The organism is Acinetobacter schindleri CIP 107287, from assembly GCF_000368625.1.
Lineage (GTDB): Bacteria > Pseudomonadota > Gammaproteobacteria > Pseudomonadales > Moraxellaceae > Acinetobacter > Acinetobacter schindleri.
Genome location: NZ_KB849574.1, coordinates 230,686 through 288,356, shown reverse-complemented (window position 1 = coordinate 288,356; position 57,671 = coordinate 230,686). Strand labels below are relative to the sequence as shown.

Below are 57,671 nucleotides of genomic sequence, written 5' to 3'. Positions count from 1 at the left end.
GTAGAAACCATTCGTGGCAATGGCGTGAAAAAAATCAACGCTGAAGCGAAAACGGTTGAACTTCAAAATGGTGACGTTGTTGCTTATGACAAACTGTTGCTTGCTACAGGCGGCGCAGCTCGTCGTCTGCCGAACTTCGATGCGCTGGGTAAACATGTTTATACGCTACGTAACCTAGAAGATTCACAAGCACTGGTTCCAGTATTGCAATCAGGCCGTCGTATTGTCCTGATTGGTGGTGGCGTGATCGGTCTGGAACTGGCTTCTTCAGCACGTTTCAAAGAGTGTCAGGTAACTGTGATCGAAATGGGTCCTATGGTGATGGGTCGTTCATCGCCACGCATCCTGAGCGAATTCTTGCTTGAACAGCAAAAATTAGCAGGTGTGGATGTTCGTCTTTCAACTTCAATTGCAGACTGCAAATTGGATGGCGAAGAAATCGTGGTGACATTGGGTGACGGCGAAGAACTTCGTGCAGATGCTGTAGTGTACGGTATTGGGATTGTGCCAAATGCACAGCTTGCGATTAAAGCAGGTCTAGACGTTGATCTTGCAATTAAAGTCAACGAGAACTGCCAAACCTCAAATCCTGACATTTATGCAGCGGGTGACGTTGCGACTCAGCTTCGTGACTGTGGTAACCACCGCCGTGTTGAGACTTGGGAAAATGCCAATCTTCAAGCAGGTATTTTTGCACGTCATGTGATGGGTGTTGAGCATCCTACGCCAAACCCAGCATGGTTCTGGACAGACCAGCTCGACATTAACTACCAATTCGTAGGTGATATGGCTGCAGCTGAATGGCATGTTCGTGGTGAAATCAAACCTGAACTTCGTGGTGAATCATCATTTGTCTTGTTTGGTGTGACTGATGGTGTGATCGCAGGTGGTATTACGGTCAATGCTGCGAAAGAAATGCGTCATCTTAAAAAGTTGATTAGCAAGCAAGCTGCATTTGAAGCAGATAAATATTTGGATCTAGGCCAAGATCTTCGTAAGCTTGTGAAATAACTTTGCGTTATTTATGAGTTTACAAAAGGGCAGACCTTGGGCAACCTAGGTCTGCTTTTTTATGCACTTTACTTTGTTGTCACGACCTTAGTTGTCATTATATTTGAGTAAAGTTTGCGTATAGGTGATTTTTACTTTTAAAAGATTAAAAGTAACAAAAATCTTTTGATCGTTTGAGGGTATATCCCTATACCCCAAACGATCCAGCGGCATCCCTGCCGCTCCCCGTATTGTTGAATGCAGATTTGAACATAAATTTGGTTCGATTCTGTCTAATACATTTTTATTGAGCAGTTTATGAGTTCAAATTCATCATCTCCCATGATCGTCACCGCAAGTATTTATGCTCTGCTGGTACTCATTTGGGCAGCGACGCCACTTGCGATTGTCTGGAGTGTGGCGGAAGTGCATCCCATGTGGGTGCTGATCATCCGTTATTTTGGTGCGTCCCTGATTGCCTTAGCCCTACTTAAAATCATGCGTGATCCGCTGCCATTTGACGCAGTGTCCATGAAAAGTTATTTGGCAGGTAGCTTGAACTTGATTGGCGCACAGCTGTTTATTTATCTTGCTGCCAATTACTTAACTTCAGGTTTGATGGCATTAATTTTTGGCTTGTCACCGCTGATTGCGGGTTTAATCGGTCATGTGATTTTAAAGACTCATAAATTGGTGTGGTTGCAATGGCTCGGTATGGCGGTTGCGGTGAGTGGCTTAACGTTTGTATTTGCCGACTCTGCTGAAAGCAATGTGAATCCTTGGGGCGTGGTACTGATGGTGATTAGTATGATCTCTTATATCAGCTCCATTTTTTGGGTCAAACAAATTAATGCACCACTGAAACCAATGTCACAAGCCACGGGTTCTCTGATTTTTTCAGCGCTAGGTTCCTTGGCATTGATTCCCTCTATTTGGCAACATTTTCCGACTCAAATACCAAGTACCAATGCCATCATTGGGTTTGTCTTTACTATGATTTTGTCGTCCATTGTGGCAATGCTGTGCTACTTCTGGCTCATTCGTCGTTTGGCAGCGTCGACAGTGTCTTTAAGCAATGTGATGACACCTGTGATTGCGTTGGTCTTGGGAGCAACTTTAAATAATGAACACATTAGCTCAAATGCCTTTATTGGCATTGTAATCGTGATGTTTGGAATTGTGATGTATTTCTGGAAGGAATGGCGCGAGCAGTATTTTTCTAAATCCTAAACTGTATTATTCAAATTAAAAAAATATTTAGAAAGGAAGCCAGGGCTTCCTTTCTGGTTTTTGATGCAGAACCGGGTAGGGATGTCTTTTCTATCCCTTTCAGAACGGCAGATGAGCTCAAATCCAGGCTTTAAGTCAAAGATAGTCGCATCAGATACAATAAACAGTATTTCCCGCATTGTTCAGTAATGTGCATCAAACCCAAAATTTGCTGCTGATGTTCCACATGGAACAGTTGCACCTGCTGCACATCCTCATAGTCAATAATCTAATGACAGATCCTCAGGACCTATACGTCATTCAGCAAATGAGGCGAAAACATACTGATTATGCTCACACTTCCAGTCAAAAAGTGTGCTGATCAGTACAGATGATAAACATTGTAAGGATAAAGATTCTTGGAAAAAATGAGAACAACAAAACGATAAACAATTTATGCCGGCAGTTTATTAAGATGCGAATAGATAAAATGAAAAATCAAATAGATCCATCTGTTTCACAATAAAAACCAGGACAAATTTGCATGTCATCTGAATCTAATAAAATTGTGGTATATGCTGCGCTGTTTGGCAATCTGGCAATCGCACTGGTTAAATTTGTCGCGGCCTATATTACCAATAGTTCTGCCATGTTGAGTGAAGCTATTCATTCGGTAGTGGATACCCTGAATGAAATTCTGCTGCTGCACGGTATGAAAAAATCTCAAAAACGCCCCGATGCATTGCATCCCTTTGGCTATGGTCGTGAGCTATATTTCTGGGCCTTTATTGTCGCCTTAATGGTCTTTGCTTTGGGCGCCATTGTATCAATCTATCAGGGTATCCAGCACATTATCCACCCTGAAGAAATGCGGGACCCGATGATTAACTATATTGTGCTCGGTATTGCGATTTTATGTGAAGGAACTTCTTGGTTCGTGGCTTTAAAAGCCTTTCGCAAACACAAAGGCAAAATGGGATATTTTGAAGCTTTTAGACGCAGTAAAGACCCAACGACTTTTACTGTGTTATTTGAAGATACGGCTGCATTGATCGGACTTTTTATTGCGCTGGTAGGTATTTTTCTCGCACATCAGCTAAATATCCCTGAGCTAGATGGAGCGGCCTCAATTCTGATTGGTTTGGTACTGGCTGTATCGGCCTGGCTGTTGGCGCGTGAAACAAAAGGGCTGTTACTTGGTGAAACTGCCGATCCGAAACTGCGGGAAAATGTGCTGCTGATTGCGCAGGAGGATATCGCAGTGTTTAGTGCCAACGGGGTACTGACCGAACAGATCGGTGCACATCAGGTGATTGCTTCTTTAAGCCTGGAGTTTATGGATAATCTGAATTCGGATGAAATTGAAGCCTGCGTCAACCGGATTGAAGCGCAGATCAAACAGATCCATCCGGAAATTATTACCCTGTTTGTGAAACCACAAACTCAGGCCGTCTGGCTGGAACGTACCCAGGGACGTGTATAAGAAGCTATTTTTTTAATTGATATGGATAGAAAATATCTTCAAATAGCAGCCTTTTAAACTGCATATTCAGATCACTGATTTAAATAGGCGCAACGGCGTTTGCTTTTGCCAATAACATCCCTAAAGACAACAGTAAGCAGACGCAAAAGTGCGTCTTGAACTAAAAAATCTCAGGATTCAAATCAATCTTTGTAATGATTGATAGACTCATGTTGTCGCTGGAGCGCCTTTCTTACATCTATGTTCTATAACTTTAGTCGAATAACAGAAGCAATCTTGAAGATGGTTTAATTTTCATCAACTCACCAGTTCTCTGCAATTTCCCCTAGAAAATTGCAAAAAATAAATAATGAATGAATTTACAAGCTTTTAGATAGAAGAAAACGATGGTTTGTATTCATAAAAATTGTTTTAGCTTGTCACATAAAAGGGGTATGTTGAAGTAAATAAGATGTTTAAACAGTTCAGATCAAACAGACTTTATAAAGTTTTGGAGCTACAAAATGACACAAGATTTGCAAGCATCAGGCTGCCCATTTCATCAAAAACACGAAGGTACAGCGGCAAGCAATGCCAGCTCACACAATACGGACTGGTGGCCAAATGCGCTTAACCTCGACATTCTTTCTCAACACGATAGAAAAACCAATCCTTTTGATCCCGACTTTGATTATAAAGCAGCATTTAATTCCCTTGACCTTGAAGCAGTAAAACAAGATCTGCGTGAACTGATCACGACCAGCCAGGCATGGTGGCCAGCAGATTATGGCAGCTATATTGGTATGTTTGTTCGTACTGCCTGGCACTTGGCAGGTTCTTACCGTAAGCAAGATGGACGTGGTGGTGCCAATACGGGTAACCAGCGTTTTGCACCGTTGAACAGCTGGCCAGATAATGTCAATACCGATAAAGGCCGTCGTCTGTTATGGCCGATCAAGAAAAAATACGGTAACAAGCTCTCTTGGGGTGACCTGATTATCCTCGCAGGGACAGTGGCCTATGAAGTTGCAGGTTTGAAAACTTTCGGTTTTGCTGGTGGTCGTGAAGATATCTGGCATCCTGAAAAAGATGTGTACTGGGGGGATGAACGCCAATGGCTGGCACCGACCGAAAGTCGTTATGAAAATAACCAAGATCGTTCAACGCTAGAAAATCCTCTTGCTGCGGTGCAAATGGGTCTGATCTATGTCAATCCTGAAGGAGTGGATGGTGTACAGGATCCTTTACGTACGGCGCAGGATATGCGAGTCACTTTCGACCGTATGGGCATGAATGACGAAGAAACAGTTGCCTTGACCGCAGGTGGTCATACTGTAGGTAAGTCACACGGTAATGGTAAAGCAGATTTGCTTGGACCAGATGTTGAAAGCGCAGATATCGAATTTCAGGGCTTGGGCTGGCATAACCCGGAAGGGACTGGTAACGCGGCGAATACCATGGTCAGTGGTCTGGAAGGTGCCTGGACCACCAACCCAACCAAATGGGACAATGAATTCTTCTATCTATTGCTCAACTATGATTGGGAAAAAACTGTCAGCCCGGCAGGCGGGAAACAGTGGGAACCGATTAACATCAAGGAAGAAGACAAACCATTTGATGCACATGATACCAGTGTACGCCGTAATCCGATGATGACCGATGCTGACATGGCACTGAAAATTGATCCGGAATACCGTAAAATTTCAGAGCGTTTCTATCGTGATCCGGCCTACTTCTCTGAAGTGTTTGCACGCGCATGGTTTAAACTGACCCACCGTGATATGGGGCCAAAATCCCGTTATCTTGGCCCAGACGTACCGGCTGAAGATCTGATCTGGCAGGACCCAATTCCAAAAGTGGACTACACCTTGTCTGAGGCTGAAATTGAGGAACTCAAAGCAAAATTACTGATCAGTGGTTTAACCCCAACCGAACTGATCAATACGGCTTGGGATAGTGCACGTACTTACCGTGGTTCCGACTATCGTGGTGGTGCCAATGGAGCGCGTATCCGTCTAGAGCCACAACGTCAATGGGAAGGGAATGAACCGGAACGCCTGAATAAAGTATTGAATAAACTTGAAGAGATTCAGGCGGGTCTTGAGAAGAAAGTCAGCATTGCTGATCTGATTGTATTGGGCGGTAGCGCAGCAATTGAACAGGCAGCCAAAGCAGCAGGTGTAAATATCAAAGTGCCATTTACACCGGGCCGTGGCGATGCCTCTCAGGAACAGACAGATGCCTATTCATTTGAAGACCTGTTACCGAAATACGATGGTTTCCGTAACTGGCTAAAAGATGAATATGTGGTTCAGGCTGAAGAGCTGCTAGTCGATCGTGCACAACTGTTAGGGCTGACTGCACCTGAGATGACTGCGCTGGTTGGGGGTATGCGTGTACTCGGAACCAACTATGGTGGTGCGCCAGAAGGTGTCCTCACCAACAATGTTGGTGTCTTAAGCAATGACTTCTTTGTGAACCTGACGGATATGAACTATCAATGGAAAGCAACTGGCCGTAACCAGTATGACATTGTTGAACGTGCGACAGGTGTGAAGAAATGGACTGCAACACGTGTAGACCTGGTCTTTGGTTCGAATTCGATTCTTCGTGCTTATGCAGAAGTATATGCTCAGGATGACAATAAAGAAAAATTCGTGCGTGACTTTGTCAAGGCATGGGTCAAAGTCATGAATGCAGACCGTTTTGATGTGAAACGATAATTTTTCGATCTTGAAATAGGAAACCGGTCGTAGGGCCGGTTTTTTATTACCTGAATTTTTATTGGTCAATCAGCTCATAGAACGACCAGTCATGAAAAATAGATGGTCTTACTGAAAACTTAATAGGTATTCGCCACTTTTTCTCTATACTGGACTGAAAACCACACAACAAAAATGAAGATTAAGGAAGATAAGATGAACACATGGACAACCCATCAGATCAGCAATCAGTTTGATGAAAAACAGGACTATAACCTGTTTGCAACTGATACCACTTTGCAGGAAATTTTGCAAAGCTATGGTAGTCAGGATCAGACAATTTTAAATGAAATGGGGCAGGTGGTCGGTTCATCAGAATATTATCAATATGCCGATTTGGCAAACCGGCATACGCCTATTCTGCATGCTTTTGATGCCCGTGGTCGCCGTCGTGATTACATTGAATTTCATCCTGCATGGCATCAATGGATGCGCATCAATCGTCAGTTTGATAGTCATGCACATCCTTTTAATCAAGCTGAATCAAAATCTAAATGGGTCGACTGGGCAGCACGGTTTTACCTGAGTGGACAGGTAGAATGTGGCAGTCTGTGCCCGACTTCGATGACCCTCGGCAGTATTCCCTTGATCCAGCGTGAACCGGAACTTTGGGCCAAAATCGGCGATAAATTATTATCTACTGAATACGATGAACGTGATCTGCCGATTGCCCAAAAAAAATCAATCTGGCTGGGTATGGGGATGACTGAAAAGCAGGGCGGTTCCGACGTTCGGGCGAATGAAACCTTTGCCGTGCCTATCGGTGAATCAGGTCGAGGGCAGGCTTATCTGCTGACCGGTCATAAATGGTTTTTTTCAGCACCGACGTGTGATGCCCATCTGGTCGTGGCGAAAACTGAACAGGATGGTCTGGCCTGTTTCTTTGTTCCACGTTGGCGTGAAGATGGAACCAAGAATAATATTCATGTACAGCGACTCAAAGACAAAGTTGGGAATCGTAGCAATTCCAGCTCGGAAGTTGAGTTTCAGGAAGCTTGGGGCATCATGATCGGTGAAGCAGGACGGGGTATCCCAACTATCATTGAAATGGCGAACTACACCCGTCTGACCTGCTCGGTTGGCAGTACTGCGATGTTACGTCAGGCGCTGGTGCAATGTCTGGCCTATACCCGACAGCGTAAGGCTTTTGGCAAGCATCTGGCAGCACAGCCCTTAATGCAGGCAGTGCTGGTTGATCTGGCACTGGAAACAGAAGCGGCAATACAGCTGAGTTTCTATCTGGCTTCTTGTTATGAAAATGATGATGCCTTGTCACTGGCCTGGAAGCGGATTATGACCCCGGCTTCCAAATTCTGGATCTGCAAACGTGCCGTAGAATTGACCGGTGAAACCATGGAAGTCTTTGGTGGTAATGGCTATGTCGATCATGGCATCATGGCACGAATTTTCAAAGAAGCGCCAGTGAATACCATTTGGGAAGGCTCAGGCAATGTCATGTGTCTGGATGTACTGCGTGCCATTGGTCGTGAACCGGAATCGATTGAAATACTGTTTCAGGATTTGGCTGCTACTGCAATGCAGGATGAAATACTGAAACAGGAACTTCAGACGCTGTTTAAACTGTTTCAGCAGCCTGCAGATGAACTGCAATTTATGGGGCGTAGTCTGGTCAGCCGCTTGACTATTTTAGCCCAAGCCGTATTACTGCAACGTCATGCACCTGAATTTATTTTTAATGCATTTATTCAGACCCGATACAGCAAGTTTCATGGACGAGTAGTAGGTATGATGAGTGCCAAACAAGTAGATGTAGAGAGGATTTTGGAACGGGCTTTAGCTCAAGACTCATCTTCATAAAATATTAAAAAGGAGGAGAGAATAGCTTCTTGTTAAAGGTTATTCTCAAATCCTAAAAATATTGAAAACCACTTGAAATATACTGAATAGAGCGCAATATATGCACAGTGTCAATTCAGATGCTATGTCAAAAAACAGGTGAAAAGATGGCAAAGAAAAAGCAGCTACCAGAAGCAGTAATACATAACTTTGTGGCCAAACACATGCATGAGGTCAACAAAAGCCAAGTGTTTACAGACCGCAAAAAAGATGCAAAACGTGGCTATAGCAAGCACAAAAAAGGGAGATACTCAAACGACTATCTCCCTTTTTGTTTATGGCAGTTTTGCTAAATTTAGCAGCTTAAGCTCCCACGATTCGGGTCGCGCCTTTCACCATATCTCCCAGACCATGCGTGCGGAAATAATGTTCCATCCAGCTTTTTACGACCAGCGGATTATCCAGTTTTAGCACATGTTCCAATAAGTCCTGAGCATCCGGCATGGGTACATGACAAATCGTCTTACGCACCCGCAAAATATTACTTGAACTCATTGACAGGGTATTAAAGCCCATGGCCATCAGCAGCACAGCCGAAATCGGATCACCTGCCATTTCCCCGCATATACTGATCGGTTTTTCATTACGATGACAATCCTGTACCAAACGGGTCAGGGCACGTAAAACGGCAGGGTGCAAATGCGAATAAACGTTGGCGACACGCGGGTTATTACGATCCACTGCCAGTAAATATTGGGTCAAGTCATTAGAGCCGACCGAGAAGAAGTCGACAAATTCAGAAAATTCATCAATCTGATACAGGACACTCGGCACTTCTAGCATGATACCAATTTTAGGCTTGGTGATCTTGACCTGTTCTTCTTCTTGGACTGCAACCCAGTCACGTTCCAGCAAATATAGTGCTTCTTCTACTTCGCTGACACTGGTGATCATTGGTAGCAGGATATGTAGATTATTCAGTCCAATACTGGCTTTTAACATCGCACGAATTTGCGAAGAGAAAATTTCTGGATGATCGAGGGTAAAACGAATCCCGCGCCAGCCCAATGCCGAATTTTCTTCTTCAATCGAGAAATATGGCAGGTCTTTATCTGCCCCAATATCGAGGGTACGCATCACCACCGGTTTATTGGCGAAATGAGTAAGTTGCTGGCGGTAAATGGCACGCTGTTCTTCTTCACCCGGGAAGCGGTCGCGCAGCATAAAGGGAATTTCAGAACGGTATAAACCGACGCCTTTGGCACCGCGCTGTACACCGCGTACCACATCAATCATCAAGCCTGTATTCACGAACAAGCGTACAGCCACACCATCTGGGGTAATCGCATCCTTGGTTTCATATTGACGCAGATCTTTGGCGAGCTGTTCTTCTTCTTTCTGAATTTCTTTATAACGGGTACGCAGACGACGTGGCGGATTGATAAATACCCGACCCTGATGCGCATCAACAATCATTTCGACATCATCAAGGGTATTGATAGGTAATTCGGTCACACCCACTACGGTCGGAATACCGAGTGCACGCGCGACAATCACCATATGTGAATTCATTGCACCTTCAGTGGTGACAATCGCTGCAATTTTATCAACAGGTAATTCTACCAGCGCTGCGGTCGAGATTTCCTCGCCAATCAGGATGCTTTCATCGGTCAGTTCACGATGGCTTTCATCAGCTTCCTGTAATTTAGCCAGAATCCGGCGGCCTAAATCTTTCAGGTCAGCAACACGTTCACGTAAATAGTCATCTTCCATCTGGGCAAACTGCGCCACATGGTTTTCAATGACAATTCGTACCGCTCCTTGCGCCCAGTGACCTTCACGGATCAGTTCCTTGATTTCAGCCGGCAGGGCATTTTCGTCCAGCATACGCAGGAACACACTGAACAGTGCACGTTCCTCAGCCATGAGAGCATCCTGCATCTTGTCATCAAGAGACTGGATTTCTTCACGTACGGAATTTAGCGCGTTGTCGAGCAGGGCAAGTTCTTCGCTGATGTCATCCGCTTCACGATCCGGAACTGCTCCCAGATCTGCGGGCGGATAGAGGATCACGGCACGACCTAGAGCAATACCACCTGAGCCTGATACACCCTGGAAGGTTTTATAAGCAGGCAGATTGCTGGGCTTGCGGAACACATCAATATTGCCGACTGCATGGGCATGGGCAATTACACCAGAGAGCTGAGCACAGAGCGTCACTAAGAAGGATTCAGCAGCTTCTGAGAAATCCTGAGGTTCTTTATTCTGAACCACAAGAACGCCCATGACCTTACGACGGTACATGACCGGAACGCCAAGGAAAGAGTTATAAATTTCTTCCCCGGTTTCAGGTAAATACAAGAAACGCTCATGTTTCGGGGCATTGTCAAGGTTGACGATTTCCTCGCGCTGTCCGACCAGCCCCACCAGACCTTCACCAGTTTGCAGCGACACATGGCCCACCGCTTCAGGTTTTAGGCCCTTAGATGCCATCAGTAGATAGCGCTGGTTGCGCTCATCCAGCAGATAAATGGAGCAGACGTCGACCTGCATCGCTTGGGCTACCTGATTAACCATAATGTCGAGTGATTCGTGCAAACTGGCTGACGCATTGATCTCTTGAACAATACGTCTCAGGGTCTCCAGTTGCATATTCGACATTCGCGCTGCTCCTTCGTAATTTAGGGTCCGGTATATTCTTTATTTATAACAATAACTGCCTAAAAAATCTGCATATTTGTGCAGTTTTTAAGGTTTTTCCTTGGGAAGTTGCTGACATAGTTCTACCATGGCCTTGCGGTATACGTCGCGTTTAAAATTCACGACCTGACCAAGCGGGTACCAGTAACTGACCCACTGCCATTGATCAAATTCGGGCGGGTCAGACAGATCAAGCTGAATGTTCTGTACTGACGCCGTCAGTTTGAGTAAAAACCACTTTTGTTTCTGGCCGATACACACCGGATCTGAATCCGTACGAATGTACCGGTGTGGCAAACGATAACGCAGCCAGCCTTTGGTTTGCGCTATAATTTGGACATGTTCGGGCAGTAAGCCGACTTCTTCTCTCAGCTCACGGTAGAGTGCCTGCTCAGGGGTTTCTCCATATTGGATACCTCCTTGTGGAAATTGCCATGCATTGTGTCCAATGCGCTTCGCCCATAAAACCTGTCCAGCATCGTTTGCCAAAATGATCCCGACATTCGGTCGGAAACCTTCAGAGTCGATCATTTGGCACCTAATATTGTGTAATTTATGCCTTTGCCCTCGGGGATTTTTATTTCTGTATCCAGCACGAAAAAAGCAAAGTTTAAAAATGTTAAAATTGCTATGATCTTAACGAATTTCTATCGACTAGCGGAGATAGATTTACAATTTTTTTCTTAAATTTCAGTTTTTACGAGTATTTTCATGAAATTGGCGCTATTTGATCTCGATCACACCTTGTTAAATACAGATTCGGATCATTCTTGGGGAGAATTCTTGGTCAACGAGGGCCTGGTTGACCCTGTTCATCACCGTGCCATGAATGACAAGTTCTATGAAGATTATAAAAAAGGTCAGCTGGACCCCTATGCCTATAATGAATTTGTCTTTGAATTTTTAACCAAACATGACAATGATTATCTGATTGAACTACATCAACTCTTCATGCAAAAAGTCATTCGTCCGCAAATGCGTCCAGAAGGTTTTAAGGCAATTGAACGTCACCGTGAAGCAGGACATGAATTGGTCGGTATTACTGCAACTTCTGACTTTATTACTGCGCCAATTTTTCGTGAATTTGGCATTACCGAAATTATCGCGACGAATGCTGAAATTGTTGATGGTAAATATACCGGTAAAGTGATCAATACTGCCTGTTACCAAAAAGGCAAACTGATCCGCCTGGAACAGTGGCTGGAAGGCCGTGATGTGACCGAGTCCTGGGCCTATTCGGATTCAATCAATGACCGCTTCTTGCTGGAACATGCTGATCATGCCATTGCAGTCAATCCGGATGATCGTTTAGAAGCACTGGCGAAAGAGCAGGGCTGGGAAATTCAGGACTGGTCGATTTAATCATCTGCAGCGTTCAAATCTGTGAAGCACAACTCAGGTTGTGCTTTTTTATGTGCACAGATTCAAGGTGAAAAATAAACTATTGTCACACTAGCTCACTGCAGCTCATGCTAAGCTTAATTTGCATAATGAGAATAAGGGAAACTCAGAGGTAGTTGAAATGAATAAAGTAAGACCACGCATGACGCACCTATTTGAACAGTTGGGCCTGGATGCCAGTGAGGAAGGAATTGCAACCTTCATTAACAATCATCAGCTGCATAAGGATTTTAATCTGCTGGATGCACCCTACTGGTCTGAGGCACAGCGCCAGTTTCTCGCTGAAAAGATTACGTCTGATGGTGAATGGGCCATCGTGGTAGACCAACTGAATGAATCCCTGCATGAGGATGCGACCATCGAAATCTGAATGTATCTTAAAACCAAAAGCCAGTCCGATGACTGGCTTTTTATTTGATTTTGGCATCTTAACGTATGCGTTTCCATAAAGTGACCTGTGACAGGGTATGTTGATATTTACGCGCTGTTTCACGGATCACAAAAGGAACATCTATAGGTTCAGCCAGCATTTCAAAATGTGGACTCAATAATTCCTGTATTCCATCTAAGGTCGTAAAATTTTCTCCAGCCTGCTTAAAACCGCCTAACCATTCACTACGCGCGGTATGTTCATCCAGCCAGGTATAAGGTGAAGCCAGCATTAGAATGCCACCAATATTTAGTCGCTGATGAATCTCGTGCAAAAAGGCTTTAGGGTGGTGCAGCCGATCAATCAGATTGGCTGCCAGAATGAAATCGTATTCCTTAAATTGCGGTTTTAGATTGCAGGCATCCGCCTGATAAAACTCGACCTTGTGAGCAACCTGATCAAGTCCAGTCCCTTGCAGTGAACAGGATTTATATTCGACCAGTTCACCTTCAACCGGAATGGTATAACCTAAAGTTGCACCTTGCGCTAAGGCTATACCTTGCTGAATAAAACGTGCCGAGAAATCTAGACCTGTTACCTGTGCAAAATGCTGCGCAAGTTCAAAGCTGGCGCGTCCTGTGGCACAGCCAAGATCGAGTGCTTTTTTTCTGGCAGTTTTTACAAAATAAGGCTCGGCGAGGATAATGAGAGACCTGGCAAAATTCGGAATGCCAAAATACTCCTGACCGTACTGAAATTCCAGATACTGCGAAATCAGTTCATCCGTCTGATAATGTGAATGATAGGGTGAAACTGGTTCATCTGACCCAGCCACATAGCGAAAACCCGCATGCTGGAAAAAGTGTCGTCTAAAGGCATAACGGGAACTATGCAAAGCTTCATTACCACCTGAAATCCAGGAACCGCCTTTAATCAGGTTATGCCGATCATCGAAGGTTGGGGTACTAAAGTCATCATAAATTGGATGGACCTGAAAACCTTCAAAGGGATAGATTGCAGTTTCAGTCCATTGCCAGACATTGCCTTGTACATCATAAAACTCGCCTTGCTGGAACTGGTGTACCGGACAAGGATTAGGTGCATGTTGCAAGGCGATATTGGCTTCTAAAGGTAGCGGTCGTTTAGGATTCAGGCCGACATGGTCATACAGCCGATACCATTCATCTTCGCTCGGCAAACGGATTGATTCACCGGTTTGTGCTGATTTCCAGTTACAGAAGGCTTTGGCTTCGTGGTAATTCACCTCGACTGGCCAATCCCACGGCATCGGAATTTCTTCCAGCATGATACGCAAATGCCAGCCATCCTCTTTTTTGATCCAGAAGCTTGGATGTTGCGCTTCAATAAATTCCAGCCAGGCGTTACCTTCTTCACTCCAGTATTCTGACTGCTGATAACCATCAGCTTCGACAAAGTTGAAAAATTCCTGATTGGACACCAGAAATTGTGATGCCTGAAACGCATTGATTTCCGCTTCATGCAGACCGTATTCATTGTCCCAGCCATAATATGGATCAGTGAAATTTTTATTCAGTCGAACCGTTCCCGCAGGAACAGGAAGAAGCTGGTTTTCTGGTGCAGGGCCAGTCAGGATTCGGGCATGCCATAGTGGATGATTCTGCACATATTGCAGTTGATGTTGTCGAATCAATACCGACGAAGTTTCCAGATGGATCCGTTCATGCTCAATACCCATCAGGATTGACCACCATGGATTCTGCCAGTTGAGTGGTAGTTCTAGAGGTGCATTTTCTATGATCTTCAGTACCAAGGCTCGTACCCGGTGCCGATACGCTTTTACTTCACTGACTTCAGGCCAGTCATAATTCTGATCATCCAGATCGTCCCAGCTCATCTCATCTACACCGATGGCAAAGATACTTTCCATATGTGGATTCAGCTGTTCAGGAATCAGTTTGCTGAGCAGCAGTTTATTGACAAAAAAAGTAGCGGTATGACCGAAATAGAAAATCAGCGGATGACGCAGACTAATCGGTTTGACATAAAATGCTTCTTCATTGCGCAGACAGTCAAACAGGGATTCGTAGGTGTCAAAGGTATTCAGGAAATATTCACGAATCACATGGCGCGCTGTGGAAATGTCTTCAAAGTTTAAATTAGGCGTTGGAAGCAGGCGAATTTTTCCCTGTTGCCAAGGGCTGTCGTCTGCTAAATATGTAGGTGACTTACTATTTGGCTGGTTAGGTTTAAATAAGGTTGAATCGGGCTGCATCCATCAGACTCCATGAAGAATTTTAAGATATTCCACTGATAAGTCCGCGCAGGGAATATCCTAAACTTAATGCAAAGCAGGATGCAGTTGTTGCTCATTTAGGTAACAAAATGCTGCGAATTGAATCCATCGCAGCCTCTTATTTTAAAATGAAGTGATTTAGAGTTTAGGCTGTTGCATTAACTCAACCAGGGCCTGTGCAGCTTTGGACTGGGTACGTCCCGGATGCCAGACCATGCCAAGCTGGCGATTCATTTCCAGAGGAATATCCAGCTGTTGCAAATCATGATTTACAAGAGTTTGTGGTAGTACTGACCAGCCCAGACCAATGGAAACCAGCATGCGGATCGATTCGAGTGGATTATTACTCATGGTGATCTTTGGTTTGACACCACGCTTTTCAAACTCTGCCATGGTAATTTGCGTGGTATAGGTTTGTGCAGACGGTAACAGGCTCGGGTAATGCACCAGATCGTCCAGTGACAGATTCTTCTGCTGGGCCAATGGATGGAAGGGAGCAACTACAAACACCAATGGATCGTTCCAGATAGTCACATAGTTCAACCGTTCATCGCCATGTGGAGGTAAAGTCAGGAAAGCCAGTTCCAAGTCACCGGCAATCACCTGTTCATGCGCCTGTTCAGAATCAACAAAGTGCACATCCAGGGTCACATCCGGATATTGCAGTACATACTGACGCAAATGTGCTGGAAGGTGATGTAGACCAATATGATGACTGGTACCAATTTTCAGTTTGCCCTGAATCTGGCCTTGTTCATGACTAAGGGTATGATGAATATCGCCCAGTTCATTCAGCCAGTTTTTCACTTTCGGTAACAGCGAATGCGCGGCATGGGTTGCTTGTACACCACGACCCGCTGATTCAAACAGCTTGACTCCAAAATACTCTTCCAGACTATGAATCCGTTTGGTCACGGCGGGTTGAGTAATAAAAAGCTGATCTGCCGCCAGAGAAATTGATCCAGTTTCCATGACTTTTACAAAGGCTTCAAAGGCTGCGAGATTCATCTTAATCACCTATAAAGATTTTTTATGCGTATCTCTATTGTTGTAATATTTTAAGAATAAATCAAAGGAAAAGTTGTATCTATTGTTGTAAAATCCGACATTCATTGATCGCTAATACAATAGATAGCTGGAAATAGCGGCTCGAACCCAAAAAAATATTTTATAAAAATCGGATATGCATCAATAAAAAAAGCCACCGAGGGTAAGCGGTGGCAAAACGAGGAATAAGGACAGAAAAGAATTTAGGCTGTGATTTCCTCATTATTGCTCTGTTCAGATTTTGCTTCCCAGGCTTTTTCGTGGAAGAAGAAAGCAACAGCCTGAACAGTCGGTTCTAATAAACTTAATGCAATTGCCATGGCTAAACTACCAGTCACAAAATAACCGACTAACATGGCTACCGTGATGTGCATGACGTAATAGCTCAAGGTTTTCTTGAACATACGCTGATTATCTACAACAAATTTTTGAACGTGTGCCATGTCGATATTCCTCAAAAAATAAATTCAATGTTTTCTGTATGAATAAATAATAATAATTCTCATTTAATTTGTAAAAACGTATATTTTGCAAAAAATGATCGGAAAATTAGATTAAATAAAAATCAATATTGGTCTGTTTAGAATCCAATTTTAAAGATTCCAAAAAGTTTATTAACTAATAAAAATGATAAATTAGATTTATGTGACCGCAGCGATATAATCAAAATTAGAGATAGAATTTACCCAGTCCAGTGGAGTACATCGACATGGCAGGCGAGACCCAAACAGCAAAAACATTATACGATAAGTTATGGGATGACCATTTAGTAAAACAGCGTGACGATGGTTCAGCTTTACTTTATATCGACCGTCATTTATTGCATGAAGTAACTTCTCCGCAGGCATTCGAAGGCTTACAACTGGCGGGTCGTAAACCATGGCGTTTAAGCGCGAACGTGGCAACGCCAGACCATAACGTACCGACTTCTACCAAAGAACGTTCAGAAGGTATTTCTGGGATTGAAGATGAAACTTCACGTATCCAGGTACAAACCTTAGATGACAACTGTAAAACTTTTAAGGTGGTGCAGTTTGACATTAATGATGTTCGCCAAGGTATTGCGCATGTTGTGGGTCCAGAACAGGGCTTGACCTTGCCTGGGATGACGGTTGTGTGCGGTGACTCACACACTGCAACGCATGGTGCCTTCGGCTGTTTGGCACATGGTATCGGAACTTCTGAAGTTGAACATGTATTGGCAACCCAATGCCTGGTTCAAAAGAAAATGAAAAACATGTTGGTGCGCGTTGACGGAAAATTGGGTCAAGGCGTAACTCCAAAAGATGTGGTTTTAGCCATCATTGGCAAAATCGGGACTGCGGGCGGTACAGGCCATGCCATCGAATTTGGCGGTCAGGTCTTCCGCGACATGTCGATCGAAGGTCGTATGACCGTATGTAATATGGCGATCGAAGGCGGTGCCCGTGTTGGTATGGTGGCAGTCGATGATAAAACCATTGAATATGTGAAAAACCGTCCATATGCACCGAAAGGTGAGCAGTGGGATCAAGCCGTTGCTTACTGGAATACCTTGCATTCTGATGAAGGTGCGCACTTTGATACCGTTGTGGTATTACAAGGTGAAGAGATTGAACCACAAGTATCTTGGGGGACTTCTCCTGAAATGGTGATTCCAGTCTCTCAGGCAGTGCCTACTTTAGAACAGGCAAAAGATGACGTACAACGCAATGACTGGACACGTGCTTATCAATACATGGGTTTAACTGCTGGTCAGGCCTTGTCTGATATCCAGTTAGACCGTGTATTTATCGGCTCTTGTACCAATTCACGTATTGAAGATATTCGTGCTGCGGCTGAAGTGGCGAAAGGTAAAAAGGTTGCACCGAGCATTAAACAGGCGATGGTCGTTCCAGGTTCTGGTTTGGTCAAAGCACAAGCTGAAGCTGAAGGTTTAGATAAAATCCTGATTGAAGCAGGCTTTGAATGGCGTGAGCCGGGTTGTTCAATGTGCTTAGCCATGAACGCTGATAAGTTACAGCCGGGCGAGCACTGTGCATCTACCTCGAATCGTAACTTCGAAGGTCGTCAGGGCAATGGCGGTCGTACCCACTTGGTGAGCCCAGCAATGGCAGCCGCAGCCGCAATTGCCGGTCACTTTGTTGATGTACGTTCATTCTAAGTTTAAGCCCTCATCCCAACCTTCTCCCAGAGGGAGAAGGAGTATCCTCTCCTGTTAGGAGAGGGTTAGGGAGAGGTTACGGATTCAGTGAGAAATAATCATGAAAAAATATACCGTTGAACAAGGTATCGTTGCACCATTAGACCGTGCCAATGTAGATACCGACTTAATTATTCCAAAACAGTTTTTAAAATCGATCAAACGCACCGGTTTTGGTGAAAATTTATTTGATGAATTGCGTTACTTGGATGAAGGTTATTTAGGTCAGGATAATTCAAAACGTCCCTTAAACCCTGATTTTGAGTTAAACAAACCCCGTTACCAAGGTGCATCAATTTTAATTTCACGTGCAAACTTTGGTTGTGGTTCAAGTCGCGAGCATGCGCCATGGGCATTGAATGAATACGGTTTCCGTACCGTAATTGCACCAAGCTATGCGGATATTTTCTTCAATAACAGTTTTAAAAACGGCATGTTGCCAGTAATCCTGTCTGAAGAAATTGTTGATCAGTTATTTAGAGAATGTGCTGCGACTGAAGGTTATCAATTAACAATTGATCTTGCAGCGCAAGAAGTGCGTACCCCGTCAGGTGAAAGTTTCAAGTTTGAAGTTGATCCATTCCGCAAGCATTGTCTTTTAAACGGTTTGGATGACATCGGTTTAACTTTGCAGGATGCCGATGCGATTCGTGCTTATGAAGAAAAAACCAAACAATCGCGCCCTTGGGTATTTGCAGAAATTAGTGGCTAAATCTAGTTAAATTGTCATAGCGGGAAAGTCTAACCCTTGCTAATATCGTGAAATCATGGAAATTTCGTTTGGGTTAGACATTCAGCATGGCCAGCTATTGGAAACAGTTATTTGCATTGGGTACGGTTTCGATGTTAATGACAGCATGTCAGACCATCGATACGATACAGTTGAAGAAATTGACAGATTCGGCTGTAAATAGTTCAGATGCCCTGATTTATTGTTCAGGTACCCACGATTGTAATTTTGAACGTATGGATGATATCAAGATCATCAATGCTGAAAAACGACATGTGGAGAGTGAAGCGCTCAAGCTCAAACTTGTGCGTTTACAAGCAAAAAGCCTGAAAGAGCCTAATCCGGTTTACCTGTCGGTACCCGCGGGGCAGCATGAACTGGTGGTACGCTTTTATCCGATTAGTCCGGATAAGGCCGAAGTTCTACATGTATTCCAGAACTTTCAGGCCAAGCATAAGTACACCTTTAAGATGTATCGCCAGCGCTCGACTCGAAACACCAGCTTATTGCAGGCCTCTGCACCGGATCCACTGTGTGTAGATCTGTTGCAAAACACCAAAATAATTCGACGCTTCTGCAAGCCATACAATGTTGAAACTGGCATTGCCGAGTTTGTAGAACAGAAAATTTAACCCAGTCAGCGAAATGCTGACTTTATAAATGGAATATCTCATGTCTAAACAAATTTTGATTTTAGCTGGTGACGGCATCGGTCCTGAAATTGTGAAAGCAGCAGAGCAAGTGCTGACTCGCGTAAATGAAAAATTTAATTTAGATCTAAGCTGGGAACATGGCCTGTTGGGTGGTGCTGCGATTGATGCACATGGTGCACCTTATCCAGATGTGACGTCTGAGCAGGCAAAAAAAGCTGATGCAATTCTGCTTGGCGCTGTGGGTGGTCCTAAATGGGATACGATTGAACGCTCAATTCGTCCTGAACGTGGTCTGTTAAAATTGCGTAGTGAACTGAACCTGTTCGCGAACCTGCGTCCGGCGATTCTCTATCCGCAACTTGCTGATGCGTCTAGCCTGAAACCTGAAATTGTAGCTGGTCTAGATATCCTGATCGTACGTGAATTGACAGGTGGTATCTACTTCGGTCAACCACGTGGTATCCGTGAACTGGAAAATGGTGAAAAACAAGGTTTTAACACTGATGTGTATTCAGAGTCTGAAATCAAGCGTATTGCCAAAGTTGCATTTGAACTTGCCGGTCTGCGTGGCGGTAAAGTATGTTCAGTCGATAAAGCAAACGTGCTTGAAGTGACTGAGCTTTGGAAACAAACCGTTACTGCATTGAAAGAAGAGCAATATCCAGACATCAACCTGTCGCATATGTATGTCGACAATGCTGCAATGCAGTTGGTACGTGCGCCTAAACAGTTTGACGTAATTGTCACTTCTAACCTGTTCGGTGATATTCTGTCTGACGAAGCGGCAATGTTAACGGGTTCAATTGGTATGTTGCCATCTGCTTCTCTAGATGAGAATGGCAAAGGCATGTATGAACCATGTCATGGTTCTGCACCAGACATCGCAGGTCAAAACCTAGCAAATCCATTGGCAACCATTCTGTCTGTTGCAATGATGCTGCGTTACACCTTCCGTGAAGAAGCGGCTGCAAAAGCAATTGAAGATGCAGTAGGTCATGTATTGGATCAAGGTTTACGTACTGCGGATATTATGTCCGAAGGCATGAGCAAAGTCGGTACAGTGGAAATGGGCCAGGCAGTAGTTGCTGCATTGAACTAAATTTCACTCCAGAACTGATCAATAAAAAACGCAGCTCAGGCTGCGTTTTTTTGTGTCTGCTGAATTAACAGGTTCGGCCGGTATATTTCACTGCTTGTGCAATATTGTCCTTGAGTTCAAAAACAATTTTACATTGCAGGTTTACGTCATAGCCACGCGATGGACTATGTGTCACCGGAATGGGTACGGTTCCAGTGCCGGCAACCGGATGCTGAGCGACAGAGAGTGGAAGTGCAACGGGACGCTGCACGATATAGACCAGTTGCCCGGCTGAAAGTACAGGTTCATTTACCTGCTGGTAGCCGAGTTTGCTTAAATCCAGATTGGCATAAATGGTTTGGCTAGACTGTCCAATATACTGCTGTAAATAAGCGTCACGTTCGGCTTGAGACAGGGTAGGCGTATGCGTACATGCAGACAACAGCAGAAGCATGCCTGGTAACACGAGTTTCATTTGGCGAAATGCAGATAACATATTTTCTGACTCCTACAAAAGCCATTGCGGTTATTGTAGCGAGGAGAAAACGAGCTTATTGTTGTAATTTGACACACGGTAGAGAGAAGTATCCTGATAAATTGGACCTCTCATTAAATCTCATACAGGTTTTAAACTTCACTGGACACAGTTTAGCAAGCTTTACCGGTATAACGAATGTCCTGAACAATTTCATCTTTCAAGTCAAACCAGATTTGGCATTTCATCTTAATGTTATAACCTCCATTCGAAGGCATTGGAATTGGTGCACCAGGGGAGATACTTTGACTAATATTAGGTGTACCCATCGGAATATTCACATCCCGGAAAATAGTATAACTGAGAAAGTCTGCTGTTTGAATGGGGTGCTGGGAGGTTTTAAATCCCATTGCACGAAGATCAAGTTGGCTGTGAACCTGTGCGGCAGTTTGACCGATATAGGGCTGTAGAGAATGATGCAGATGCTGATTGCTGCCTGTAGCACATGCAACAAGAGACAAGCTGGAAACTGGAAAGCAGAGTCAAATATTTCATATTCATTGTTTTTATAAATATTGTTTTAATTAAATTGAATAGTCTTGTAATTCTCAGGCTATGTCAAATTGTTTTATTTATTGGTAAATAATGAATAATTAAAGTCACAAAAAAAGCCACCCTGATCAGTGGCTTTTTTTACTGACGCTAAATCTTAGCGTGCACGATAAGTGATACGACCCTTAGTTAAGTCGTAAGGAGTCATCTCCACTTTTACACTGTCGCCAGTCAAAATACGGATGTAGTGTTTACGCATTTTACCAGAGATATGAGCAATCACTTCGTGACCGTTTTCTAAACGTACACGGAACATAGTATTAGGAAGCGTCTCGGTGACAACGCCTTCGAACTCGATGAGTTCCTCTTTATTGGCCATAGCCTACCTAAAAGAATAAATTAGAAAGGCGCAAATTATAGTCAATTTTTTCGTATAACACAAGGCATAGCAGGCTTTAGACTGATCATCTGAAAGTAAAATAAGCGAAGCATCAGTACAAATATTTTAACTAAAAAACTGCTTGTTGATGTTGTCAGTTTGGTCAATCACAGTTAATCTAAAAAATATCTTTTTAGGTATAAATGAAGCACATACAAGGAAGGTTTTTGAGTGGGTCAGCTAACAGATGCATCGGTTGTACTGCGATTAGGCTACCAGGCGATACGTCGTGCGGGTTTGCCAACCGAAGAATTGCTTACTAAAGCAGGAGTTGCCTTAAACCAGGTTGAAGCCAATGACCGTACCCCGTTGAGTGCACAGTATGCATTCTGGGTCGCGGCAGAAGAGGTCAGCAAGGACCCTGATATCGGCTTACATTTGGGTGAACATCTGCCACTTTACCGTGGTCAGGTCATTGAGCATTTGTTTATTTCATCAGAAAATTTTGGTGAAGGGCTAAAACGTGCCTTAGCTTACCAGCGCCTCATCAGTGATGCCTTCCATGCGCAACTGGTCGTGGGAGATGACCGCTGTTATTTGACCAATGGTGAACAGCTTTTTGCCGAAAACATCGTCAATCGTCATTTCACTGAATGTGCCATGTCTGGTGTACTGCGTTTCTTTAAGTTTATTACCGAAGGGCGTTTTGAACCGATTTATATCGACTTCAATTTTTCTAAAGGCGCAACTGATGATGAATACTTCCGTGTCTATGAATGCCCAGTAAGTCTGGGACAGAAAGAAACACGTCTTTATTTTGATTCAAGTATTCTTGAATATCCGCTTTGGCAGGCAGAACCAGAATTACTCCAGCTGCATGAGCAGTTAGCAATTGAAAAGCTGCAAGAGCTGGCACGTTATGATCTGGTGGGTGAAGTGCGCCGTGCCATTGGCTCAACCTTGGAAAGTGGGGAAACCACGCTAGAAACAGTCGCTGCCCAGCTGAATATTACTCCCCGCCGTTTGCGTACCCAGCTGAGTGAAGCCAATACCAGTTTCCAGCAGATCCTTTCGGATTATCGTTGCCGTCTGGCTAAACGCTTACTGGCAGGCACCAGTGAAAGTGTAGAGCGGATTGTATATTTAACCGGTTTTTCTGAACCAAGTACCTTCTATCGTGCTTTTAAACGTTGGACCAATGAAACGCCAGTGGAATATAGAAAGCGCAAGCAGCGTTAAATCCCTCCTAACCTCCCTTTAAAAAAGGGAGGAATTTCCTCTCCTTCCAGAAGGGGGGGAGAGGAGGTAAATTAATAAAAAAGGATTTAATTATTCTGGCATGTTTAACCAATGTGGTCCCAAGGGCACTTTCGGTAAATTAAATTGCTCAGGATAATGTGCCTGAATAAAGTAGAGTCCATCTGATGGTGCTGTCACACCTGCCGCTTTACGGTCTTCTGCAGCAAAGATGGCATCAATCTGATCGATGTCACACATGCCCTGACCAATTTCCAGCAAACAGCCCATGATATTGCGCACCATATGATGCAGGAAACCATCAGCCTGAATATCCAGGACCAGATAGTGACCATGACGAATTAGGCGACAGTGATGCACATGGCGTACAGGTTGATTGGATTGACAGGCAGAGGCACGGAAACTTTCGAAATTATGTGTGCCTTCAAACTTTGTCGCAGCCTTAATCATCTTGTCGACATCTAAATCGTAATGGATATGGGTGACCTGTTTATGCAATAGCGCAGAACGCACAGGGTGATTGTAGACTACATAACGATAACGACGGGCTTGGGCTTTAAAACGGGCATGGAAATCCATGTCCATTTCCTGAATCCACTGAATTACAATATCTTTAGGAAGCTGACTATTACAGCCGCGTAACCAGCCATATTCGGAGCGATCAGCAGAGGTATCGAAGTGAGCAACCATATTGGTGGCATGCACGCCGGCATCAGTTCGACCTGCACCATGCAGGATAATAGTTTCATTGGCGACTTTAGACAGAATCTTTTCAATCGTTTCCTGCACGCTTGCTACGCCGGGCTGTTGGGTTTGCCAACCTCTGTAGTGTGCTCCACTAAATTCAATACCGACTGCAAAACGCTGCATATTCACCTCAAGATTCAACTAATCAGACCAATGGTGATGCCATTGCTCCACGCTGTCGTATTGTAAATACATTTTCAGGGCTTTTGCATATAGATCGGCATGGCCATAGGCATCATTGAGTAAAATCCGGCAGTCCTGCACCCATTCAGCAATAGCATAGCGTTGGTCTGTGCTCCCGAAAGGTACCTGTGTAGTCAAAACTACAGCACAGCCAGCATTATAGAACTCATCAAAGAGCTGAATGAGATCAGGATTAACTGCGAGATTTCCTGTGCCAAAGCCCTGCAGAATCAGGAAATTTGGAGGTGAAGCCAATAATTGCTTAAGGTTATGAAGCTGCTGATCTAGCCCAACCGGCTGCATCATTATACTCAGGCAATTAAATTGCTGTGCCTTAATCAAATCTTGTGCAGTAATGGTATGTGTATATAGTTGCGGTGGAATTTTTACTTCTGCATCTATGCCGGCAAAGGCCTTGAGTTCAGTAGTATGTTGCTTTAACGCTGTTCTGCCATGAACCAGTTCCTGGTTAAATGCCAGATAAACGCCCATCTCGACCTGCTGTACAGAATCTAGAGCAAAGCATAGGTTGTCCAAAGCATCACTGAATTCGCGTGGCTGCTTGCCAGCTGCATTTAATAATGGGTACTGGCTACCGGTTAAAACCACATAGGCCGATTGCCCTAAAAGATGCGCCAGCACGGCACAGGCATAGCTCATGGTATCTGTACCATGAATGATAACAAAGCGCTGATAATTCTGAGCCTGCAGTTGCTGAATAAACTGAATCAAGGCTAGCCAGTCAGGAGCAGTACATGCACTGCTGTCCTTAATTACAGGGGCGCAGAAGCACTCTACCGAATGCGTGTCTTCATGCAATAAGTCTTTTAGTTTTATAAAAAAAGATTCGGCAGGCATAGGAGCAAGTGGATCACCAACGCATCCAAACGTACCTCCCATATAAATCAATGCAATATTTTTCATCATAAAAAAAGCAGCCATAGTGACTGCTTTAGTGTAGAACGAATTTACTTAAGAAGCGATTCGATTCAGTAATTGATCAACATGGGTACGTTGTTGTGGACTGTAGTCCGCTTCCTTTTCTGTCAGGATTTCACGTGCGGCATCATAGGCACCCAATTGAATATACTGCTCTGCCAATTCCAGATTTAATACTACTTCATCAGTTTCCGTTAATTCAGGGAATGATTGAATCAGTGGATCATTTTGATGAGCGGTTGAAGTAACAGGCGTAGATGGAATATCAAAACTGATTGCCGCGCTGGCTGGTTTTTCAGGAACGGCATCTAGTTTAAAGTCCAATTCTGAGACAGCAGGTACTGCTGGACTTATAGGTTCATGTGTAGCTAAACCTGATAAATCAAATTCTGGTACTGCGATTTCTGGCTGAGTTTCTGTGGTTGACGTTGTATCTGCCGAGAAAGAAAAATCAAGAGGTTGAACTGATTCTGCAGTAGGTACTGGTGTCACTTCTGGTTTTTCTGAGTTGCCTAAGTCAAGCTTAAAGTCCATAACCGGTGCGGCAGTTTCAGGCTCGGCAGCAGGTGCAATTTCAGTTTCAGCTTTTATTGAGCTATCTAAGTCAAAGCTAAAGTTTAGTGCAGATGTGGCAGTATCTGATGTTGTCTTCGGTGTAGGCTCAGATGCAGGAGCGTCAGAGAAGTTAAACTCTAAACCTGTAGCTCCTGGGAGATCCTGGGCTGCATCACTTGCCGGTTTAGTCAGAGTGGGCTCAAAATTAAATTCCAGCGGCTGGATATCATTCTGTGATAGCGCCGGCTCAAATACAGCTTTTTGAGGCTTATTTTCTTGTTGCAGTTCATCAAAAGCGAGGTCATTAACTACTGGGCTGTGGGTTGGGGATAGCTCTTCAAAGGCAGCAGTGTTGTCTATAGATGCTGTCTCAGTTACTGATGAGCCAGCGCTTAACTGTGCAGAAGGAAAATCAATTGTATCCTTGGTTGAAGTAGCTGAATTTTCAAACTCTGCCTTTTTAGTTTCTGCCTGCGCAAGAATGTCATCCAAACCGAGTGAACGCACATGTGTGATTAACTGAGAAATGGCAAATTCATCTTTCTGCTGAATATGGATATCAAGGAGCAACAGATACAGTTCATGCTGGCGGTTGTCTTTTTTGAGTGCCTGATTGATTTGCGCTTCAGCGGCAAAAAAATTTCCTTCATTGATCAGGCGCTCAATTTTCTTGCGCAGATCTGCTGAAAGAGCAATAGCTTCCTGAGGATTCGCTGCAACTTCTTCAACCACCCGGGTTTTCGCTGGGGTAGCCCGTACTGAACTGGTGGTTTTTCTCGCTTTCGCTGTATTTGCCTTTGGTTTATCTGACCCTTGAGCATCCTGACGTTTTTTGACTACGATCAGAACGATGATCAATAAAATTAATGGAATCACATAAATCAGCATGATAAGTACCCCTTAGAGATAGAGGGCTCCATATATCCACTCATCCCTGTAAATCAATGTATGTAATGATTAGTTAATTGGCTTTTTTATCTGCCTGTTGTGCTTTCAGCTGCTGTTGCAGTCGGGCAAGACGGGCATTTAATAATTGAATTCTCTGATCCTTCTGATTAAGCGCCAATTCTAATTCAGTTACGTTTCTCTGTAATTTAACGGTTTTTTCTCGAACTGTCATAACTTTTAATGACAACTCTTTCGAAGTTTGACGGTCTAATGTGTTTTGATTTGCAGAAAGTTGCTTAGTTTCTTGTTGGTTCTCAGCAACCAGGCTCATTTCAGCTTGATTTAAACGATATTTGGTACTGCCTTTAGCCTTATTCTGAACTTGTGCAAGCTCAGATGTCTTGACGGTAATTGGCTGTTTTTGTGCGGGCGCAATATTCAAATTCAGTGCCGCACCACGTTTCAGGCGATTCGCATCTCCGCCAATAAAGGCCTGTTCATTATTTTTTTTAATTTGCTGCATGACTTCACCAACACCGCGGTTTTGTTCCTGAGCAATACGTGCAGCAATTTTCCAGAGAGATTCATTGGATTGAACCACATAACTTGCTTTTGCAGTAGATGTCGGGCTCGCTTGAGGGGAGTGTTGCACTGGAGCCGAAGCTGCTTGAGGCGGTTTTTTAGGAGTAACTTGCTTCTGTTTTGCGACTTGTTCTTCGGCATATTTTTTAACTAATGGGTCGCTGGAATTCGATTGTGGCGCAGCAGCAGGATAGGTCGCCACTGGCTTTTGATTTTGTACTTTTTGAGCTGGTATATCTTGATTCTGCTGTTCAACAGGTGCTACTGATGTATCTTCCGCTACCTGAGTTTTTACTTGAGTTGTAGGGGTGGCAGGATTTTTTTGCAGACTATTTGGGACCAGAGGCTTTTGTTGAATAGCTGGCATTGCCGGTTCAGCGATTGGTGTGGGTGTCGTCAAAGTACTTGTGACTGGACGCGTATTCACAGCTGTAATAGCTTCCTCAACCTTGGCTGGAGCCTGAACAGCGGGAGTCGTTATCGATGTTGTCTGAGGGATAGAGTTTGGTGATAATGGTGGTGGAGCAAGACGCTGTACAGCCAATGGTTTTTCCAGAGCCTTGGTACTCGCTGCTGCAGTCTTGTATTGCGTACTGACAGGTAAATTTAAACCAATTTCATTTTCATTCACCACCACGACTGGGGTCAATGTTCGTTCATTCGCGCTGATTGAAGCTTTTAGCAGATCTGTCTTGGGTTTGAGTGTGGTCTTGATATGTTGTAAGCGTGCTGCATTGCCTTCTTTAACCTTAACTACAAAATTCAGATCATTTTGAGTGATTGGGCGTGAAGAGGTAATAGTAATCACACCTGTTCCATTGCTACTACGACGGGTAAAAAAATTAAGATGACCGGGAGGTTGATGCGTAGTGCCCAGCGTCATTAAATCTTCTGGCGTAGCTAAACTCACTTCAATCGGTATATTGATATCTGACTGACGGAAATTCATTTCCGCATAGAGTAATTCCCCGGGTGCAGATTGAACCTGAACTGGCTCAACCGTGATTGCAAAAACAGGCTGTGCCATCATCATGGTTAAAGTAGCAATTTTAAATTTTTTATATACAGTCATCTTCATTCTAGGCTCAGCATCGGTCATATTATGGGCAGTATGACTCGATGATTGGGATGTCTATGTTTGTTCAACTATTTTCTTGATAGTGACACAAAAAAGCCGATCAATAAAGATCGGCTTTTAGATTGATTATAACGCGCTTAATTAAGCATTTTTATAATCGATCAGAATGCGTAGCATACGGCGTAAAGGCTCAGCAGCACCCCAAAGTAACTGGTCACCTACAGTGAATGCACCCAGGTATTCTTTACCCATGTTCATTTTACGCAGACGGCCGACTGGAACAGTCAATGTACCGGTTACTGCGACAGGCGTCAGATCAGTCATTGATGCTTCACGTATATTTGGTACCACTTTTGCCCATTGGCTAGACTGACGAATCATATCTTCGATTTCATTCAAAGGTACGTCACGTTTTAGCTTCAAGGTAATTGCCTGAGAGTGACAGCGCATGGCACCGATACGTACACAGTGACCATCGATTGGAACGATCTGCTGGTTGCCCAGGATCTTGTTGGTTTCAACCTGACCCTTCCATTCTTCTTTCGACTGGCCGCTTTCCAGCTGCTTGTCGATATATGGAATCAGAGAACCAGCTAGCGGTACACCAAAGTTTGCCGACGGGAAGCCTTCACCACGTTGTAATTCAGCAATTTTAGAATCGATGTCCAAAATTGGAGAGCGTGGATCATCGAGTAGGTCTTTAGTATTGTTATACAGGTAACCCATGCCTGTGATCAGCTCACGCATGTTTTGTGCACCTGCACCAGATGCCGCCTGATAGGTCATCGAAGTTGCCCATTCCACCAGGTTATTCTGGAAGAGAGAACCTAAACCCATCAGCATCAGGGAAACCGTACAGTTACCGCCAACGAAAGTTTTAGTACCTTTCACTAGGCCATCTTTGATCACGTTCAGGTTAACCGGGTCAAGTACGATGATTGCTTCATCATCCATACGCAGGGTAGACGCAGCGTCAATCCAGTAACCATTCCAGCCTGCAGCTTTCAGCTTAGGGAAAACCGCAGTGGTATAATCGCCACCTTGGCAGGTAATAATGACATCCATTTGCTTCAGACGATCAATGTCTGTCGCATCCATAAGTGCTGGGGCAGTTTTACCACCAAATGCCGGTGCTTCACCACCTGCATTACTGGTAGAGAAATAGAATGGCTCAAAATGAGCAAAATCATTCTCTTCAACCATACGTTGCATTAGGACGGAACCAACCATCCCGCGCCAACCGACCAGACCTACTTTCATGTCACTTTGCCTCGGTGCGTTAAAAAATTAAAGGGGGTTCGAGTGTACCAAAAAGGGACTCAACTGCAATAGCTACACAATAGAAACATCAATAATATTGAGCGAAATATCTTGTTTATGTTACATACAAAATTGATAACGCAGATTTTCTTCTAGAAAAAATAACAACATAGTAAAAGAGTCACTTTATGATTTTGTTTATTCAGATATTGTCAGTGCTGGTCATCTGGCTCAGTTTCTGGTCCCTGATTCCTCGTGATGAATGGTGGATCCGTGGCGCCGATTTCCCGCGACTACAAATTCTGATCATTGGCTTCATTGCACTAGGGCTTTATATATTTTGGGAGCATTCCTGGACCTTGATAGACCAAAGTATTTTTGTAGGACTAGTCGCGGCACAAGCCTACCAGTTGAAGATGGTCTTGCCTTATACCTTTATCTGGAAGAAACAGGTGAAGAAGGTCAAACGGCAGCAACTGGATCCAAGCAAACAAATTTCTTTACTGGTTTCTAACGTGTTAATGACCAATGAAAAATATCATCTATTACTCGAACAGATTCAACGTTTAACTCCAGATCTGGTACTGACGCTGGAAACCAATTCAGAATGGCAGAAACAACTCTCAATGATTGAAGCGGACTATCCGTACCGTGTACCTGTGCCTTTAGATAACCTTTATGGGATGCATCTCTACAGTAAATTAAAACTCAGTGACACCGAAGTGAAATTTATTTTGAGTAATGAAATTCCTTCAATTCATACCACAGTCACTTTACGTTCTGGCCATCCGGTTCAGTTATATTGCCTTCATCCGAAACCGCCAAGTCCGACTGAAGCCAAGGACTCGAAACTGCGTGATGCTGAATTGCTGATTGTTGGAGATCAAATCAAGGATCTCGATGAAAGCTGTATTGTGATGGGCGATCTGAATGATGTCGCCTGGTCACGTACTACACGTTTGTTTCAGCGTATTAGTGGCTTGCTCGACCCGCGTGTCGGGCGCCGTTATGTGAATACCTTTCATGCCGATTATCCGATGTTCCGCTGGTCACTTGACCATGTCTTTCACAGTACCGACTTTGCTTTAGTCCATATGGAGCGTTTGCCACATGTGGGCTCGGATCATTTTCCGGTGTTTGTGGTACTACAAACCGGGCGAGTCTTTGATCATGTACAAGAAGAACTGGAACAGACTGAAGAAGATGAGCAACAGGCTCAGGAAGCTATACAAGAAGGTATTGAAAAAGCTGAGAAAGAAGAAAAAATAGTCACGGATGAAATTGCTCAAACCTACAAAAATGGTTCAAAAGTGTGATGGATTTATCGGAAAAGTGTACGAAATGGCTTACACAGATTGGGGTCTTAAACGATATTTATTCCTCGATGATTCCAATATTCTGCTTATATCAGCACAGGGAGTCGAGAAGGGAATTTCTCATAAGGAAGACGAAGCTGAATGAAGACATCATGGATATGATGATGAAATGGAAATCACAAAAAACCAAGAATTAAAATGTTGAAAGCACAACCTCATTAACCCGGGTTTTTACAGGATGTAGAGCCCGGGTTAAACTATTTTAGAGCTTTAATTTTATTTTTTATTTAATTGATTATTAAAACAATTTATAGAGTTGAAATAATTTCTGAAAAACGTGTATGCAGTTTATTATTTCTGACAGTGACTCAGCTCAGGAATTTGAAATATTTGAACTCTATCATGCCAATCGATGGTCAGCAGCTAAAAAAACCGTAACTGCTTTTAGAAGCCTTGAACCATTCTCATAGTCTTGTGACTGCCGGTATGAATGGTTGACTGGTTGGACTCGGTAATGCCATTTCTGATGGCTAACTGGTGATGTATTTTCCCATTTACTGGTTCATTCAGAATTACAAGGGTAGGGCATTGGTCGCCGAATTATGCAGGCCATGCTAGAGCGTTATTCAGGATTTCATCAAAAAATTTTAGTTGCTGACCAGCATGCTACCGGCTTTTATCAAGCTTTAGGCTTTAGTCGTGCCGGACAGACTGAAGCCATGTGGATTTATCAGGGAACAAATCATTAATCCATGATGAAAGAGCTCGAGAACTCAATAAATCGAATCATAACCCTGTGGGCGGGTCTTAAAACGGCGATGGAACCACATATATTGCGTTGGGGCGATCCGTAACTGGCGTTCAATAATCTGGTTCACGCGAGTGGCATCATCCAGTTCATCTGCGCTTGGCAGGTTTTCAACGGGTGGCTCAATCAGGACATGATATTTTGGATTTTTGATATCGCCGTGACGGTAGAAATACAGTGGGATCGCAGCGGCTTTGGTCATTTTTAATAAACGACGGTGTGCGGTCACGGTTGCAGCAGGAACGCCAAAAAATGGTGCCATTACGCCTTGTTTTAAACCGAAATCCTGATCCGGGCTGTACCAGATCGCATGTCCATTTTTCAGATTACGCACCAGACCACGCATATCATCATGGTCAATCTGGTTGGCATAAATTGTGGCGCGGCAGCGATAAATCAGCATATCCAGCAAGGGGTTATTCTGCGGACGATAGACGACATCCGGTTCAAAATATTGGGCACACAGGTAGCCGCCAGCATCCAGCAGGGTAGAGTGCGTACCGAGTAATAATGCACCTTTTCCTTCAGTTTGTGCTTGCTGGATATATTCCAGACCTTCAATAGTTACACGGCCTTTAAACCACTTTGGCGTGTACCAGGCATTTAAGGTTTCAAACACACCGAGCATCTGGTCAATAAAGACCTGACGGGAATTTTCCTGCACTTCTTGCGCAGACCATTCTGGAAAACACACTTCCAGATTGCGCACTGTAGTTTCACGGCGAGATTTGAGATATTTAAAACTTAAGCTACCCAGTAAAGAAGCCAGACGGTACTGAATCGCCCAAGGTAAAATCGCCAGAATCATCAGGAATACAATGCCAATCCATATGCCCCAATACTGGGGAGACAGGAAGGCCCATTGAAATTCACCGGGTTGGTAATCTGGCTTTTTACTCATAATCTGCTATTTAAACCTCAAGATATCTGCAGTGTAGCAGAAGAGCTTTTTGAAACAAAAAAGTGAAAATAAAAAAGCATCTGTATGAATACAGATGCTTAGCATTTAAGAGGGAAGAAAATTAACCTTTGGTCATATTTTCCAGCTCATCCCAACGTTCCATTTTTTCCAGCAAAATCTCGTCAATTTCACCTAGACGTTCAGATGCCTTGGTCGCTGCTGCTGCATCTTTCACAAACCATGAGCCATCTGCCAGTTTGTCAGAAAGTTCAGCCTGTTCACTTTCCAGTGCTTCGATTTCTGCAGGCAATTGTTCAAGTTCACGTTGATCTTTGTAGCTGAGTTTCACCTTTTTCGGTGCAGGAGCAGCCGCTGCCGCTTCAGCTTTGGCTGCAGCTTTTTTAACGGCAGATTTTTGATCGACCGCTGTCTGGTTCGGACGTTGCTCTAAATAATCCTGATAACCACCGATATATTCATCGATATTGCCTTTACCATCAAATACCCAGGTTGAGGTCACGACATTGTCCATAAAGGCACGGTCATGCGAGATCAGCAGTAATGTGCCTTTATAGCCACTTAACATTTCTTCTAATAGTTCAAGGGTCACCATATCCAGATCATTGGTTGGTTCGTCCATCACAATCAGGTTTGATGGTTTAAGCAAAAGCTTTGCCAGCAAAATACGGTTACGTTCACCACCAGACAGCGCTTTTACTGGTGTACGGGCACGTTCAGGCGAGAACAGGAAATCTTGTAAATAGCTATAGATATGACGACGACTGCCATTGATATCGACATGGTCAGAACCTTCAGCGACGTTATCTTTTACCGATTTTTCCAGATCCAGTACGTTACGTAACTGGTCAAAATAAGCCACTTCAAGCTGTGTACCAGTTTTCACTGTACCGCCATGCTCAAGCTGGCCTAAAATCGCTTTAATCAGTGTGGTTTTACCAACACCGTTATCACCGACTAAACCAATACGGTCGCCACGCATTACCAGTGCCGAGAAGTCATTAATAATTGGTGCATTGTCACCAAATTTCACGCTGAGATGTTCAATCTCAAATACGACTTTACCAGAACGGCTCGCATCCTGAGTTGCCATGCTCACTTTACCTTGTTGTGAGCGGCGTGCTTTTGATTCTTCGCGTAATGCTTTAAGCGCACGGACACGACCTTCATTACGAGTACGACGCGCTTTAATTCCTTGGCGAATCCATACCTCCTCTTCAGCAAGACGCTTGTCAAACAGCGCATTCTGCTTTTCTTCGGCTTCCATCTGCTGTGCTTTAAGCTCGAGATAACGTGAATAGTTACCTTCGTAGCTACGCAATGTACCACGATCCAGTTCAACAATACGGGTTGCAATGCTGTCTACAAATGAACGGTCATGCGAAATAAACAGAAGCGTTAAATTATTTTGATCTAGCAGGAATTTCTCTAACCATTCAATACTTTCCACGTCCAGATGGTTGGTCGGTTCATCAAGTAACAGAACGTCTGGTTGGGTCAGCAGGGCACGAGCCAGCAGCACACGACGCTTACGGCCACCGGATAAATCGGCAAGGTCTGCATCCGGATCCAGGCCCATTTTACTCAGGATAGAGTTCACCTTGGTTTCTAAAGCCCAGCCATCCAGCTGATCCATCTTGTGCTGCAATGAACCCATGCGGTCACAAGCTTCCATATCACCCAGTACGCAGGCTTCGCTGGCTTCATGATAAGCACGTAGAACTTCTGATGCTTCACCTGCGCCATCCGCCACGATATCGGCGACTTTGCCTGAATCCATCGGCACGTCTTGGGCCAACATGGAAATTGTGATGCCATTTTGTAAGGAAACTTCACCACTGTCAGGTAACAGGCTTCCTTCAATCAGTTTAAGTAAGGTAGACTTACCTTCACCATTACGGCCAATCAAACACACTCGTTCACCGCGTTCTAAATTAAAGTTAGCGCCGTCGAGCAGTGCAGGTCCGCCAAACGCGAGTTGGACGTCCCTTAGGGTAATATATGCCATAATGGTTTCCTGAAATCCTATGATGAGGACTTAAAATGACTAAACAACAAAATCTAAATGAACAGGCGTCATTTTCCGCACCCATTGAAGATTTGCAAGTCCGAATTGCATTTTTGGACGATTTAGTTGAACAGTTGAATCAGCAGGTGACCAGGCAGAATCTGGAAATCATCAATCTTCAGAAGCAAATGACACTGTTATATCAACGTGTTGAGTCGGCAGATTTGTCCGAAGGCATTGCAGAATTCGACCCGATTATTGATCGACCACCGCATTATTAATTATGTAATTGGTCATGTAGAAAACCCTCGATTGTGAGGGTTTTCGCTTTAATGGGTCTATGCTTTGTTTCAGCAGGGTAATCCTAGTCAGTAAAACTAGCCATGCTTAAAATAATTTGACCTTTTTCACGCTTGCCCCTCTAATAGCGCTTCCAGGTTTTGTTCAGATTGGTGTTCCATGTCACAGAAAGTTGTTTTACTCGATCTTGAAAATAATTTCCCGACCGCCACTCTATTACGTGAAATCACCAAGCATTATCCAATCTTGTACCTGTTTAGCTGTGCCGGTAAGTTTGAATTTGAACTGGAAGACCTGACCGAACTGGCAGGCTGGATCGCCAGTGGGCAAGTGGTCATTCTGGACATTCCTGAAGCTGAACACCGTGAATATGAATATGCGGTCATTGTCGGACAGCTGATGGCACTGCTCGAACCGGAAACGCATGTGGAACTGATTTCAGCCATGGACAGCAGTGAAATGCTGATGCAAATGCTGATTGCATCTGACATTAGTTGTAGCCTGATTCAGGTACAGGCAGAACCGGAACAGGATAAAAAAATCTCTCCTAAATTCAAGATCCCAAGTCTCGACACGATTCAGCAAAAACCCGCTTTACAACTGGTGAAAAAATATTGTGATGCACTGGTGAAAATGCCAGGCAAGCCAACCACACTGGAAAGCCTGAAAAATTCAGTAGCGAATATATTGCAAGTACTGCCAGGCAAAGCACAGCATGTCGTCGGAATGCTGATTAACCTCAAGATTGTAAAACGCTATGAGGATCAGATTGCCTTCCGTAAAAAGGTATTAAAGCAATGGTCACAACTGGATCTGTCTGCTGCACCAACTACATCACGGGATCTAGGTCAGGCCATTGCTGAATTGACCCCGGAAGAGCCAGAAAAAGTCATTGAAGAACAATCTGCCATTCAGTCTGCACAACAGGGATTGTTCAAAAACTTTGACCGCATTGATCCGGTACAGATGGAAGTGGCACGCAAGCTGCGTGAACTGCAAGGTGACAAGCCTAAAGATATTTATGAATTGCGAGATTTACTGGAACAGTTATTTCCAAAATCCGATGTGCGTTTATTGCTGAAGGAACTGCTGGAGAAAGGCTATATTTACTGGAATGGTCATGAAGTTCTCTACAGCCATGAGATGTTCCTGAATTAATTTTGTCGCGCAAACTTGCGTTTTATATTGAGCTTATGCAACTCTAATAATAGAACATAAAGGTTGAGCTATGGAAAATACAGGAATCTGGGTTGCTGTCGTCATCATTGTATTTGTACTGGGATCTATTTTTGGTCTGCGTGTCAGCCCACGGGAAAGAGCTTTGGGCATGATGCGTGAGAAAGCCCGCAAGATGGGATTACACCCACGTCTGGTTGTGGCTCCTGACTGGACCAAAGTGCCGATGGCCACTGAAAAGCGTGCCAGCATGGTGGCTTATTATAGTGTGCTGATACCAGACGCACGTTTGCCACTGATGCGTGCCCGTGTGGTCGATCAAAAGCTTGAGCTGGTACAAGGCGATGACAAATTTAAAGATTTTCCCATTGCATTAAAAGGCATTTATGCTATTGATATGCAGGCAAACTGTGTTGGACTGTATTGGGATGAAGAAGCTGATCTAAAAGCGGCCCAGCTCGATGACATCAAGGCACTATTACATTCCTTGGCTGAACTTTAATTTTTTAGAATATACAGGATTAACGGTTAATTATGGCGAACGCTCCTCGGTCCACATCAAAAAGCAGCACAGCGAAGTCTTCCGACGCTGGAAATAAGCGTGCCTTAGTGATTGTGGAGTCGCCTGCAAAAGCGAAAACAATCAACAAATACCTCGGTTCGAACTACATTGTGAAATCATCTGTCGGTCACGTACGTGATTTGCCGACAGGCGGCTCTGCCAAAAGTACAGAGAAAAAACCAGCAACGCGAACCAAGCTGACTGAAGCAGAAAAAGCGGAAAAATCACAGCAGGCGTTGATTAACCGTATGGGCGTAGACCCGGAACACGACTGGAAAGCTAAATACGAAGTCCTGCCTGGCAAAGAGCATGTGGTTGCTGAACTGAAAAAACTGGCCTCGCAAGTTGATGAAGTCTACCTGGCAACGGATTTGGACCGTGAAGGGGAAGCGATTGCCTGGCACTTAAAAGAGGTGATCGGCGGTGATGATTCACGTTACCAGCGTGTGGTCTTCAACGAAATTACCAAAAATGCCATTCAGGAAGCATTCAAGCATCCAACCCGTCTGGATACCAACAAAGTCAATGCTCAACAGGCACGCCGGTTCCTGGACCGTGTCGTGGGCTTTATGATCTCGCCATTGCTGTGGGAAAAAATTGCCCGTGGTTTGTCGGCAGGCCGTGTGCAATCCGTTGCAGTAAAACTGGTGGTTGAGCGTGAACGTGAAATCCGTGCCTTTATTCCTGAAGAATACTGGCAAGTATTTGCTGATACCAAAGCGAAAAAAGATGACATTCGCCTGGAAGCAGTGAAACAAAACGGTAAGACCTTAAAGCTGCACAATAAAGCTGAAACTGATGCTTTGTTGAACCTGATCAAAGATGCCGAATACAAGGTGATGAGCCGTGAGGATAAACCAACCAAGGTCAATCCAAGCGCGCCGTATATCACTTCAACGCTACAGCAGGCAGCCAGCACACGTTTAGGCTTCTCGGTGAAGAAAACCATGATGCTGGCACAGCGTCTGTATGAAGCGGGCTTTATTACCTATATGCGTACTGACTCTACGTTCTTGAGCGATGATGCAGTCAATATGGTACGTGGTCACATCGAATCTGAATTTGGTGAAAAATATTTACCAGCCAGGCCAAACCGTTATGGCAATAAAGCCGGTGCGCAGGAAGCCCACGAAGCAATTCGTCCTTCAACCGTTGGCCTGAAAGGTGATAGCCTGGTTGGTGTGGAACGAGATGCACAGCGTTTGTATGACCTGATCTGGCGTCAGTTTGTTGCCTGTCAGATGACACCTGCTGAATATTTATCTTCTACCATTTTAGTCGATGCCAATGGTGTGGAGCTGAAAGCCAAAGGCCGTACGCTGGTATTTGATGGTTTCACCAAAGTTCGTGGTGCCAACAAGGCAGATGACGATATTTTATTGCCAGCTGTCAAAGTGGGTGAAGTCCTGAAGCTAGAGAAACTTGATCCTTCTCAACATTTCACTAAACCACCTGCACGCTTCACTGAAGCCTCCTTGGTAAAAGAACTTGAAAAACGTGGTATTGGCCGTCCTTCGACCTATGCCGCGATTATCTCGACCATTCAGGATCGTGGTTATGTGAAACTGGATAACCGTCGCCTGTTTGCTGAAAAAATGGGTGAGATCGTTACTGATCGTCTGGATGAAAGTTTCAACAACCTGATGAACTATGCTTTTACAGCAGATCTTGAAGGTCAGCTGGATAAGGTGGCAGATGGTGAACGGAACTGGAAAGATCTTTTAGACAGCTTCTACGGTGACTTTAAGAAGCGTTTGACCAATGCACAGGGTGAGAGCGGTATGCGCCGTAATCAGCCGGTGGAAGTCAATGCCGTGCACTGTAAAGAATGCGACCGTCCGATGCAGATCCGTACCGGAACCACAGGTGTATTCTTAGGTTGTTCAGGTTATAACCTGCCGCCTAAAGAGCGTTGTAAAGGTACACTGAACTTGACCCCAGTTGAGTCTTTGGCTGCACTTTCTGACGATGATGCCGCTGAAACTGCTGATCTGATGTCGAAAAAACGTTGTCCGATCTGCTCAACTGCGATGGACAGCTATGTCATTGATGGTGGTCGTAAACTGCATATCTGCGGTAATAATCCGGACTGTGCCGGTTTTGAACTGGAAGAAGGTGAGTTCAAGATCAAGGGCTATGATGGCCCAACCATTCCATGTGACAAATGTGATGGCGAAATGCAGTTAAAGACTGGCCGTTTTGGTCCTTATTTTGCCTGCACCAGCTGTGAAAATACCCGTAAGGTTTTGAAAAATGGTCAGCCTGCGCCACCGCGTGTTGATCCAATCAAGATGGAACATTTACGCTCAACCAAGCATGATGATTTCTTTGTCCTGCGTGATGGTGCAGCAGGTCTGTTCCTGGCAGCGAGCAAATTCCCTAAAGTACGTGAAACCCGTGCACCGAAGGTGGCGGAACTACGTACCGTTGCAGAGCAGCTGGATCCAAAGTATCAGTTTATCTTGCAGGCACCAGATGTAGATCCTGAAGGTAATCCAACTCTAGTGAAATTCAGCCGTAAGAACCAGTCGCAATATATTGGTTCAGAGACACCTGAAGGTAAGCAAACCAAATGGTCTTTGGTTTACCAGGATGGAAAATGGGTTGAAGCCTAAAAGCTAAAAGTAAAAAATGCCGACATCAGTCGGCATTTTTTATGGCAGAATAAATTTTAGAAATTTGATTAATAATAAAATTTGGGGAAGGTGTGGATATTCAAACAAAAAAATTCGCAGTGCTCATTGATGCGGATAATTCATCGATTAATGCAATCGCATCAGTTTTAGAAGAAGTTGCTAAATACGGTATTGCCAGTGTTAAACGTGTTTATGGAGATTGGAGTAGTGAAACCTTAAAAAATTGGCGCGATGTTTTGCTTCCACATGCAATTACACCTGTACAGCAATTTGCCTATACCAAAGGTAAAGATGCAACAGACATGATTCTGATTATTGATGCTATGGATTTACTTTATGCAGGTGCATTAGATGGGTTCTGTATCGTATCCAGTGATAGCGATTTCACGCCCTTAGCTTCACGTATTCGTGAAAATGGTCTCACCGTCTATGGTTTTGGCAAAAAAGCTACTCCTGAAGCATTTAAGAAAGCTTGTGACAAGTTTATTTATATTGAAAACCTACTTGTAGATAGTGAAATTAAAAATAATGAGGATAGTGAAGAAACAGATTTAATTGATAAAAAAGTTTCGGATATTAGCAAGACAAGTGGACAAAAAACCATATCTGCCCAAAAGGAAATTCAGTTACCTGAAGGGATGGACCGAGCCACACTTAATTTAATTTATAAAGCTGTAAAAGATAATGCAGATGAAAATGGTTGGGCCAATTTAAGTATGGTTGGGCAATACATAAGTGCGGTAAAACCTGATTTTGACTCTCGTAATTATGGTCGTGCCAAACTTTCTGGATTAATCAAAACTTTAAATCTTTTTGAAACTAAGATTGAAATGAGCCAGATGTTTCTTAGAAAAATAAAAAAACAGAGTGCTTAACGCATGTGGAAAAAAATCCGAATCCTGATTCTGCTACTGATTTTATTTGTGGTCGCAGTCAATGCCTATCGTGACCAAAACCAGGACTGGTCCAAGCCTATTTTTGTTTTGTTGCATCCAATTAATGCTGATGGTTCAGCAGCTACCCAACAATATATTCAGCAGCTCTCGGCTCAGGATTTAACTAGAGCACAAGAATATCTGGAAAAGGCTGCGCAGCAGTATCGCGGTCAGCCAACCTACTTCTATTTTAATCTTGGACGTGAACTGAAAGAATTACCACCTAAAGTTCCTGAGCAGGCCTCAGTTATAGATACCATTTTCTGGAGCCTGAAATTCCGTTTCTATGCCTGGCAACAGCAGCAAAGTTCAGATCCTTCGGCCAATGTGATCTTATATTTAAACTGCTATGATCCGGCACAGCATAAAGTGTTAAAGCATTCAACAGCTTTACAAAAAGGCCGGATTGGATCAGTGAACCTGTTCGCTTCCAGGAAACAGACTGAACAAAACAAGATTGTCCTTGTACATGAGCTATTACATGCCTTTGGAGCCAGAGATAAATATGATCTGGCGACTGGTCAGCCGATGTATCCTGTGGGATATGCATTTCCTAATCAGCAACCTTTGTTTCCGCAAGCCAAAGCAGAACTGATGGCAGGGCATATTCCAACCTCTCAAACGTCAAGTAAAATGCCAGAATCTTTAAGTCAGACTCTAATTAATGAGATCACTGCGATTGAATTGGGTTGGAAACATTGATTGGATAATGCTGAATTTACCCTACAACTTTAGTCGTGCTTGTAAATAAATTTGATACTGGCCTATGAGCTTATAGATAGACTGAAACTTCTAACCATAAAATATTAATAATTGAGAAGAATATGCATACTTTTGTCCTGGCACCCGATTCTTTTAAGGAAAGTATGTCAGCCGAGCAAGCGTGCCAAGCTATGCAACGCGGTGTTTTGCAGGTCTTTCCTGATGCATGCTGTATCGCTGTGCCTATGGCAGATGGTGGTGAGGGAACAGTAGATGCCTTGCTGCGCTCCTTGGGTGGTCAATGTATTACCTGTATGGTGACTGGGCCTTTAGTGACTCAGCAAGTGTCTACTTATTTTGCCATAGTCGATTATGGTCGAACTGCCGTCCTTGAAATGGCCAAAGCCAATGGCATACATTTGCTCGCAGCAGAACAACGTAACCCGATGCTGACCTCAACCTATGGCACAGGAGAGATGATCAAACAGGCATTAGATCGCGGTATTGAAAAAATCATTGTTGGACTTGGTGGTAGTGTCACCAATGACGGCGGTGCCGGGATGGCACAGGCATTGGGTGTCCAGTTTTTCAATAGTACAGGTGAAGCGATTCAGGTCTGCGGCGGTAATCTAGATCAGATTAATCAAATAGATATTTCCCAGTTAGATGCTCGTTTGAAAAACACCGAAATTCTAATCGCTTCTGATGTCAATAATCCACTGTGTGGACCGAATGGCGCTTCGGCAATCTTTGGGCCGCAGAAGGGAGCAACTCCGGAAATGGTGCAGCAACTGGATCGTAATCTCAACCATTATGCTAATCTGGTCGAAGCAAGTTTAGGTATTTCTATAAAGAATGTAGCAGGCTTGGGTGCAGCGGGTGGTTTGGGTTTTGGCCTTATGGCATTTGCGGATGCCAAGTTGCAATCCGGTGTGGAATTGATTATTGAGCAAAGCCGATTAGCCGAAAAAATTGCTCAAGCGGATTATGTACTGACTGGTGAAGGCAAGATTGACAGCCAAACGGCCTTAGGCAAAACACCGTTTGGCGTTGCTCAGGTCGCACAGCAGTTCAATAAACCGGTGTTAGCTTTTGCTGGTCTGGTGGGTGAAGGAATTGAGTCTTTATTTGATGCCGGCTTTAGTCAGATTGTGGGAATTAATCCACCAGATTGTAGCTTGGAAGAAGCATTAAAAAATGGGGAAGTGAATCTGGAAAAAGCAGTGTCCAAAACTATTAAAAATATTTTGGAACCGAGGACTTAGTTTTCTCTTGCAAGATAGTCATTGCTGCAAAAGCTTTACCTAATGGTAGATAATAACGCGTAAGCAGATCTTACTTTTCATGGATAAGAGGCACTGCTTCGCAAGGTAACAAAAATCCTTTACTGGATTGAGGGGATATATACCCCAATCCAGCAGACGGCATCCATGCCGTCGACCCTATAGCAAATCTAGAGATAAAATTGGGTGCTGTTTTAGCGCGGATGAAAAGCCATAATTATAAGAGTGATCTGTTAAACTACACGCATCCACAGAATGATGAGTTATCATGAGTTTAGCCACCCTAATAGATGAACTGAACCCCCAACAAAAACAAGCTGCGACGACTGAAGCAAAGCACAGTTTGGTCTTGGCTGGGGCGGGCTGTGGCAAAACTAAAACCATCGTCGCACGTGCAGCTTATCTGATCGATCAGGGCGTACCCGCCAATCAGATTCAGATTTTGACTTTTACCCGTCGTGCAGCCAGTGAAATTGTCGCGCGTGTGGAATTGGCTTTGGGGGATGAGGCCAAAGGTCTGCGGGCATCGACTTTTCATACCTTCTGTATGTATCTGCTGCGCCGGATTCCCAAAGCATTTGGACTGGAGCAGTTTTCGATTATTGATCGTGATGATCAGTTGATGATGTTCCGTCTGATTCGCGGACGTGATGACAAGAAAAACCCGAATTACCTACCCAAGCCACAAGAGTTGTGTGACCTGTATTCCTTTGCACGCAATACTCGGCAGAAACTGAGTCTGGCACTGGAAAAACAGATGCCGGAATATCTGGCGCTGAAAGACCAGATTGCTGACATCATGAAAGAATACGAAACACGTAAAAAGGCACGTAGTTTCCTGGACTATGACGATATTCTGGCGGTGGTCGCGAGTGCATTGGCACAATCAGAAGGACTGGTGGATTATGTTGCTTCAATCTGCCGTCATATGCTGGTCGATGAGATGCAGGACACCAATCCATTGCAATGGGCCTTGCTAGAACCACTCAAAGATCATATCAGCCTGTTCTGTGTTGGAGATGATGCCCAGTCGATTTATGGTTTCCGTGGTGCAGATTTTGAAAATATTCACCATTTCAAAGAGCGCGTACCCGATGCCCAGATTTTTAAACTGGAAAAAAATTACCGCTCGACTCAAGAGATTCTAGACCTGTCCAACTGGCTGCTGGATCAATCCGAAATTAAATATGACAAGCGGCTGGATGCATATCGGGGTGAAGGCATTAAGCCAAAAATGCATATCTTCCCGAACGAGTTTGATGAAGCTAAATGGATCGCCATCGATATTAAAGAGCGTCATTACTTACAAGGCAGTAAATGGTCTGATCATATGGTGCTGGTGCGTTCCAGTTTTGTGGCACGCCATATTGAAGCGGCCTGTATTGCTGCCAATGTACCGTATCGTTTTATCGGTGGGATGAAGCTGTTAGAAACCGCACATGTTAAAGACTTGTTGAGTTTATTGCGTGTGGTTGCCAATCCGCTGGATGATATTGCCTGGATGCGTTTTCTGACGCTGTGGAATGGCGTAGGTGATGTCGGTGCCAGCAAACTATCACAGCAACTTTTGGCAGAGCCTGAGATGGACATCATTGCAGACAAGCTGGAAAAATTTGGCAAGATTCCATTGGAATCCATTCTGATCATGAAGCAGATGGCTGTGTTAAAAACAGAAGTTGAAGCCTGTGTTAGTCTGGCCATTCAAGCCATCGAAAACCAGCTCGCTGAAAATTACAAAAAAGACTGGAATCGCCGTCAGGGTGATTTTGAACTGGTCAAGCAGCTGGCTTCCAAACATACCCAGCTGAGCGAGTTTCTGGAAGAATATGTACTCGATCCGGTATCGATTTCTGAAATTGAACGCCAGTCAGATCCTGATGTGGTGACCTTAATCACCATCCATTCTGCCAAGGGTACAGAGCAGAAGGTCTGTTATGTGGCGAATGTGACACCGGGACAGTACCCTCATGCGCGCGCGCAAGGTGATTTTGATGATGTTGAAGAAGAACGTCGCGTGCTGTATGTAGCGTTGACCCGTGCGCAGAATGAGTTGATTTTGACAAAACAGAATCTGAATCACTGGGCACGCGAAACAGTGGATGAGCAGGGCCGTAAAGTCGAAAGTTATTTTATGAATGACCTAACTCGCCAGCTGTGTACTACGGAAACCCATTACAAGACCCGTCAGCAAACCGTGAAAAGTGCCTTAATCGAACGCCAGTCGATTAATTTAGATTTTGGCATTGATCTCGATTAAACTAGACAGATATTGTTGTATGCAAAAAGTAGAGTAGGCGAGTGCTTTTTGATGTTTTTTGCCTATCTTCTTAAGGTTATCAAATGAAAATTTTAGTTCGTAACTTGGAACGTACTGTGACAGAGGCTGAGCTACTGGAATTGTTCAAGCAATATGGCACAGTAGATACTTGTACGCTGGTGCTGGATGCTGAAACTGGTAAGTCTAAAGGCTTTGCCTTTGTAGAAATGCCGCATGGCCGTGAAGCAGTTAAAGCGATCAAAGGTCTGAATACCTTGCGCTTACATGGTACAGGCATTCGTGTGAAACAGGCTGAAGAAAAGCCACAGGCGTAAATAGAAAAAGGAGCAGATAATGCTCCTTTTTTATAGAAATAACTTTTCTGAATGACCAAATAGTTAGAGCTTCTGATTGACTAACTCAATCCAAATTTTATTGTCTATTCAATAAAATAGAGTTCTGTCATAAATCATTTTTTAATCATTATAAAGCGAAGCAGTGCCTCTCATTCCAGAGGGATAAGGGCTTTAAATATCTATTTAAGTATGAATAGCATGATCATTTTTTGATTTATGAAAGAGATTTAATGACTCTTCAAAAATTAAAATAAATTGCATTAGTAATTCAGCCCGGTTGTTCATATTTCCTGAAAAAACCAATAAATAAAATAAATTCCATTGTAAAAATAATGATCTGGTTTTAAGTTATAAAAGCCAAAATTTGTTTTAACACTTAGGAAAAATCCATGACTCGTGTTGCTCGCTATCATGCGGACCGTACCAATCAGAAACTTTATTTCGCCCGCCTTGCCTGTCAGCAGGCAGAGCAAACCGATCATGTCCAGCAGGCTCAGGCACATCGTGAATCAGCAGTTTTCCATTTGCATGGTGCAGTCTTGGCTTTTTTGCAGGAACTGGTGCGTTATTACCGTTTAAATGATCTGAGTCCGACCTTGAAATCGATTGAAGAGCAGATGGCTGCGAAAGGGCAGATCTCTCCAGAAGTCACCGTAATGCAGCAACTTTCTAAAGACGGCTTTATCGCTGAGCTGAAGCGTGCTTATCGTTTGTGTCAGTACACACCCGAGCCGAGTGTGCCGGAGCCTGAAGATGAAACATCTTCCAAACTGATTATTAAAGTCACTCAAACACCTCAAGCCTGGTTACCAGATACAGCAATCCTGCGTGAATGGCATCGAGACCTGACACAATTGATTGATGGTTTTCGCAATGAGATGGTGGAATTTTAATCCGACCAATGACCCTTGAAATTGAAATTATTAACCATATATCCAATAAACAGCGATGCAAAGTGATTCTGCGCTTTGCCACCATGTTGAACATGGAGGACATATGTCTATAGAACAATTGAAAGAACTATTTGGTAGTCAAGAAGCGATTTTAGAACTCGTTCAACTGGAAAGTGGTGAGTTAGCATTACGCAATGCAGGCTCAGAAAAACAGCCATTGGTCATTATTCAGTTTAATGATGAAGTAAAAGCACTTCTCGGTGATCAGACCCCGGTGGTTGCTCAGCATATGATTCAGGCGGCTTTATTTGGCCTGCTCGAAAAGCAGGCAAATGAAATGCAGGCTGAAATTGTGGATGAAAAACCAAAATATTTAAGTTGATTGCTCTCCCATTCTGAATAAAAAAGCGCACTTTAACGTGCGCTTTTTTATTGGATTTATTTCATTATTAAATATATACCAAAAAAAATAATATGGATCACTGTGGTTAACCAAAACTTTTTTCGGAACTCTTGTTTTTGTGATTTATGTCTTAAACTGAGCTGAGCAACTAAAGCACCTATCCAACCACCAAATAAACTCAGATTATGCAGAGTTTGCTCTGGTGTACGACGTTTATTGTTTTGGGCTGATTGTTTATCTTGCCAATAAGCGAAGAACGTGATGAGGTTAATCACTGCATAATAAACTAAGACCCAAACCGAGATTTGTCCTGTCAAAAATAGAACTAATAAGGTAAGAATAAATGGGTAAGCTGCAATTTTAGACAATAAGCTTTTGCCACCTTCTTGTTGTTGATGGCGTTGGTCTCTTAATCGTTGACGTTCATAATCATGTAAAAACTGAATATTGGTTGCTTGTAAGTTTTTCTTAGTCCCTTGTACAACATTATAAATCAGTTCATCACCATCTACAGGGCGTCTGGTCTTATAACTAAAATTTTTAATATGAACAAAAACACGTTCTGAAGTTTCATGGGTAGTCGCGAATCCAAAGCCTTGGTCATCTTTCCATGTGGTTAATTTACCTTTATAACGCATACTATTCCCCCACAAGAATCCTGTTTAAAAGACTTTAAAATCAAATATAAAAGTCTATAAGTTATTTAAATTAGGAGTTTATTATAAAGTCGATCAATTTTTTTGTCATAAAAAAGGCAGATACTCATGATCTGCCCAATTTAAAAAATTAAAATTTAATGTGCCGAACCATGTTGATGAGCCATCTGAATCTGATGCAGGATATGACGACTCATGTTCTTCGCCATTTCTTCTTTAGCATAGTAGACCGCACCCACATTATCGCGGCGGATGACTTCAGCTTCTTCCTTACTTTCGGCACAGACCAGTACCTGAATTTCAGGATTTAAAGTTTTGGCAATATCCACGATTTTATGAATATCCAAAATATCCATAGGGGAAATGACCAATAGACGTGCATGCTGAATATGCGCCTGAATCAAGACGCCTGGTTCAGTCGCCACACCCGATACCGCTGCAATGCCTTTGGCACGCAATTTTTCAACAATCTCCCGGTTTTCTTCAGCAATCACAACTTTAATATTTTGTTCCATCAAGGAAGTCGTGATGCGACGTCCCACTTCACCATGGCCGACAATCACTACCTGATCGCGCAGGTAGTCCTGGGATACTTCATCAGGCAGCATGGCCAGTGGATCGCCACTGCGCTCCAGTAAACGCGCCAGGTTGGAACGTTCGCGAATCCATTTCTGTACTGGTTCGATGGCAGCGAAAATAAAAGAGTTCAGGGTAATTGAAATCAAGGCACCCGCCAGAATCAGGTTTTGCCCTTCCAGTGACAGCAGATTTAGCGATACCCCAAGTGCAGCAAGAATGAACGAGAATTCACCGATTTGCGCCAGTGACGCACCCACTGTCAGCGCTGTGTTGATTGGATAACGGAAGAACAGTACCAATGCCATCGCAGCAATGGTCTTACCAATCATAATAATGGCAACAACCGCCAGCACATGCAGGGGTTGCTCAATCATAATCCGCGGATCAAACAGCATACCAACAGAAACGAAGAATAGAATCGAGAAAATTTCACGTAGCGGAAGGGTTTCTTCTTCTGCACGATGGCTGAAATCAGATTCTTTCACGACCATACCCGCAAAGAATGCACCTAGTGCCATAGAGACACCAAAGACTTTGTAGGCACCAAAGGCAATCGATACAGCAGCGGCCACAACAGTTAGCGTAAACAGTTCACGTGAGCCTAGACGCGCGACAACTTGCATGATCATTGGTATTAGACGTTTACCAACAATCAGCATAAAGGCAATAAAGCCTGCGACCTTGAGTAGGGTAATGCCCAAGGTGAGCCAGATATTCCCATCACTGCTACCTTCCAGTGCCTGACCACCGAGTAAAACTGCGGTTGCAGGAAGTAACACCAGTGCCAATACCATGACCAGATCTTCAACCAACAGCCAGCCTACAGCAATCTTACCGTTAATGGATTCAAGCAGACCACGGTCTCCCAGTGCTTTTAGGAGCACGACAGTACTGGCACAGGAGAGACTTAAACCAAAAACAAGCGCAGAACCAAAACTCCAGCCCCAGAGCATGGATACACCAACGCCAAGCAGGGTAGCCACTGCAATTTGCAGGATCGCACCAGGCAGGGCAATGCGCCTTACCTGCATCAGGTCATTTAAGGAAAAGTGCATCCCGACACCAAACATCAGGAACATGACGCCTAATTCGGCAAGCTGGTTGGCGAGCTGGATGTCACCAACCACCCCAGGGGTATTGGGGCTAATCAGGATCCCAGCAATCAGATATCCGATCAAGGGAGGTAGACGCAAGCGCGCAGCGATATAGCCGAATGCCAGCGCCAGTCCAAAGCCTACAGCCAGTAATATGATGAGATCTACGTCATGTGGCACTAAACACTCCTTTAAGGTGAATTTTAAAATTTCAGTTTTTTATGGGAAATAAGCACAAAAAGTGCCAAAACAAAAAGAAAGTTTATCAAGCTGAATAAAAAAAATGCAAAAAAAAACGACCCTAAAAGGTCGCTTTTTTTCAAAAAACTAAAATTATTTAATTTTAGCTTCTTTGAAGATCACGTGTTGACGGATTTTTGGATCAAATTTTTTGATTTCCATTTTTTCCGGCATAGTACGTTTGTTCTTAGTAGTGGTATAGAAATAACCTGTACCAGCTGAAGAAACTAAGCGAATCTTATCACGCATTGTCCTGACTCCTTACTTAGATCTTTTGACCTTGAGCACGAAGGTCAGCAACAACCTTTTCAATGCCCAATTTATCGATAATACGCATACCTTTAGTAGTAAGACGAAGACGTACGAAACGTTTTTCGCTTTCTAACCAGAAGCGGTGTTGGTGCAGGTTCGGCTCGAACCGGCGCTTAGTTTTGTTGTTGGCGTGTGAGACGTTGTTACCAACGACTGGACGCTTGCCGGTAACTTGGCAAACCTTAGACATGGTGTAACTCCATTGATTTAGCCAACAGCAAATCTGTATGGCCAGTCAAAAATAAACGGATTGAATTCATTCAAGGGGCGTTTTATACCAAAAATGCGCTTAAAAGACAAGCGATTTTGTCTAAAACCGGGCATGAGTTGGTGCAACAGCTCATGCCTTGATCATTTATCGAAGAAGAGTCTTCGAAATCAGTTTATGAATCGGCTTATTAAACGGCGGGAGAATGTATTTCAAGCTATACAGCTTAGGATTGGACATTACAGACCGTTCATGCGACAAACTGAAGAAGCCTTCTGGCCCATGGTATTTACCCATCCCCGAAGCGCCAACGCCGCCAAATGGCAGGTCATCCTGTGCAACATGAGTGAGTACCGTGTTCTGGCCGAAGTGCCCTGAATGGGTACGCTGTGCGACATAATCGGCACGCGCCTGATCAAAGTCGAAATAGTATAATGCAAGTGGACGCGGACGGCTATTAATAAAGTCGATTACATCGTCAATTTGATCATATTCCATGATTGGCAGCAGTGGACCAAAGATTTCATTTTTCATGATATCCATATCTGGCGTCACATTGGTCAGAATGGTCGGTGCTATTTTACGCAGATCTGCCGGTGTTTCATTACGCGGGTTGATTTCAATAATCTGGGCGCCATGTGCACGTGCATCTTCCAAATAGCCTTGCAGACGATTGTACTGCTTGTCATTCACAATCGAAGTGTAGTCCTGATTATGGGTGATATCCGGATACATGGTTTCCACATAGCTACGGAAATGATCGATAAATTCAGCGGTTTTACCACGTGGCAGGAACATGTAGTCAGGGGCCACACAGGTTTGACCAGCATTCCAGAGTTTACCCACGGCAATACGCTCTGCCACATCTTCAATATCAATAGATGGATGAACCAGTACTGGAGATTTGCCCCCCAGTTCCAGAATCACCGGCACCAGATTTTCTGCAGCTGCTGCCATCACGGTTTTACCCACCGCGGTTGAGCCCGTGAAAATCATTTTATCGAAAGCCAAGCGGCAAAAGGCATCAGATACTGCACCGCCACCAGTAATGACTGCGACCAGTTCTTTTGGAAAGGCTTCCGCCAAGGCTGTTTCAAGTACCGCTCCAAAATGAGCAGAGGCACTCGAAATTTTAATCATGGCATGGTTGCCTGCAGCCAGTGCACAGACCAGTGGTCCAATCGAGAGGAGTAAAGGATAGTTCCAAGGCGCAATAATGCCGACCACGCCCAATGGCTGGTACTGCACCCAGGCTTTGGCTGGCTGGTGAATAATACTGACGTGACGCTTGGATGGTTTCATCCAGCCAGTCAGATTCTTGCTGTAATATTTGATGTGTTCTAGGCAGGTCAACAGTTCCCCGATTTTGGTTTCCCCAATCGAACGGTTGCCATAATCCTGATTAATTGCATCGGCAAATTGATCTTGATACTTAACTAAGATACGCTTAAGTCGAGCTAAACGATCGATACGTTCCTTTGCAGTCGGCAGCGGGTAACATAAGTAGGCATGTTTTTGTTGTGCCAGAATGTCATTAAGGCACTGGCTGTCAAAAAAATGTGGTGTCATTAATGTCGTTTTTGTGTGACTGTTCATGCAGCACTACCACTTTTAAGAAAATCGATTATTTATTTTTAGAGTAAATACTCTAATTAGTCAAGTTACTTTGTGTACTCGACCGTCAATGCGCTGCTGGTGCGTGCGGGTATATGAACTGAATGGTTATTTTAGGATGTCCCAAACCAAAACGTTGAAAACGAAAGAACGTATTTTGCAGCTCAGTTTGCAGTTATTTAATGAGCGTGGTGAGCGTTCTGTTACGACGAATCATATTGCTGCTGAACTCGGTATGAGCCCGGGTAACCTGTACTATCATTTCCGTAACAAGAATGAAATCATCAAGGAACTGATGGAGCAGTACCAGAAGGAAACCCTGGAAATGCTGGCATTACCGGATGACCGTCCGCTGGATGCTAATGACAAGATTCATTATTTCCAGGTGCTCAGCAGCCAGTTATGGGCTTATCGTTTCCTGCATCGTGATGTTTATCACCTGGTGGAAAATAATGAAGACTTCCGCAAGCTGTATCCGCGCTTTGCGGGTGAAGTCATGCAGCAGGGACAAAAAATCTATAAAGCCTTTGTCAATGCTGGCTTAATGGAAATGACTGATTCGGAAATTGAAGCCTTAATTATCAACCTGTGGATCGTGCTGACCAACTGGACCAACTTCCTGTATATGTCTGGTCATATTACCGACTCGAACCATTTGGAAGAAAAATGGGTATGGCAGGCATTGCGTCAAATGGTGTTCCTGGAAGGCGCCTATCTGCGTGGTGAGAGTCGTCATACCTATGAAAGCCTGTTGAACTCTTTTGGTTCTTCCGAGCTTTTTGCCAGTCTGTCATCCGCTAAAGATCGGGAAACTGAACAAACTATTCAGAATAATTAAGAAACGCGCTAGAATACTCGGCTTATTTTTTAATTTATCTGATTAGTGACGTTTACCAACATGAATATGACGACTGCTAACACCGCACGTTTATTGATTACTTGTGAAGACAAGCCGGGCATCGTGCAGGCTGTTTCAAGCTTCTTGTATCATCAGGGCGCCAATATTACTGCGCTTGATCAATACGCGACAGAAGCTCAGGGCGGACGTTACTTCATGCGTGTTGAGTTTGAACTCGATAACCTGCAAAGCCGTAAAGAAAGCCTGTTACAGACTTTTGCTGTCAATGTTGCGGAACGCTATAACATGCATTGGCGTCTGGCGCTGGTAAGTGATGTGAAAAAAGTCGGCATTCTGGTGTCTAAAGTTGATCACGCTTTACTTGAGCTGTTATGGCGTCATGCACGTGGCGGTCTGCCATGTGAAATCACCAAAGTGGTATCGAATCATGAAACGCTGCGTGAATCGGTTGAAAATTTTGGTATTCCATTTGAAGTAGTACCAGTGACTAAAGACAATAAACGTGAAGCTTATGCAAAAATTGATGAGCTGATGCAAGGCAATGATTTGTTAGTACTGGCGCGCTATATGCAGATTCTGGATGAAGAATTTGTACAAAAATGGGAAATGAAAGTGATCAACATTCACCATTCATTCCTGCCAGCGTTTGTCGGTGCAAATCCGTACAAGCAGGCTTATGAAAAAGGTGTGAAACTGATTGGTGCGACTGCCCACTATGTAACGGCTGATCTGGACCAAGGTCCAATCATTGAGCAGGACGTAGAGCGTGTAAACCATGACTTTACTGTAGAGCAGCTGCGTGAACTGGGGCAGGACGTAGAGCGTAATGTACTGGCGCGTGCCGTAAGATGGCATCTGGAAGACCGTATTATTGTGGATGGTAACAAGACAGTGGTATTCCAATAAGTCTTGCATCATCATTCATAAAGGCATACTTTAAGTATGCCTTTTTTTTTTTGAGTTGTTTCTCTCATTTGTCGAAAAAAATGAAGAAAGTTGGGGATTGTTATTGCAAATGAAAACCCTTCTCATTTATTATTGGCGTACTTTAATTGTGCTAACCGATGAGCTTGATTGTTTGTTTCATATCATCTCTTCAAGGTAAAAGATTTAATGAGCCAAGTTGCTTCTCCTATGATGCCTACTCCACCCAACCAGATGAAAAAGAAAGTTGCAGCTGTCATGGCGGCTGTGCTGGTGGGACATGTTGGCCTATTGTGGGCTGTCAGCCAGATGGAAGCACCTGACCTCAAGCCTGTAGACAAGGAGCCGATGAAGGTTCGCTTTGTAAAACTACAGGAAGCACCAAAACCATTACCTCCGAAGCCAAAGCCTGAGCCGAAGAAAGAGCCGCCGAAGCCGAAAGAGGTCAAGATTGTTGAAAAACCGTTGCCGCCACCTCCGAAAAAGGTTGAAAAAATCCAGGAAGTGAAGAAGGCTGAAACACCTAAGGTTGTGGCACCACCAGTTGAAGCAAAACCAACGCTAAGTCCGATTGTACCAACGGTTGTGAAAGAAACCAAAGTCGCTCCGACACCTCCACCAGCACCTGTGGCACCGCCTGCGCCTGTTGCGCCACCGGCACCACCTGCGCCTCCTTCTCCTAAGAGTGTTTCTTTGGGTGGTGGTGTAACCTGGTTGCGTACGCCAAAAGTATCGATGTCAGCAGGTGAATTGAAAAGTTCCTGTTCCATGGTGGTCGATATCTCAGCGAATGAACAGGGCAAGGTAGTGGCTGCGACAGCACGTAATTCAAGCTGCAGTCCTTCGATTAACCGTAAGGTCGAGTCTGCTGTACGTCGTGCACAATTAACCAAATATGTTGAAAATGGCGTTGCTTATCCAACACGTGTTGAGCAGCCCTTTGACTTCCAGATTACCAGATAACGGCTAACCCATTAGGAGTTCGAATATGAACTTTTCAGTTTATTGGCAACATGCTGATGCAGTCAGTAAAACACTTTATTTTGTGTTACTGGCAATGTCGATTGCGACATGGACGATCTTTGTACTGCGTTTACTCGGTACGCGCCAACTCAAGCAAGTGGCTTATGCACAGTTATCTGATGCCCTAGATAAACTGAAATCAAAAATGGCGCCTTTGGGCTTTGAACAACGCAAAGCCGTAGCTGAACAAGCATTGCTACGCCAGATTGCAGCTGAAAAAGCCAATGCGGAGAAAGGTGTGTCAGTTCTGGGTACCATCGCATCGATTTCACCTTTCATTGGTTTATTCGGTACAGTATGGGGCATCTTCCATGCACTGGTAGCAGTGGGTAAGAGCGGTCAGGCAGGTCTGGCTCAGGTGGCAACACCAGTAGGTGAAGCACTGATCATGACAGGTCTGGGTCTGGCAGTGGCGATTCCAGCTGTATTGGCTTATAACATCGCGGTACGTTTTAACCGTGGTTTATCGCATGAACTACAAGACCATGCTCATAGCTTATTGATTGATACGATGCTGCAACAGGAATCTGCCAAGAAAGCTGAAAGCAAAGTTGCACAAGACAGTTTAGTGGGAGGTCAAGTTTAATGGCTTTTCAACTGGGTGAAGACAACGATGTAGGCATGAATGAGATGAACCTCATTCCCCTGATCGACATTATGTTGGTATTGATGATCATCTTCCTGGTGACAGCGACCGTTGCGAACCCATCAATTCCATTAACCTTGCCACAAACGACTGCGGAAATTATTGATCTTCCGCCAGAGAACATTACCATCAGCATTAACTCTCAGGGTGATGTGGCATGGAATGGTGATGTGCTTAGCCTGGAACAGCTGGAAACCCGTTTCAATGAAGCTGGGCAGGCAGAGCGTCAGCCAACGATTGTATTGAAGGCGGATAAGGAATCACGTTACGACACCGTTGCTCAAGTGATGTCACGCGCGAGTGGAGCCGGACTCACCGATATTGCTTTTGCAACCGATAACTGATTTTTCCAAGATCAAAAAAAGCGACCTGAGATGGTCGCTTTTTTATGACAATATTGCTTTACTTCAACAGTTCTACAAACTTGGCACGTAGCTTGTTGAGCTTTGGAGGAATGGCAAAGTTGCAATAACCCTGACTTGGGTTTTTGGCAAAAAAGTTCTGATGATAATCTTCAGCTGGATAGAAGGTCGGAGCAGGACTGAGTTCAGTGACTACATTTAAACCTTCAGCCTTCAGTGCATCAATAGCTTCTTGTGACTGCCGTTGCTGTTCTTCGTTCAGATAGTAAATAACAGAACGATACTGTGTACCGACATCATTGCCTTGGCGATTGAGCGTTGTTGGATCATGAGTGGCAAAGAATACATCCAGCAATTGCTTAAAGCTGATCTGACTTTCATCGAAATCAATCAGAATCACTTCTGCATGGTTGGTATCACCATTACAGATCTCTTCATAGGTTGGATGAGTGGTATGTCCACCGGCATAGCCACTAACGACTTTGCTGACACCACGAATCTGCAGGAATACCGCTTCGGTACACCAAAAGCATCCACCACCAAATAGCGCCTGTTGCATAATCTTGTCCTTAATTCCGAGTTTCTGTCTCTATTCTACGCTGTAAATATCAAATAGAAAAAAGCCTGTAAAACAGGCTTTTTATTTAAGCTTTAGCGCGGTTGTACCGGGCTTGCCAGCTGAATGACTGGGTTGCCATAGCTATCGAGCAGCTTCAGGGTTTTACCAAAAACCTGATAGTGGGTCACTTTAGCCAAGGCTTCATTAAATTTTTGATCCAGATTGTCATTGTTCAGACAAGCCATTTTTGTACCCGCCATCTGGCTAAGATTCAAAGTGTCTTTGCCTGCAGTATAGCTGCCCATAATACGGTTACAGCCATCGGCACCGCTAACACGCTGAGTGGCAGCATCAAATTGCAGGCTTGGGATATTACGTGTGGTAGGTGCAGTGGTGATTTCTGTACTGCCAATGTGAGTGACAATCCAGGTGCGGTTCTGAAGTTGCTGTAGATTTTCAACCGCTTGGGAAGAGGTCTGGTCTGGTGTGGTTTGACAGCCTGTTATTGCCAGCGCTGAAACGAACATTGCAATTGTGGTCACTTTTTTTAACATTGGGCTTACTCTTTTTCTTTGATACATCACTGTATATAAACAGAAAAAATAGAATGATACCAATACAATTTGTATCTTCGGGCTCCCGGGATGATAGGTTCTATTCTGCTTTTGGCGCAGGTAATCCTTGCCGCAGTAGGGCAGAATATTGTTCACTACTGACCTGAGCAAATTCTTTGACACGTGGGTTTACATGCGCTCGAGCATACCAGGTGCTTAAGTCCCAATCCTGATTCAGCGCTTGCAGGTCATACATATAATTTGGCAAATAACCCGACGCCAGCAGGCGATAATCTGTTGGTAATGGTTTCTGGGAAACAGCCTGAACCATATCAAACACCAGGGTAGTGCAATTACTGGTTAGAGTGTTATACCACTTCGGCTGTTGAGCCAAATCATCCACCTTGTTGAGATATTCTTTGAAAAGCGCCTTGGCTTGTGCCTGTGGCATATTAACCGGAAAAAAATATACCTGCTCACCGCGGGTGTTGCTACGGGTGTAGATAATATCCCGTTCATCAGCCGCCACCAGACTCAGCTCAAACTTGCGGAAGAAGCCGCCGATAGCAGAGAAATCTTCATTTTTTTCCTTACGGATTTCTATCGAAAAGGTCAGTGGCTTCTGGTCAGCAAAGTCAAAACTCACCAAGGTATGGGCAATATGCGGTCCCATCCAGTAAGAGGTGATGACATTGACCCCGGTGATCTGATTTAAATTGATGCTGCGACTTTCCCAGCGCTCAATATATTTCCCATTTGGCAGCCAGACAAAATTACGCACATTATGTAAGGTGACTTGATCGCCTTGTTGTTCATAACTGAGAATACGGGCAACTTCAGGATTCCACTCCCGGTCCTGACGAGCGTCCAGACTGAAATACCAGAACAGGCTAAATAGAAAAGCCAGAATATAAAGAAGGGTATCTACACCACGTGAAATCAGATGACGGCTAAAATAAATGCCGAGAACTGCACAGGCTAAAATAATCCAAAGACCAATCAGCACAGAACTGCCAATCATGCCTAAGGGTTGCTGTACCCAAATCGCAAGGCACAGCCATAGACTTGATGCGATGACAAACAGGGTAAATACTGCATTCAGTAACCAGAATAGCCAGTGAGGTGCAGGATTTCCCTGTGTATGCATAATTGAATCTTTAATTAAAAATTATTCTTCATTTTCTATAATTTGCAAACTCAAAAGCAATCCCGGTTTTGTCGTCGATATGTTGTTCGGAAAAAACTTTTTTGAATTCAGCAGGAATTTCCGGGTAGAAGGCATGACCTTGTACATCCAGTTCGACATGGGTCAGTTCCAGACGGTCAGCAATACTCATTGTCTGTTTGAAGATTTCACCACCCCCAATAATATAAATAGACTCCGGTTTTTCTGACGCTTTTACATCTGCAACAGCTTGGTTCAAGGCATCTTCAATCGTGTGTGCGACTTTAGTACCTTCAAAAGACCAGTCTGTATCACGGGTAATGACCCAGTTGACACGTTTAGGCAAGGCACGTCCCATGGATTCAAGGGTCTTACGTCCCATTACAATTACACCGCCCTGGGTGATTTCCTTAAAATGTTTTAGATCTGCTGAGATATGCCAAGGCAGGTCATTGTCCTTACCAATACAGCGCTGCTGATCCATTGCAACGACATGAACGACTTCTAAATCCTGAAATGCCATACCCACACTCAAAAACAAGTAAAAATTGTTCCTATTAAAATGCAAAATCCCACTTTAAGCAAAGTGGGATTTTGATTTTCTTGGGTTTGGGAAAAATTAAACCGTGACAGGCGCTTTAATTGCCGGATGGGATTCATAGCCGACAATTTCAATATCTTCAAATTTGAAATCGAATAGATCTTTAATTTCAGGATTCAGTTTTAACTGACATAGACCTAAAGGCTCACGACTTAGCTGAAGTTTGGCTT

At 44.0% G+C, this 57,671-nt stretch carries 55 protein-coding genes and 1 pseudogene (2 of these 56 only partly in view); 31 read left to right on the top strand and 25 right to left on the bottom strand.

The window, feature by feature from the left end; genetic code table 11:
• The 6 genes from hcaD to F955_RS01560 all read left to right on the top strand — a co-directional run.
• Window positions 1–1,011, top strand: partial view of a 3-phenylpropionate/cinnamic acid dioxygenase ferredoxin--NAD(+) reductase subunit gene (gene hcaD / locus F955_RS01590; protein WP_004890368.1) — the 3' portion only. 219 nt of this gene lie to the left of the window's left edge; the window shows 1,011 of its 1,230 coding nt (coding positions 220–1,230); its start codon lies off the left edge, out of view; its stop codon occupies window positions 1,009–1,011.
• A gap of 297 nt (window positions 1,012–1,308) precedes the next feature.
• Complete coding sequence (locus F955_RS01585; RefSeq protein ID WP_004890366.1) at window positions 1,309–2,220, top strand: DMT family transporter; 912 nt, start codon at window positions 1,309–1,311, stop codon at window positions 2,218–2,220.
• Between the two features lie 523 nt (window positions 2,221–2,743).
• A complete protein-coding gene (locus F955_RS01575; protein WP_004890364.1) occupies window positions 2,744–3,682 on the top strand; it encodes a cation diffusion facilitator family transporter in 939 nt (312 codons plus the stop codon).
• Window positions 3,683–4,185: 503 nt separating this feature from the next.
• The gene (gene katG / locus F955_RS01570; RefSeq protein ID WP_004813351.1) at window positions 4,186–6,384 is read left to right on the top strand and encodes a catalase/peroxidase HPI; all 2,199 of its coding nucleotides are present in this window, start codon (window positions 4,186–4,188) and stop codon (window positions 6,382–6,384) included.
• Between the two features lie 195 nt (window positions 6,385–6,579).
• A complete protein-coding gene (locus F955_RS01565) occupies window positions 6,580–8,241 on the top strand; it encodes an acyl-CoA dehydrogenase family protein (protein WP_004890362.1) in 1,662 nt (553 codons plus the stop codon).
• Window positions 8,242–8,387: 146 nt separating this feature from the next.
• Window positions 8,388–8,573, top strand: a complete 186-nt coding sequence (locus tag F955_RS01560; RefSeq protein WP_017401511.1) for a DUF7230 family protein — start codon at window positions 8,388–8,390, stop codon at window positions 8,571–8,573.
• A gap of 10 nt (window positions 8,574–8,583) precedes the next feature.
• Here the strand turns inward: F955_RS01560 and ptsP are convergent, their stop codons facing one another.
• The gene (ptsP, locus tag F955_RS01555; protein WP_004813340.1) at window positions 8,584–10,881 is read right to left on the bottom strand and encodes a phosphoenolpyruvate--protein phosphotransferase; all 2,298 of its coding nucleotides are present in this window, start codon (window positions 10,879–10,881) and stop codon (window positions 8,584–8,586) included.
• Between the two features lie 87 nt (window positions 10,882–10,968).
• Entirely contained in the window at window positions 10,969–11,451 is a 483-nt protein-coding gene (locus tag F955_RS01550) for an RNA pyrophosphohydrolase (RefSeq protein WP_004813339.1), read from the bottom strand.
• A gap of 180 nt (window positions 11,452–11,631) precedes the next feature.
• Here F955_RS01550 and F955_RS01545 point away from each other — a divergent pair, with 180 nt between their 5' ends.
• Window positions 11,632–12,282 (top strand): HAD family hydrolase, encoded by a 651-nt coding sequence (locus tag F955_RS01545; protein WP_004813338.1) that lies wholly within the window; start codon window positions 11,632–11,634, stop codon window positions 12,280–12,282.
• 160 nt (window positions 12,283–12,442) lie between these two features.
• A complete protein-coding gene (locus F955_RS01540) occupies window positions 12,443–12,691 on the top strand; it encodes a DUF2789 domain-containing protein (protein ID WP_004890360.1) in 249 nt (82 codons plus the stop codon).
• Window positions 12,692–12,749: 58 nt separating this feature from the next.
• Here the strand turns inward: F955_RS01540 and ovoA are convergent, their stop codons facing one another.
• The 3 genes from ovoA to F955_RS01525 all read right to left on the bottom strand — a co-directional run bounded on the left by ovoA (window position 12,750) and on the right by F955_RS01525 (window position 16,456).
• On the bottom strand, window positions 12,750–14,945 hold the full coding sequence (ovoA, locus tag F955_RS01535) for a 5-histidylcysteine sulfoxide synthase (RefSeq protein ID WP_004890359.1): 2,196 nt from the start codon (window positions 14,943–14,945) through the stop codon (window positions 12,750–12,752).
• Window positions 14,946–15,104: 159 nt separating this feature from the next.
• Window positions 15,105–15,974, bottom strand: a complete 870-nt coding sequence (locus F955_RS01530; RefSeq protein WP_004890356.1) for a LysR family transcriptional regulator — start codon at window positions 15,972–15,974, stop codon at window positions 15,105–15,107.
• A gap of 242 nt (window positions 15,975–16,216) precedes the next feature.
• Entirely contained in the window at window positions 16,217–16,456 is a 240-nt protein-coding gene (locus F955_RS01525) for a DUF2061 domain-containing protein (RefSeq protein ID WP_004890352.1), read from the bottom strand.
• Window positions 16,457–16,722: 266 nt separating this feature from the next.
• Here F955_RS01525 and leuC point away from each other — a divergent pair, with 266 nt between their 5' ends.
• The 4 genes from leuC (at window position 16,723) to leuB (ending at window position 20,677) form a co-directional block, all read left to right on the top strand.
• Entirely contained in the window at window positions 16,723–18,156 is a 1,434-nt protein-coding gene (gene leuC, locus F955_RS01520; protein ID WP_004890349.1) for a 3-isopropylmalate dehydratase large subunit, read from the top strand.
• A gap of 100 nt (window positions 18,157–18,256) precedes the next feature.
• On the top strand, window positions 18,257–18,907 hold the full coding sequence (gene leuD, locus F955_RS01515) for a 3-isopropylmalate dehydratase small subunit (protein WP_004890347.1): 651 nt from the start codon (window positions 18,257–18,259) through the stop codon (window positions 18,905–18,907).
• Window positions 18,908–18,993: 86 nt separating this feature from the next.
• Window positions 18,994–19,557: a hypothetical protein gene (locus tag F955_RS01510; RefSeq protein ID WP_004890345.1), complete on the top strand. Its 564-nt coding sequence runs from the start codon at window positions 18,994–18,996 to the stop codon at window positions 19,555–19,557.
• Between the two features lie 40 nt (window positions 19,558–19,597).
• Window positions 19,598–20,677: a 3-isopropylmalate dehydrogenase gene (gene leuB / locus F955_RS01505; RefSeq protein WP_004890344.1), complete on the top strand. Its 1,080-nt coding sequence runs from the start codon at window positions 19,598–19,600 to the stop codon at window positions 20,675–20,677.
• A 64-nt stretch (window positions 20,678–20,741) separates the two neighbouring features.
• Here leuB and F955_RS01500 read toward each other — a convergent pair whose 3' ends face one another.
• The 3 genes from F955_RS01500 to infA form a co-directional block, all read right to left on the bottom strand.
• Complete coding sequence (locus tag F955_RS01500; RefSeq protein WP_004890341.1) at window positions 20,742–21,152, bottom strand: hypothetical protein; 411 nt, start codon at window positions 21,150–21,152, stop codon at window positions 20,742–20,744.
• A gap of 152 nt (window positions 21,153–21,304) precedes the next feature.
• Window positions 21,305–21,652: a hypothetical protein gene (locus F955_RS01495; protein WP_004890337.1), complete on the bottom strand. Its 348-nt coding sequence runs from the start codon at window positions 21,650–21,652 to the stop codon at window positions 21,305–21,307.
• Between the two features lie 188 nt (window positions 21,653–21,840).
• Complete coding sequence (gene infA / locus F955_RS01490) at window positions 21,841–22,062, bottom strand: translation initiation factor IF-1 (RefSeq protein WP_001284370.1); 222 nt, start codon at window positions 22,060–22,062, stop codon at window positions 21,841–21,843.
• A 231-nt stretch (window positions 22,063–22,293) separates the two neighbouring features.
• On the opposite strand from infA, the gene F955_RS01485 reads away from it, so the two are divergent.
• Entirely contained in the window at window positions 22,294–23,301 is a 1,008-nt protein-coding gene (locus tag F955_RS01485) for an AraC family transcriptional regulator (protein WP_004890334.1), read from the top strand.
• Between the two features lie 90 nt (window positions 23,302–23,391).
• On the opposite strand, the gene truA is transcribed toward F955_RS01485, so the two are convergent.
• From truA to asd, 5 genes are all read right to left on the bottom strand, one after another.
• Window positions 23,392–24,189 (bottom strand): tRNA pseudouridine(38-40) synthase TruA, encoded by a 798-nt coding sequence (gene truA / locus F955_RS01480; RefSeq protein WP_004890332.1) that lies wholly within the window; start codon window positions 24,187–24,189, stop codon window positions 23,392–23,394.
• Between the two features lie 18 nt (window positions 24,190–24,207).
• On the bottom strand, window positions 24,208–25,176 hold the full coding sequence (locus F955_RS01475) for an asparaginase domain-containing protein (protein WP_026056754.1): 969 nt from the start codon (window positions 25,174–25,176) through the stop codon (window positions 24,208–24,210).
• A gap of 45 nt (window positions 25,177–25,221) precedes the next feature.
• Window positions 25,222–26,631 carry a FimV/HubP family polar landmark protein gene (locus F955_RS01470; protein WP_004890328.1) on the bottom strand — a complete coding sequence of 470 codons (1,410 nt, stop codon included), beginning with the start codon at window positions 26,629–26,631 and terminating at the stop codon, window positions 25,222–25,224.
• Between the two features lie 73 nt (window positions 26,632–26,704).
• On the bottom strand, window positions 26,705–28,291 hold the full coding sequence (locus F955_RS01465) for a FimV/HubP-related protein (protein ID WP_004890326.1): 1,587 nt from the start codon (window positions 28,289–28,291) through the stop codon (window positions 26,705–26,707).
• Window positions 28,292–28,432: 141 nt separating this feature from the next.
• A complete protein-coding gene (gene asd, locus F955_RS01460) occupies window positions 28,433–29,551 on the bottom strand; it encodes an aspartate-semialdehyde dehydrogenase (RefSeq protein ID WP_004890323.1) in 1,119 nt (372 codons plus the stop codon).
• A gap of 188 nt (window positions 29,552–29,739) precedes the next feature.
• Here asd and F955_RS01455 point away from each other — a divergent pair, with 188 nt between their 5' ends.
• Window positions 29,740–30,867 (top strand): endonuclease/exonuclease/phosphatase family protein, encoded by a 1,128-nt coding sequence (locus F955_RS01455; protein ID WP_004890320.1) that lies wholly within the window; start codon window positions 29,740–29,742, stop codon window positions 30,865–30,867.
• A gap of 602 nt (window positions 30,868–31,469) precedes the next feature.
• Window positions 31,470–31,616 carry a GNAT family N-acetyltransferase gene (locus F955_RS16810; RefSeq protein ID WP_017401508.1) on the top strand — a complete coding sequence of 49 codons (147 nt, stop codon included), beginning with the start codon at window positions 31,470–31,472 and terminating at the stop codon, window positions 31,614–31,616.
• 24 nt (window positions 31,617–31,640) lie between these two features.
• On the opposite strand, the gene F955_RS01445 is transcribed toward F955_RS16810, so the two are convergent.
• Both F955_RS01445 and F955_RS01440 read right to left on the bottom strand, forming a co-directional pair.
• Window positions 31,641–32,576, bottom strand: a complete 936-nt coding sequence (locus tag F955_RS01445; RefSeq protein ID WP_004890317.1) for an LpxL/LpxP family acyltransferase — start codon at window positions 32,574–32,576, stop codon at window positions 31,641–31,643.
• 121 nt (window positions 32,577–32,697) lie between these two features.
• Window positions 32,698–34,602 (bottom strand): ATP-binding cassette domain-containing protein, encoded by a 1,905-nt coding sequence (locus F955_RS01440; RefSeq protein ID WP_004890315.1) that lies wholly within the window; start codon window positions 34,600–34,602, stop codon window positions 32,698–32,700.
• A gap of 35 nt (window positions 34,603–34,637) precedes the next feature.
• Between F955_RS01440 and F955_RS01435 the strand changes: the two genes are divergently transcribed.
• From F955_RS01435 to F955_RS01385, 11 genes are all read left to right on the top strand, one after another.
• Complete coding sequence (locus tag F955_RS01435) at window positions 34,638–34,883, top strand: SlyX family protein (RefSeq protein WP_004813295.1); 246 nt, start codon at window positions 34,638–34,640, stop codon at window positions 34,881–34,883.
• 178 nt (window positions 34,884–35,061) lie between these two features.
• Window positions 35,062–36,060, top strand: a complete 999-nt coding sequence (locus tag F955_RS01430) for a hypothetical protein (RefSeq protein ID WP_004890311.1) — start codon at window positions 35,062–35,064, stop codon at window positions 36,058–36,060.
• 70 nt (window positions 36,061–36,130) lie between these two features.
• Complete coding sequence (locus tag F955_RS01425; RefSeq protein WP_004813293.1) at window positions 36,131–36,580, top strand: ammonium transporter; 450 nt, start codon at window positions 36,131–36,133, stop codon at window positions 36,578–36,580.
• 32 nt (window positions 36,581–36,612) lie between these two features.
• A complete protein-coding gene (topA, locus tag F955_RS01420) occupies window positions 36,613–39,255 on the top strand; it encodes a type I DNA topoisomerase (RefSeq protein ID WP_004890309.1) in 2,643 nt (880 codons plus the stop codon).
• Window positions 39,256–39,347: 92 nt separating this feature from the next.
• Window positions 39,348–40,151, top strand: a complete 804-nt coding sequence (locus F955_RS01415; RefSeq protein ID WP_004890306.1) for an NYN domain-containing protein — start codon at window positions 39,348–39,350, stop codon at window positions 40,149–40,151.
• Between the two features lie 3 nt (window positions 40,152–40,154).
• Window positions 40,155–40,913 (top strand): hypothetical protein, encoded by a 759-nt coding sequence (locus tag F955_RS01410; protein WP_004890303.1) that lies wholly within the window; start codon window positions 40,155–40,157, stop codon window positions 40,911–40,913.
• 122 nt (window positions 40,914–41,035) lie between these two features.
• Entirely contained in the window at window positions 41,036–42,178 is a 1,143-nt protein-coding gene (locus F955_RS01405) for a glycerate kinase family protein (RefSeq protein WP_004890300.1), read from the top strand.
• A gap of 286 nt (window positions 42,179–42,464) precedes the next feature.
• A complete protein-coding gene (locus tag F955_RS01400; RefSeq protein WP_004890296.1) occupies window positions 42,465–44,453 on the top strand; it encodes an ATP-dependent helicase in 1,989 nt (662 codons plus the stop codon).
• Window positions 44,454–44,536: 83 nt separating this feature from the next.
• Complete coding sequence (locus F955_RS01395; RefSeq protein ID WP_004890294.1) at window positions 44,537–44,788, top strand: RNA recognition motif domain-containing protein; 252 nt, start codon at window positions 44,537–44,539, stop codon at window positions 44,786–44,788.
• Window positions 44,789–45,198: 410 nt separating this feature from the next.
• Window positions 45,199–45,702 carry a DUF6586 family protein gene (locus F955_RS01390; protein ID WP_004813280.1) on the top strand — a complete coding sequence of 168 codons (504 nt, stop codon included), beginning with the start codon at window positions 45,199–45,201 and terminating at the stop codon, window positions 45,700–45,702.
• Window positions 45,703–45,805: 103 nt separating this feature from the next.
• Window positions 45,806–46,084: a hypothetical protein gene (locus F955_RS01385; protein ID WP_004813278.1), complete on the top strand. Its 279-nt coding sequence runs from the start codon at window positions 45,806–45,808 to the stop codon at window positions 46,082–46,084.
• Between the two features lie 56 nt (window positions 46,085–46,140).
• Here F955_RS01385 and F955_RS01380 read toward each other — a convergent pair whose 3' ends face one another.
• The 5 genes from F955_RS01380 to F955_RS01360 all read right to left on the bottom strand — a co-directional run bounded on the left by F955_RS01380 (window position 46,141) and on the right by F955_RS01360 (window position 50,790).
• Entirely contained in the window at window positions 46,141–46,743 is a 603-nt protein-coding gene (locus F955_RS01380) for a DUF1294 domain-containing protein (RefSeq protein WP_004890290.1), read from the bottom strand.
• Window positions 46,744–46,898: 155 nt separating this feature from the next.
• Window positions 46,899–48,614 carry a cation:proton antiporter gene (locus F955_RS01375; RefSeq protein ID WP_004890287.1) on the bottom strand — a complete coding sequence of 572 codons (1,716 nt, stop codon included), beginning with the start codon at window positions 48,612–48,614 and terminating at the stop codon, window positions 46,899–46,901.
• Window positions 48,615–48,767: 153 nt separating this feature from the next.
• Window positions 48,768–48,923, bottom strand: a complete 156-nt coding sequence (rpmG, locus tag F955_RS01370; protein ID WP_001205031.1) for a 50S ribosomal protein L33 — start codon at window positions 48,921–48,923, stop codon at window positions 48,768–48,770.
• 16 nt (window positions 48,924–48,939) lie between these two features.
• Window positions 48,940–49,176 (bottom strand): 50S ribosomal protein L28, encoded by a 237-nt coding sequence (gene rpmB, locus F955_RS01365; RefSeq protein WP_004813275.1) that lies wholly within the window; start codon window positions 49,174–49,176, stop codon window positions 48,940–48,942.
• Window positions 49,177–49,341: 165 nt separating this feature from the next.
• A complete protein-coding gene (locus F955_RS01360; RefSeq protein ID WP_004890283.1) occupies window positions 49,342–50,790 on the bottom strand; it encodes a coniferyl aldehyde dehydrogenase in 1,449 nt (482 codons plus the stop codon).
• 136 nt (window positions 50,791–50,926) lie between these two features.
• On the opposite strand from F955_RS01360, the gene F955_RS01355 reads away from it, so the two are divergent.
• The 5 genes from F955_RS01355 (at window position 50,927) to F955_RS01335 (ending at window position 54,604) form a co-directional block, all read left to right on the top strand.
• The gene (locus tag F955_RS01355; protein WP_008302057.1) at window positions 50,927–51,646 is read left to right on the top strand and encodes a TetR/AcrR family transcriptional regulator; all 720 of its coding nucleotides are present in this window, start codon (window positions 50,927–50,929) and stop codon (window positions 51,644–51,646) included.
• A 60-nt stretch (window positions 51,647–51,706) separates the two neighbouring features.
• A complete protein-coding gene (gene purU / locus F955_RS01350) occupies window positions 51,707–52,573 on the top strand; it encodes a formyltetrahydrofolate deformylase (protein ID WP_004813265.1) in 867 nt (288 codons plus the stop codon).
• A gap of 207 nt (window positions 52,574–52,780) precedes the next feature.
• Entirely contained in the window at window positions 52,781–53,554 is a 774-nt protein-coding gene (locus F955_RS01345) for an energy transducer TonB (RefSeq protein ID WP_004890280.1), read from the top strand.
• Between the two features lie 25 nt (window positions 53,555–53,579).
• Entirely contained in the window at window positions 53,580–54,200 is a 621-nt protein-coding gene (locus F955_RS01340; RefSeq protein WP_004813259.1) for a MotA/TolQ/ExbB proton channel family protein, read from the top strand.
• Complete coding sequence (locus tag F955_RS01335; RefSeq protein ID WP_004813257.1) at window positions 54,200–54,604, top strand: ExbD/TolR family protein; 405 nt, start codon at window positions 54,200–54,202, stop codon at window positions 54,602–54,604. Before F955_RS01340 ends, F955_RS01335 begins: the two co-directional genes overlap by 1 nt.
• Before the next feature lie 58 nt (window positions 54,605–54,662).
• On the opposite strand, the gene msrA is transcribed toward F955_RS01335, so the two are convergent.
• The 5 genes and pseudogenes from msrA to F955_RS16230 all read right to left on the bottom strand — a co-directional run.
• Window positions 54,663–55,181: a peptide-methionine (S)-S-oxide reductase MsrA gene (gene msrA / locus F955_RS01330; protein ID WP_004813253.1), complete on the bottom strand. Its 519-nt coding sequence runs from the start codon at window positions 55,179–55,181 to the stop codon at window positions 54,663–54,665.
• A 92-nt stretch (window positions 55,182–55,273) separates the two neighbouring features.
• On the bottom strand, window positions 55,274–55,735 hold the full coding sequence (locus F955_RS01325; protein WP_004890277.1) for an META domain-containing protein: 462 nt from the start codon (window positions 55,733–55,735) through the stop codon (window positions 55,274–55,276).
• A 100-nt stretch (window positions 55,736–55,835) separates the two neighbouring features.
• On the bottom strand, window positions 55,836–56,882 hold the full coding sequence (locus F955_RS01320) for an Lnb N-terminal periplasmic domain-containing protein (RefSeq protein WP_004890276.1): 1,047 nt from the start codon (window positions 56,880–56,882) through the stop codon (window positions 55,836–55,838).
• 28 nt (window positions 56,883–56,910) lie between these two features.
• Window positions 56,911–57,423, bottom strand: a complete 513-nt coding sequence (gene dfrA44 / locus F955_RS01315) for a trimethoprim-resistant dihydrofolate reductase DfrA44 (RefSeq protein WP_004890273.1) — start codon at window positions 57,421–57,423, stop codon at window positions 56,911–56,913.
• A gap of 96 nt (window positions 57,424–57,519) precedes the next feature.
• A pseudogene (locus F955_RS16230) lies at window positions 57,520–57,671 on the bottom strand (thymidylate synthase) (its annotated part continues 31 nt past the right edge of the window); the annotation flags it as partial.

What these genes read in the sequence shown, in the direction of transcription:
- F955_RS01585 (WP_004890366.1), top strand. Translation starts at nt 1,309, where the DNA reads ATGAGTTCAAATTCATCATCTCCCATGATCGTCACCGCAAGTATTTAT.
- F955_RS01575 (WP_004890364.1), top strand. Translation starts at nt 2,744, where the DNA reads ATGTCATCTGAATCTAATAAAATTGTGGTATATGCTGCGCTGTTTGGC.
- katG (WP_004813351.1), top strand. Translation starts at nt 4,186, where the DNA reads ATGACACAAGATTTGCAAGCATCAGGCTGCCCATTTCATCAAAAACAC.
- F955_RS01565 (WP_004890362.1), top strand. Translation starts at nt 6,580, where the DNA reads ATGAACACATGGACAACCCATCAGATCAGCAATCAGTTTGATGAAAAA.
- F955_RS01560 (WP_017401511.1), top strand. Translation starts at nt 8,388, where the DNA reads ATGGCAAAGAAAAAGCAGCTACCAGAAGCAGTAATACATAACTTTGTG.
- ptsP (WP_004813340.1), bottom strand. Translation starts at nt 10,881, where the DNA reads ATGTCGAATATGCAACTGGAGACCCTGAGACGTATTGTTCAAGAGATC.
- F955_RS01550 (WP_004813339.1), bottom strand. Translation starts at nt 11,451, where the DNA reads ATGATCGACTCTGAAGGTTTCCGACCGAATGTCGGGATCATTTTGGCA.
- F955_RS01545 (WP_004813338.1), top strand. Translation starts at nt 11,632, where the DNA reads ATGAAATTGGCGCTATTTGATCTCGATCACACCTTGTTAAATACAGAT.
- F955_RS01540 (WP_004890360.1), top strand. Translation starts at nt 12,443, where the DNA reads ATGAATAAAGTAAGACCACGCATGACGCACCTATTTGAACAGTTGGGC.
- ovoA (WP_004890359.1), bottom strand. Translation starts at nt 14,945, where the DNA reads ATGCAGCCCGATTCAACCTTATTTAAACCTAACCAGCCAAATAGTAAG.
- F955_RS01530 (WP_004890356.1), bottom strand. Translation starts at nt 15,974, where the DNA reads ATGAATCTCGCAGCCTTTGAAGCCTTTGTAAAAGTCATGGAAACTGGA.
- F955_RS01525 (WP_004890352.1), bottom strand. Translation starts at nt 16,456, where the DNA reads ATGGCACACGTTCAAAAATTTGTTGTAGATAATCAGCGTATGTTCAAG.
- leuC (WP_004890349.1), top strand. Translation starts at nt 16,723, where the DNA reads ATGGCAGGCGAGACCCAAACAGCAAAAACATTATACGATAAGTTATGG.
- leuD (WP_004890347.1), top strand. Translation starts at nt 18,257, where the DNA reads ATGAAAAAATATACCGTTGAACAAGGTATCGTTGCACCATTAGACCGT.
- F955_RS01510 (WP_004890345.1), top strand. Translation starts at nt 18,994, where the DNA reads ATGGCCAGCTATTGGAAACAGTTATTTGCATTGGGTACGGTTTCGATG.
- leuB (WP_004890344.1), top strand. Translation starts at nt 19,598, where the DNA reads ATGTCTAAACAAATTTTGATTTTAGCTGGTGACGGCATCGGTCCTGAA.
- F955_RS01500 (WP_004890341.1), bottom strand. Translation starts at nt 21,152, where the DNA reads ATGTTATCTGCATTTCGCCAAATGAAACTCGTGTTACCAGGCATGCTT.
- infA (WP_001284370.1), bottom strand. Translation starts at nt 22,062, where the DNA reads ATGGCCAATAAAGAGGAACTCATCGAGTTCGAAGGCGTTGTCACCGAG.
- truA (WP_004890332.1), bottom strand. Translation starts at nt 24,189, where the DNA reads ATGCAGCGTTTTGCAGTCGGTATTGAATTTAGTGGAGCACACTACAGA.
- F955_RS01475 (WP_026056754.1), bottom strand. Translation starts at nt 25,176, where the DNA reads ATGATGAAAAATATTGCATTGATTTATATGGGAGGTACGTTTGGATGC.
- F955_RS01470 (WP_004890328.1), bottom strand. Translation starts at nt 26,631, where the DNA reads ATGCTGATTTATGTGATTCCATTAATTTTATTGATCATCGTTCTGATC.
- F955_RS01465 (WP_004890326.1), bottom strand. Translation starts at nt 28,291, where the DNA reads ATGAAGATGACTGTATATAAAAAATTTAAAATTGCTACTTTAACCATG.
- asd (WP_004890323.1), bottom strand. Translation starts at nt 29,551, where the DNA reads ATGAAAGTAGGTCTGGTCGGTTGGCGCGGGATGGTTGGTTCCGTCCTA.
- F955_RS01455 (WP_004890320.1), top strand. Translation starts at nt 29,740, where the DNA reads ATGATTTTGTTTATTCAGATATTGTCAGTGCTGGTCATCTGGCTCAGT.
- F955_RS16810 (WP_017401508.1), top strand. Translation starts at nt 31,470, where the DNA reads ATGCAGGCCATGCTAGAGCGTTATTCAGGATTTCATCAAAAAATTTTA.
- F955_RS01445 (WP_004890317.1), bottom strand. Translation starts at nt 32,576, where the DNA reads ATGAGTAAAAAGCCAGATTACCAACCCGGTGAATTTCAATGGGCCTTC.
- F955_RS01440 (WP_004890315.1), bottom strand. Translation starts at nt 34,602, where the DNA reads ATGGCATATATTACCCTAAGGGACGTCCAACTCGCGTTTGGCGGACCT.
- F955_RS01435 (WP_004813295.1), top strand. Translation starts at nt 34,638, where the DNA reads ATGACTAAACAACAAAATCTAAATGAACAGGCGTCATTTTCCGCACCC.
- F955_RS01430 (WP_004890311.1), top strand. Translation starts at nt 35,062, where the DNA reads ATGTCACAGAAAGTTGTTTTACTCGATCTTGAAAATAATTTCCCGACC.
- F955_RS01425 (WP_004813293.1), top strand. Translation starts at nt 36,131, where the DNA reads ATGGAAAATACAGGAATCTGGGTTGCTGTCGTCATCATTGTATTTGTA.
- topA (WP_004890309.1), top strand. Translation starts at nt 36,613, where the DNA reads ATGGCGAACGCTCCTCGGTCCACATCAAAAAGCAGCACAGCGAAGTCT.
- F955_RS01410 (WP_004890303.1), top strand. Translation starts at nt 40,155, where the DNA reads ATGTGGAAAAAAATCCGAATCCTGATTCTGCTACTGATTTTATTTGTG.
- F955_RS01405 (WP_004890300.1), top strand. Translation starts at nt 41,036, where the DNA reads ATGCATACTTTTGTCCTGGCACCCGATTCTTTTAAGGAAAGTATGTCA.
- F955_RS01400 (WP_004890296.1), top strand. Translation starts at nt 42,465, where the DNA reads ATGAGTTTAGCCACCCTAATAGATGAACTGAACCCCCAACAAAAACAA.
- F955_RS01395 (WP_004890294.1), top strand. Translation starts at nt 44,537, where the DNA reads ATGAAAATTTTAGTTCGTAACTTGGAACGTACTGTGACAGAGGCTGAG.
- F955_RS01390 (WP_004813280.1), top strand. Translation starts at nt 45,199, where the DNA reads ATGACTCGTGTTGCTCGCTATCATGCGGACCGTACCAATCAGAAACTT.
- F955_RS01385 (WP_004813278.1), top strand. Translation starts at nt 45,806, where the DNA reads ATGTCTATAGAACAATTGAAAGAACTATTTGGTAGTCAAGAAGCGATT.
- F955_RS01380 (WP_004890290.1), bottom strand. Translation starts at nt 46,743, where the DNA reads ATGCGTTATAAAGGTAAATTAACCACATGGAAAGATGACCAAGGCTTT.
- rpmG (WP_001205031.1), bottom strand. Translation starts at nt 48,923, where the DNA reads ATGCGTGATAAGATTCGCTTAGTTTCTTCAGCTGGTACAGGTTATTTC.
- rpmB (WP_004813275.1), bottom strand. Translation starts at nt 49,176, where the DNA reads ATGTCTAAGGTTTGCCAAGTTACCGGCAAGCGTCCAGTCGTTGGTAAC.
- F955_RS01360 (WP_004890283.1), bottom strand. Translation starts at nt 50,790, where the DNA reads ATGAACAGTCACACAAAAACGACATTAATGACACCACATTTTTTTGAC.
- F955_RS01355 (WP_008302057.1), top strand. Translation starts at nt 50,927, where the DNA reads ATGTCCCAAACCAAAACGTTGAAAACGAAAGAACGTATTTTGCAGCTC.
- purU (WP_004813265.1), top strand. Translation starts at nt 51,707, where the DNA reads ATGAATATGACGACTGCTAACACCGCACGTTTATTGATTACTTGTGAA.
- F955_RS01345 (WP_004890280.1), top strand. Translation starts at nt 52,781, where the DNA reads ATGAGCCAAGTTGCTTCTCCTATGATGCCTACTCCACCCAACCAGATG.
- F955_RS01340 (WP_004813259.1), top strand. Translation starts at nt 53,580, where the DNA reads ATGAACTTTTCAGTTTATTGGCAACATGCTGATGCAGTCAGTAAAACA.
- F955_RS01335 (WP_004813257.1), top strand. Translation starts at nt 54,200, where the DNA reads ATGGCTTTTCAACTGGGTGAAGACAACGATGTAGGCATGAATGAGATG.
- msrA (WP_004813253.1), bottom strand. Translation starts at nt 55,181, where the DNA reads ATGCAACAGGCGCTATTTGGTGGTGGATGCTTTTGGTGTACCGAAGCG.
- F955_RS01325 (WP_004890277.1), bottom strand. Translation starts at nt 55,735, where the DNA reads ATGTTAAAAAAAGTGACCACAATTGCAATGTTCGTTTCAGCGCTGGCA.
- F955_RS01320 (WP_004890276.1), bottom strand. Translation starts at nt 56,882, where the DNA reads ATGCATACACAGGGAAATCCTGCACCTCACTGGCTATTCTGGTTACTG.
- dfrA44 (WP_004890273.1), bottom strand. Translation starts at nt 57,423, where the DNA reads ATGGCATTTCAGGATTTAGAAGTCGTTCATGTCGTTGCAATGGATCAG.